At 54.2% G+C, this 57,671-nt stretch carries 46 protein-coding genes (1 of these 46 only partly in view); 35 read left to right on the forward strand and 11 right to left on the reverse strand.

Annotated elements, in window-relative coordinates; translation table 11 throughout:
• Positions 1 to 59 precede the first annotated feature (59 nt).
• From xerD to ung, 8 genes are all read left to right on the forward strand, one after another.
• Positions 60 to 962, forward strand: coding sequence for a site-specific tyrosine recombinase XerD (gene xerD / locus ACTHYN_RS00275; RefSeq protein WP_441810483.1), 903 nt, complete (start codon positions 60 to 62; stop codon positions 960 to 962).
• Between the two features lie 146 nt (positions 963 to 1,108).
• Complete coding sequence (locus ACTHYN_RS00280) at positions 1,109 to 1,840, forward strand: DsbC family protein (protein ID WP_441810484.1); 732 nt, start codon at positions 1,109 to 1,111, stop codon at positions 1,838 to 1,840.
• A 174-nt stretch (positions 1,841 to 2,014) separates the two neighbouring features.
• The gene (locus ACTHYN_RS00285; RefSeq protein WP_441810485.1) at positions 2,015 to 3,316 is read left to right on the forward strand and encodes a homoserine dehydrogenase; all 1,302 of its coding nucleotides are present in this window, start codon (positions 2,015 to 2,017) and stop codon (positions 3,314 to 3,316) included.
• Between the two features lie 26 nt (positions 3,317 to 3,342).
• A complete protein-coding gene (gene thrC / locus ACTHYN_RS00290) occupies positions 3,343 to 4,743 on the forward strand; it encodes a threonine synthase (RefSeq protein ID WP_441810486.1) in 1,401 nt (466 codons plus the stop codon).
• A 6-nt stretch (positions 4,744 to 4,749) separates the two neighbouring features.
• Positions 4,750 to 6,483 (forward strand): single-stranded-DNA-specific exonuclease RecJ, encoded by a 1,734-nt coding sequence (recJ, locus tag ACTHYN_RS00295; RefSeq protein WP_441810487.1) that lies wholly within the window; start codon positions 4,750 to 4,752, stop codon positions 6,481 to 6,483.
• A gap of 152 nt (positions 6,484 to 6,635) precedes the next feature.
• A protein-coding gene (gene prfB / locus ACTHYN_RS00300) for a peptide chain release factor 2 (RefSeq protein ID WP_441810488.1) occupies positions 6,636 to 7,731 on the forward strand; the annotation gives its coding sequence in 2 pieces (ribosomal slippage) (positions 6,636 to 6,707 and positions 6,709 to 7,731; 1,095 coding nt in all).
• A 53-nt stretch (positions 7,732 to 7,784) separates the two neighbouring features.
• Complete coding sequence (gene lysS / locus ACTHYN_RS00305; RefSeq protein ID WP_441810489.1) at positions 7,785 to 9,317, forward strand: lysine--tRNA ligase; 1,533 nt, start codon at positions 7,785 to 7,787, stop codon at positions 9,315 to 9,317.
• Positions 9,318 to 9,319: 2 nt separating this feature from the next.
• Positions 9,320 to 10,045, forward strand: coding sequence for a uracil-DNA glycosylase (gene ung / locus ACTHYN_RS00310; protein ID WP_441810490.1), 726 nt, complete (start codon positions 9,320 to 9,322; stop codon positions 10,043 to 10,045).
• On the opposite strand, the gene ACTHYN_RS00315 is transcribed toward ung, so the two are convergent.
• The 5 genes from ACTHYN_RS00315 to nadB all read right to left on the reverse strand — a co-directional run bounded on the left by ACTHYN_RS00315 (position 10,039) and on the right by nadB (position 14,377).
• Complete coding sequence (locus ACTHYN_RS00315) at positions 10,039 to 10,872, reverse strand: HDOD domain-containing protein (RefSeq protein ID WP_441810491.1); 834 nt, start codon at positions 10,870 to 10,872, stop codon at positions 10,039 to 10,041. The two genes, ung and ACTHYN_RS00315, sit on opposite strands and share 7 nt — an antisense overlap.
• Positions 10,873 to 10,987: 115 nt before the next feature.
• Positions 10,988 to 11,998 (reverse strand): CAF17-like 4Fe-4S cluster assembly/insertion protein YgfZ, encoded by a 1,011-nt coding sequence (gene ygfZ, locus ACTHYN_RS00320; protein ID WP_441810492.1) that lies wholly within the window; start codon positions 11,996 to 11,998, stop codon positions 10,988 to 10,990.
• Positions 11,999 to 12,031: 33 nt separating this feature from the next.
• Complete coding sequence (locus ACTHYN_RS00325) at positions 12,032 to 12,481, reverse strand: hypothetical protein (protein WP_441810493.1); 450 nt, start codon at positions 12,479 to 12,481, stop codon at positions 12,032 to 12,034.
• Positions 12,465 to 12,737 (reverse strand): FAD assembly factor SdhE, encoded by a 273-nt coding sequence (locus ACTHYN_RS00330; protein WP_441810494.1) that lies wholly within the window; start codon positions 12,735 to 12,737, stop codon positions 12,465 to 12,467. Before ACTHYN_RS00330 ends, ACTHYN_RS00325 begins: the two co-directional genes overlap by 17 nt.
• Positions 12,738 to 12,772: 35 nt before the next feature.
• On the reverse strand, positions 12,773 to 14,377 hold the full coding sequence (nadB, locus tag ACTHYN_RS00335; RefSeq protein ID WP_441810495.1) for an L-aspartate oxidase: 1,605 nt from the start codon (positions 14,375 to 14,377) through the stop codon (positions 12,773 to 12,775).
• Between the two features lie 202 nt (positions 14,378 to 14,579).
• On the opposite strand from nadB, the gene rpoE reads away from it, so the two are divergent.
• The 13 genes from rpoE (at position 14,580) to pdxJ (ending at position 27,847) form a co-directional block, all read left to right on the forward strand.
• Entirely contained in the window at positions 14,580 to 15,194 is a 615-nt protein-coding gene (gene rpoE, locus ACTHYN_RS00340) for an RNA polymerase sigma factor RpoE (RefSeq protein ID WP_441810582.1), read from the forward strand.
• Between the two features lie 18 nt (positions 15,195 to 15,212).
• Positions 15,213 to 15,779, forward strand: coding sequence for a sigma-E factor negative regulatory protein (locus tag ACTHYN_RS00345; RefSeq protein ID WP_441810496.1), 567 nt, complete (start codon positions 15,213 to 15,215; stop codon positions 15,777 to 15,779).
• Between the two features lie 21 nt (positions 15,780 to 15,800).
• The gene (locus ACTHYN_RS00350; RefSeq protein WP_441810497.1) at positions 15,801 to 16,829 is read left to right on the forward strand and encodes a MucB/RseB C-terminal domain-containing protein; all 1,029 of its coding nucleotides are present in this window, start codon (positions 15,801 to 15,803) and stop codon (positions 16,827 to 16,829) included.
• The gene (locus tag ACTHYN_RS00355) at positions 16,829 to 17,296 is read left to right on the forward strand and encodes a SoxR reducing system RseC family protein (RefSeq protein ID WP_441810498.1); all 468 of its coding nucleotides are present in this window, start codon (positions 16,829 to 16,831) and stop codon (positions 17,294 to 17,296) included. The genes ACTHYN_RS00350 and ACTHYN_RS00355 overlap by 1 nt, the downstream gene beginning before the upstream one ends.
• A 108-nt stretch (positions 17,297 to 17,404) precedes the next feature.
• A complete protein-coding gene (locus tag ACTHYN_RS00360) occupies positions 17,405 to 18,784 on the forward strand; it encodes a DegQ family serine endoprotease (protein ID WP_441810583.1) in 1,380 nt (459 codons plus the stop codon).
• Positions 18,785 to 18,922: 138 nt separating this feature from the next.
• Positions 18,923 to 21,652 (forward strand): bifunctional diguanylate cyclase/phosphodiesterase, encoded by a 2,730-nt coding sequence (locus ACTHYN_RS00365; protein WP_441810499.1) that lies wholly within the window; start codon positions 18,923 to 18,925, stop codon positions 21,650 to 21,652.
• 99 nt (positions 21,653 to 21,751) lie between these two features.
• Entirely contained in the window at positions 21,752 to 23,554 is a 1,803-nt protein-coding gene (gene lepA / locus ACTHYN_RS00370) for a translation elongation factor 4 (protein WP_441810500.1), read from the forward strand.
• 11 nt (positions 23,555 to 23,565) lie between these two features.
• Positions 23,566 to 24,345, forward strand: coding sequence for a signal peptidase I (lepB, locus tag ACTHYN_RS00375; protein WP_441810501.1), 780 nt, complete (start codon positions 23,566 to 23,568; stop codon positions 24,343 to 24,345).
• A gap of 27 nt (positions 24,346 to 24,372) precedes the next feature.
• Entirely contained in the window at positions 24,373 to 24,762 is a 390-nt protein-coding gene (locus ACTHYN_RS00380; RefSeq protein WP_441810502.1) for a DUF4845 domain-containing protein, read from the forward strand.
• Positions 24,759 to 25,448: a ribonuclease III gene (rnc, locus tag ACTHYN_RS00385; RefSeq protein ID WP_441810503.1), complete on the forward strand. Its 690-nt coding sequence runs from the start codon at positions 24,759 to 24,761 to the stop codon at positions 25,446 to 25,448. Before ACTHYN_RS00380 ends, rnc begins: the two co-directional genes overlap by 4 nt.
• Positions 25,448 to 26,365 carry a GTPase Era gene (era, locus tag ACTHYN_RS00390; protein WP_441810504.1) on the forward strand — a complete coding sequence of 306 codons (918 nt, stop codon included), beginning with the start codon at positions 25,448 to 25,450 and terminating at the stop codon, positions 26,363 to 26,365. Before rnc ends, era begins: the two co-directional genes overlap by 1 nt.
• Before the next feature lie 20 nt (positions 26,366 to 26,385).
• Complete coding sequence (recO, locus tag ACTHYN_RS00395; RefSeq protein ID WP_441810505.1) at positions 26,386 to 27,117, forward strand: DNA repair protein RecO; 732 nt, start codon at positions 26,386 to 26,388, stop codon at positions 27,115 to 27,117.
• Positions 27,107 to 27,847 (forward strand): pyridoxine 5'-phosphate synthase, encoded by a 741-nt coding sequence (pdxJ, locus tag ACTHYN_RS00400; protein ID WP_441810506.1) that lies wholly within the window; start codon positions 27,107 to 27,109, stop codon positions 27,845 to 27,847. Before recO ends, pdxJ begins: the two co-directional genes overlap by 11 nt.
• Before the next feature lie 21 nt (positions 27,848 to 27,868).
• Here pdxJ and ACTHYN_RS00405 read toward each other — a convergent pair whose 3' ends face one another.
• On the reverse strand, positions 27,869 to 30,745 hold the full coding sequence (locus ACTHYN_RS00405) for an ATP-binding protein (protein WP_441810507.1): 2,877 nt from the start codon (positions 30,743 to 30,745) through the stop codon (positions 27,869 to 27,871).
• Positions 30,746 to 30,967: 222 nt separating this feature from the next.
• On the opposite strand from ACTHYN_RS00405, the gene cysM reads away from it, so the two are divergent.
• The 9 genes from cysM to ACTHYN_RS00450 all read left to right on the forward strand — a co-directional run bounded on the left by cysM (position 30,968) and on the right by ACTHYN_RS00450 (position 43,038).
• Complete coding sequence (gene cysM, locus ACTHYN_RS00410) at positions 30,968 to 31,861, forward strand: cysteine synthase CysM (RefSeq protein ID WP_441810508.1); 894 nt, start codon at positions 30,968 to 30,970, stop codon at positions 31,859 to 31,861.
• Positions 31,862 to 31,887: 26 nt separating this feature from the next.
• Positions 31,888 to 33,237, forward strand: a complete 1,350-nt coding sequence (gene rlmD / locus ACTHYN_RS00415; protein WP_441810509.1) for a 23S rRNA (uracil(1939)-C(5))-methyltransferase RlmD — start codon at positions 31,888 to 31,890, stop codon at positions 33,235 to 33,237.
• 55 nt (positions 33,238 to 33,292) lie between these two features.
• Positions 33,293 to 35,533, forward strand: a complete 2,241-nt coding sequence (gene relA / locus ACTHYN_RS00420; RefSeq protein WP_441810510.1) for a GTP diphosphokinase — start codon at positions 33,293 to 33,295, stop codon at positions 35,531 to 35,533.
• Positions 35,530 to 36,378 (forward strand): nucleoside triphosphate pyrophosphohydrolase, encoded by an 849-nt coding sequence (gene mazG / locus ACTHYN_RS00425; RefSeq protein WP_441810511.1) that lies wholly within the window; start codon positions 35,530 to 35,532, stop codon positions 36,376 to 36,378. Before relA ends, mazG begins: the two co-directional genes overlap by 4 nt.
• A gap of 93 nt (positions 36,379 to 36,471) precedes the next feature.
• Positions 36,472 to 39,117, forward strand: a complete 2,646-nt coding sequence (gene ppc / locus ACTHYN_RS00430; protein ID WP_441810512.1) for a phosphoenolpyruvate carboxylase — start codon at positions 36,472 to 36,474, stop codon at positions 39,115 to 39,117.
• A gap of 61 nt (positions 39,118 to 39,178) precedes the next feature.
• Positions 39,179 to 40,552 (forward strand): HDOD domain-containing protein, encoded by a 1,374-nt coding sequence (locus ACTHYN_RS00435; protein ID WP_441810513.1) that lies wholly within the window; start codon positions 39,179 to 39,181, stop codon positions 40,550 to 40,552.
• A 211-nt stretch (positions 40,553 to 40,763) separates the two neighbouring features.
• Positions 40,764 to 41,417 (forward strand): adenylate kinase, encoded by a 654-nt coding sequence (gene adk / locus ACTHYN_RS00440; protein WP_441810514.1) that lies wholly within the window; start codon positions 40,764 to 40,766, stop codon positions 41,415 to 41,417.
• Between the two features lie 33 nt (positions 41,418 to 41,450).
• Complete coding sequence (tsaB, locus tag ACTHYN_RS00445; protein ID WP_441810515.1) at positions 41,451 to 42,149, forward strand: tRNA (adenosine(37)-N6)-threonylcarbamoyltransferase complex dimerization subunit type 1 TsaB; 699 nt, start codon at positions 41,451 to 41,453, stop codon at positions 42,147 to 42,149.
• 49 nt (positions 42,150 to 42,198) lie between these two features.
• A complete protein-coding gene (locus ACTHYN_RS00450) occupies positions 42,199 to 43,038 on the forward strand; it encodes a class I SAM-dependent methyltransferase (protein WP_441810516.1) in 840 nt (279 codons plus the stop codon).
• 37 nt (positions 43,039 to 43,075) lie between these two features.
• On the opposite strand, the gene plsB is transcribed toward ACTHYN_RS00450, so the two are convergent.
• Positions 43,076 to 45,544, reverse strand: coding sequence for a glycerol-3-phosphate 1-O-acyltransferase PlsB (gene plsB / locus ACTHYN_RS00455; RefSeq protein ID WP_441810517.1), 2,469 nt, complete (start codon positions 45,542 to 45,544; stop codon positions 43,076 to 43,078).
• A 139-nt stretch (positions 45,545 to 45,683) separates the two neighbouring features.
• On the opposite strand from plsB, the gene nudC reads away from it, so the two are divergent.
• Both nudC and murI read left to right on the forward strand, forming a co-directional pair.
• Positions 45,684 to 46,511 (forward strand): NAD(+) diphosphatase, encoded by an 828-nt coding sequence (gene nudC, locus ACTHYN_RS00460; protein ID WP_441810518.1) that lies wholly within the window; start codon positions 45,684 to 45,686, stop codon positions 46,509 to 46,511.
• Positions 46,508 to 47,341, forward strand: a complete 834-nt coding sequence (gene murI, locus ACTHYN_RS00465) for a glutamate racemase (protein ID WP_441810519.1) — start codon at positions 46,508 to 46,510, stop codon at positions 47,339 to 47,341. The genes nudC and murI overlap by 4 nt, the downstream gene beginning before the upstream one ends.
• Here the strand turns inward: murI and ACTHYN_RS00470 are convergent.
• The 4 genes from ACTHYN_RS00470 to ACTHYN_RS00485 form a co-directional block, all read right to left on the reverse strand.
• Complete coding sequence (locus tag ACTHYN_RS00470; protein ID WP_441810520.1) at positions 47,336 to 48,343, reverse strand: DUF2156 domain-containing protein; 1,008 nt, start codon at positions 48,341 to 48,343, stop codon at positions 47,336 to 47,338. The two genes, murI and ACTHYN_RS00470, sit on opposite strands and share 6 nt — an antisense overlap.
• A 39-nt stretch (positions 48,344 to 48,382) precedes the next feature.
• On the reverse strand, positions 48,383 to 49,036 hold the full coding sequence (locus tag ACTHYN_RS00475) for a class I SAM-dependent methyltransferase (protein WP_441810521.1): 654 nt from the start codon (positions 49,034 to 49,036) through the stop codon (positions 48,383 to 48,385).
• A gap of 246 nt (positions 49,037 to 49,282) precedes the next feature.
• Positions 49,283 to 51,475, reverse strand: coding sequence for an EAL domain-containing protein (locus ACTHYN_RS00480; protein ID WP_441810522.1), 2,193 nt, complete (start codon positions 51,473 to 51,475; stop codon positions 49,283 to 49,285).
• Positions 51,476 to 51,498: 23 nt separating this feature from the next.
• A complete protein-coding gene (locus ACTHYN_RS00485; protein ID WP_441810523.1) occupies positions 51,499 to 53,481 on the reverse strand; it encodes an HDOD domain-containing protein in 1,983 nt (660 codons plus the stop codon).
• A gap of 202 nt (positions 53,482 to 53,683) precedes the next feature.
• On the opposite strand from ACTHYN_RS00485, the gene ACTHYN_RS00490 reads away from it, so the two are divergent.
• From ACTHYN_RS00490 to acs, 3 genes are all read left to right on the forward strand, one after another.
• Entirely contained in the window at positions 53,684 to 54,991 is a 1,308-nt protein-coding gene (locus ACTHYN_RS00490) for a MinD/ParA family ATP-binding protein (RefSeq protein WP_441810524.1), read from the forward strand.
• Positions 54,992 to 55,101: 110 nt separating this feature from the next.
• Positions 55,102 to 56,640, forward strand: coding sequence for a fatty acyl-CoA reductase (locus tag ACTHYN_RS00495; RefSeq protein WP_441810525.1), 1,539 nt, complete (start codon positions 55,102 to 55,104; stop codon positions 56,638 to 56,640).
• Positions 56,641 to 56,918: 278 nt separating this feature from the next.
• A protein-coding gene (gene acs, locus ACTHYN_RS00500; protein ID WP_441810526.1) for an acetate--CoA ligase crosses the window boundary here: on the forward strand, positions 56,919 to 57,671 show its 5' portion. Its footprint extends 1,197 nt past the window's final position; the window shows 753 of its 1,950 coding nt (coding positions 1-753); the start codon lies at positions 56,919 to 56,921; the stop codon falls past the right edge of the window.

Genomic DNA, 57,671 nt, shown 5'->3' on the forward strand with positions numbered 1-57,671 from the left:
TTTGTCTTTGGCGAGCGAGAATGTAACATTGCAAGTAGAAGCTTTCTGAGGGCAATGGTGTGAGAGCAGAGGATGAGTCTGTGATTGCTCGTTTTGTTGATGCAGTATGGCTTGAAGATGGCCTGAGTGAGCAAACCCGTCAAGCATACCGCAGCGATTTGCAGCGCTTGGCGGAATGGTTGGAAAGTCAGCCCGGGAGGCCGCTAATAGTTGAAACTCGGCGGGCAGATTTGCTTGCCTGGATGGCCAGTGGGCTTGCACAGGGGGTTAAAACCTCGACAGCTGCCCGTCGCCTCTCGGGTATGCGCCGTTTCTTTCGGTATTTGCTTCGGGAGAGGTTGGTTTCTGAAGATCCCACGTTGCGTATAGACAGCCCTAAATTGTCGCGGCGGTTGCCGGATTCCTTAACGGAGGAGGAGGTCGATGCACTTTTGGCTGAGCCGGACCCCGGTTTGCCGATTGAGCAGCGGGATAAAGCCATGCTGGAGATTCTTTACGGTTGTGGCTTGCGGGTATCTGAACTCACTGGCTTGCGGGTTGATCAGGTGAACCTTCGCCAGGGTGTGGTGCGGGTAGCAGGCAAGGGCGATAAAGAGCGTCTGGTTCCCTTGGGTGAAGAGGCAGTAGACCGGTTGCTTGAATACATGAAAGAGGGGCGTTTGGAGTTGCTTAAGGGGCAAGCCTGCGATGCGCTTTTTCCAGGCAGCCGGGCGGTGGCTATGACGCGACAGGCGTTCTGGTACCGCGTTCGTCATTACGCGGCACGCATCGGTATTCGTAAGCATTTGTCTCCTCATACACTGCGGCATGCCTTTGCAACTCATCTGCTTAACCATGGCGCCGACCTGCGAGTCGTTCAGATGCTGTTGGGCCATTCTGACCTTTCCACGACTCAGATCTACACGCATGTGGCGCGTCAACGCCTGCAGTCGTTGCATCAGACTCATCATCCCCGTGGTTGAATCCGGGAATTTTAGGTAAGGTGTTGCTTTGAACTTTTGTGGCGCCCAGGTGTCGCATTGTTTCGGCTGAATGATTCACTTCATGGCTAGTGTGATTAACCCCGCGAGCCCAATAAGTATCTGACTAAAAAGGTATGTTTGCCAGAATGAATGTAAAGCGTTTTTTTATGGTCGCTATGCTGGCCGCCAGCGTTCTGGGCTCGCCCTTCAGTGTAGCGGGAGGCGTTGAAGATAGCATTAGCGAGCGGCTCTCTGATTCTGTGCCTGGGCTGCAGATAACGTCTGTGCGCGAAACTGAAGCCAAGGGACTTTATGAGGTGCGAAGCAGCAACGGGGAAACTGTCTATACCACCTCGGATGGCCAGTATTTGTTAACCGGTGACTTGTTGAAAATCACCAGCAGTGGCATAGCCAACGTGACAGAGAGTGCGAGAGCCGGCGATCGGCGCAGCGCCATGAAGCGCTACGGCAGCAACGACGTTATCAGCTACAAAGCCAGCAACGAGAAAGCGGTTATTAGTGTGTTTACTGATATCGACTGCCCGTACTGCCGCAAACTCCACGATGAGGTGCCGCAGCTTAACGATTACGGTATTACCGTAAATTATTACGCTTATCCGCGCTCTGGACCGGGCACGCCTTCGTTTACAAAGTACGCTTCCGTATGGTGTGCAGAGGATCCGCAGGCCGCGATGGATTCCGCGAAAGCCGGTAAAACAGTTGCGACAACGACCTGCGACGATCCGGTACTGGCGCAGTTTGAGCTGGGCCGTCGGGTAGGCGTTACGGGCACGCCGGCCATTGTGCTCGAAGATGGTAATGTCGTGCGCGGCTACGTTCCAGCCCGGAATCTGGCCGAAGGCCTGGGCTTGCTCTAAAGCGTGGGTAAGGAGAGGGCACCCCTCACTGGTTTGTTCGTGTGACCCGCTTTTGGTTCAGGGCTTATTCAGCAGGCTCTGAACCGGTATACTATGCGGCCTTTCAGTGTCGCAACATCGCAATGCTGCAAAACTACAATTCATCAGCACCCCATCGGGATCAGAGGTGAGAGCTTGAAAGACGTCAGTGTCGGAATCTGCGGACTGGGAACCGTTGGCGGCGGTACATTCAATGTTATGACGCGCAATGCGGCGCTTATTGCGGGCCGTGCAGGTTGTAATATTCGTATTACCCGGGTGGCCAGCCGTCGTAATCGTGATGATATGGATCTTGGAGACGTAACCTTCAGTACCGAGATTTTCGATGTGGTGAATGATCCGGCTGTCGATGTGGTTGTTGAGTTAATCGGCGGTTACGACACCGCGCGGGAGCTTGTGCTGGCCGCTATCAAGAATGGCAAGCACGTAGTGACGGCCAACAAGGCGTTGATTGCCGTTCATGGTAACGAGATTTTTGAAGCGGCTGAAAAGGCCGGGGTTGTGGTTGCCTATGAAGCAGGCGTAGCTGGCGGCATTCCCGTTATGAAGGCCATTCGTGAAGGCATGGCGGCGAATCGCATCGACTGGATTGCCGGTATTATTAACGGTACAGGAAACTACATTCTTACCGAAATGCGTGCAGGCCGTGCCTTTGCTGAAGTACTGAAAGAAGCCCAGGATCTTGGCTATGCAGAGGCCGACCCAACATTTGACGTGGAGGGTGTTGATGCGGCCCATAAACTGACCATCCTGGCTTCCGCCGGTTTTGGTGTTCCCTTGCAGTTTGAAAAAGCGTTCACTGAGGGGATCTCAACGCTTACGCCTTATGACATCGCGCAGGCTGAGTTGCTCGGCTATCGGGTGAAGCACCTTGGTATTGCCCGACGCAGGGATGAAGGTATTGAACTGCGGGTACATCCAACTCTGGTTCCTCGCAGCCACCTGATCGCTCAGGTTGATGGCGTACTTAACGCGGTGCTTATGGAAGGTGACGCGGTAGGTCAAACCATGTATTACGGCCCGGGCGCCGGCGATGAAGCAACGGCATCGGCAGTAATTGCTGATATTGTGGATGTGGCCCGGATTGTGGCAAGTGAAGGCGCACTGCGAGTGCCTTATCTCGGGTTTGCGCCAGAGGCTATGGAAGACCTGGGCGTTCTCTCCATGGAAGAGATTCAGTCTGCGTACTACCTGCGCATCACCGCACTGGATCGCCCGGGCGTGTTGGCAAAGATCGCTTCGATTATAAGTGAGCACGGCATTAACATTGAGTCGATCATGCAGAAGGAGTCCGAGCTGAAGGATGGTCGTATTCCGGTGATCATCCTGACTCACACAGTGCAGGAACGGCAGATCAACCGGGCTATCGAAGAGCTGGAATCCCTTTCGGATATCGATGGCAAGGTTATTCGCATTCGCGCCGAGAATTTTAACTGAGAAAACCACAACCGACAGGTACGCACGTGAGATATATCAGTACTCGGGGACAAGCCCCCGCGCTGGGTTTTGAAGATGTTTTGCTCACAGGGCTGGCCCCTGATGGTGGCCTTTATGTCCCGGAATCGCTTCCGCATTTCAGCTTGGAGCAGATTCGAAGCTGGCGTGGCCTTCCGTACACCGAGCTGGCCCTCAATATCATGTATCCCTTTGTGGAAGAGGCCATTCCCGAGGCTGATTTCCGACAGATGCTGGATGACACCTACAGTGTGTTCGCTCACAAAGCCGTGGCGCCAATGGTGCAGCTTGACACCAATGAATGGGTGATGGAGCTGTTCCGTGGGCCCACTCTGGCGTTCAAGGATTTTGCGCTGCAGTTGTTAGGGCGTTTGTTGGATTATGTGCTTGAAAAGCGCCAGGAGCACGCTGTTATTATGGGTGCCACCTCCGGCGATACGGGGTCTGCCGCTATTGAAGGCTGCCGTCGTTGTGAGCATGTGGATATTTTCATTCTGCATCCCCACGAGCGTGTCTCTGAAGTGCAGCGCCGCCAGATGACCACGGTTAAGGGTGACAATATCCACAACCTGGCGATTCGTGGCAATTTTGATGACTGCCAGCGCATGGTTAAAGAGAGCTTTGGTGACCAGTCCTTTTTGGGTGGAAAAACCAAGCTGGCAGCAGTGAATTCGATCAACTGGGCCCGCATCATGGCTCAGATCGTTTATTACTTTCATGCGTCCCTGGCCCTTGGTGGCCCGGATCGCAGTATGGCCTTTTCTGTGCCCACTGGTAATTTCGGGGATATTTTTGCCGGCTACCTGGCGAAGAAAATGGGCCTGCCAATTTCACAACTGGTTATTGCGACGAATAAAAACGACATTCTTCACCGTTTTATGAGTGGCAACCAATATGAGCAGCACACCCTGGAGCACACGCTCTCACCGAGTATGGATATTATGGTATCCAGTAATTTTGAGCGCTTGTTGTTCGACCTTCATGGCCGTGATGGACTGGCGGTTAAACAGCTGCTGGAAAATGCAGCCAAAGGCCCCGTAAGCATCGCAGATTATCGCTGGAAACAGGCGCGCAAGCTGTTCGACAGTGCCGCGGTTGATGACAAAACCACCTGTGACACCATTCGGGGCGTCTATGAGCAGAACGAATATCTGCTGGACCCGCACACGGCTATCGGCGTGCATGCTGCCCGTGCCTGTCGCCGGGATGACCAGGTGCCGATGATTACTGTTGGAACGGCTCACCCGGCCAAATTCCCGGATGCCATCAGCGAATCCGGGCTGGCAGTAAAGCCAGAGCTTCCGGCTCACATGGCAGGTCTGTTCGAGCGTGAAGAACATTACACCGTGCTTGAAAACGACTGTGCGGGCGTTCAGGCCTTCATCGCAAAGCATTGGAAGAATACCTGACCCGGTATGACACCCAAAAAAATCCTACGCCGCCCCCAACCAGGAAACACTTCGGCCTGGGGGCAAAACCTGCCTCCCTTGCTTCATCGCCTATACGCCGCCCGCGGTGTTACCTCTGATGAACAGCTGAGCTATACCCTGAGACATCTCGCGTCGCCTTTTGAATTGCGCGGTATTGATCGTGCCGTTGAGTTGCTCACAGAAGCTATTGCACAAAATCAGAAGGTGCTTGTGCTCGGGGATTTTGATGCCGATGGAGCCACCAGTACTGCAGTTGCCATGCTCGGGCTTGGCATGCTGGGTTTGCAACGTATCGACTTTCGAGTACCGAGCCGCTTTGCGGATGGCTATGGCCTGACCCCCGGCATCATCGAGCGACTTCAGCATGAAGGGGAGTTGCCGGATCTGTTGGTGACGGTGGATAACGGAATCTCTGCTGTTGGGGGCGTGAAAGCAGCCCGTGATCTGGGCGTTAAGGTTGTGATCACTGACCACCATCTGGCGGGAGAAACGCTGCCAGATGCCGAGGCCATCGTGAACCCTAATCAGCCAGGCTGTGCTTTTCTCAGTAAAAATGCCGCAGGCGTGGGCGTAATGTTCTACGTGCTCACAGCGCTGCGCAAGAAACTCCGGGAGGCAGGTCGGTTACCACGGCCGGAGCCGAACCTGGGCAGCCTGCTGGATTTGGTAGCACTGGGTACCGTGGCCGACGTTGTGCCGCTGGATCACAACAATCGTATTTTCGTTGAGCAGGGTCTGCGCCGCATACGTATGGGCGCGGCACGTCCCGGAATTCTGGCGCTGTTGGAAGTAGCCGGCCGGGAATACACCAATATCAGCTCCACCGACCTTGGTTTCGTGGTTGGCCCAAGGCTTAACGCAGCGGGCAGGCTGGATGATATGAGCGTGGGTATCGCCTGTCTGTTGGCAGATAGCCCGGACGAAGCAAGGCGACTTGCTCGTGAACTGGACACCTTCAACCGCGAACGGCGCACCATTGAAAAAGATATGAAGGCCCAGGCGCAGGACCTGCTCGCGTCCATGTCGCTGGATCTTGAAGGCTTGCCATGGGGCCTGGCCCTGCTCGACCAGGATTGGCACCAGGGCGTTATCGGCATTCTCGCCGCCCGCATTCGCGAACAGACAAACCGGCCTACCATTGCCTTTGCCCCCGATGACAACGGCGTCGACGTAAAAGGCTCCGCCCGCTCTATCCCCGGGCTACATATTCGTGACGTGCTGGCGGTAGTTGATGCACGCCACCCAGGTGTGATGAAAAAATTCGGCGGTCACGCCATGGCTGCGGGCATGTCTCTGGCTCATAGTGATTTTGATACCTTCACTGACGCCTTTGATCGCGCGGTGAGGGATACGTTGACTGCCGCCGATCTTGAAGCTGCGATCACCACCGACGGGCCTTTGAATTCCACCGAATTGTCGCTGGAAACGGCGGCTTTGTTGAAGCGGGCAGGGCCTTGGGGGCAGCATTTTCCTGAGCCTTTGTTTGATGGCGAGTTTCGGGTGGTCAGTCAGCGTATTGTGGGCGAAAATCATTTGAAGCTGGTTTTACAGCCGGTTGATGGCAGCGAAATCATTGACGGCATTGCGTTTAATACTGGGCCAGAGGTTCCGGATTACACGCGCACCGGGGCTCGGGTGGTTTATAAGCCGGATGCCAATACCTTTCGTGGGCGGACGAATTTGCAGCTTTTGGTGGATTATCTGGAGCCGCTTTCTTAGTTGGCCCGTCTGTTGCGGGCGTACTCCCATGGCTGGCCCATGCTGATCAGCGCCTCCACGAAGCCAGAGAGCGACGGCTGATTTGCAGTCAAAAATCCGGTAGAATCCCGCCACAGATTTACTCACCATTTCTCAACGCGAGTAAGGTTTTCATGGAAATTAATCCCATTGTTACGAAGATTAAAGAGCTTCGTGAGCGTACTGAAGCGCTCAGGGGGTACCTTTGACTATGATCAGCGAAGTGAGCGGCTGGTAGAAGTAGAACGCGAAATGGAAATGCCCACCGTGTGGGACGATCCCGAGCGCGCGCAAGCGCTGGGTAAAGAACGCTCCGATCTGGATTTGATAGTAAGCACCATCGACAACCTTACAACTGGCCTGTCTGATGCAGAAGGCCTGTTGGAAATGGCAGTTGAGGAAGACGATCCAGACACAGCCACCGAGATCGAATCGGATCTTGGGGCGCTGGATGCCGAACTTGAGAAGCTTGAGTTTCGCCGTATGTTTTCTGGTGAAATGGATGCGAATAACGCCTACCTGGAAATTCAGGCCGGCTCAGGCGGTACTGAAGCTCAGGATTGGGCGAATATGCTGCTGCGAATGTATCTACGCTGGGCGGAAAACCGTGGTTTTAAAACAGAAATCGTGGAACTGCAAGAAGGTGATGTGGCCGGTGTGAAGAGTGCCACTGTTCATATTCAGGGTGAGTATGCGTTCGGTTGGTCGCGTACAGAAACCGGTGTTCACCGTCTGGTTCGCAAATCGCCTTTTGATTCCGGTAATCGTCGTCACACGTCTTTTTCTTCCGTAGTTGTCACGCCGGAAGTAGACGACAGTTTCGAGATTGACATTAACCCGGCAGATTTGCGCGTAGATGTTTATCGTGCCTCGGGTGCCGGTGGTCAGCACGTTAACCGTACAGAATCTGCGGTGCGTTTGACCCACAATCCAACGGGTATTGTTGTTGCCTGCCAGGCAGGTCGAAGCCAGCACCAAAACAAAGATCAGGCCATGAAGCAGCTTAAGGCCAAGCTGTATGAGCATGAGATGCAGGCGCGCAACGCAGAGAAACAAAAAGCAGAAGACGCTAAATCCGATATCGGGTGGGGTAGCCAGATTCGTTCCTACGTACTGGACGATGGCCGTATCAAGGATTTGCGTACCAAAGTTGAAACCAGCAGCACACAATCGGTGCTGGATGGTGATATCGACAAGTTTATTGAAGCCAGCCTGAAAATGGCGCTGTAAGCCGCGCCATTCCCAAGCCAACCCGGACACCCCGATTTTTCTAGTGAGCCAACATGACTGAATACACCAAGAATGCACCGCCAGAGGACAACAAGCTGATCGCCGAGCGCCGCGCCAAGTTGGCCGAACTGCGTGAGAGCGGCAATCCTTTCCCTAACGACTTCCGTCGCGATGCCACCGCCGCCGAATTGCAGGCTAAATACGGTGACTATAGCAAGGAAGAGCTTGAGTCTATGGACATTAAGGCTGCCGTTGCAGGCCGCATGATGCTAGACCGCAAGGCATTCAAAGTGGTTCAGGACATGACGGGCCGCATTCAGATTTATGCCACCAAAGATGTGCAGAAAGACACCAAACACTGGGATTTGGGAGACATTGTGGGTGTGCGGGGCACCCTGTGCAAGTCCGGCAAAGGCGACCTTTATGTGACTATGGATGAGTATGTACTGCTCACCAAGTCGCTTCGCCCGTTGCCTGAAAAGCATAAAGGCCTGACCGATACTGAAGCCCGTTACCGTCAGCGGTATGTGGATTTGATGGTGAATGAAGACAGCCGGCGCGTGTTCCATGCCCGCTCAAAGATCATTACCACCATGCGCCAGTTCTTTGCAGACCGGGAGTTTATTGAGGTGGAAACCCCGATGCTGCAAGTCATTCCCGGTGGTGCTACTGCCCGGCCATTTATAACCCATCACAACGCACTGGGTATGGATATGTACCTGCGTATTGCGCCGGAGCTTTACCTGAAGCGGTTGGTTGTGGGTGGCTTTGAGCGGGTCTTCGAGATTAACCGTAACTTCCGGAACGAGGGGCTTTCTACCCGCCATAACCCGGAATTTACCATGGTGGAATTCTATCAGGCCTATGCCGATTACAACGACCTGATGGATCTTACCGAGGATATGCTGCGCACTATTGCAGCGAATGTTCTGGGAAGCACCACAGTCGTGAACACACGCACACTGTCTGACGGCACAGAAGAAAGTGTCGAGTACGACTTTGGTAAAGCCTTTGAGCGTCTCACGGTTGTGGAGGCTATTCTGCGCCACGCTCCCGATGTGAAAGCTGAACAGTTAGCCAACGACGCATCGGCACGGCAGGTTGCAAAAGATCTGGGTATTCAGCTGAAAGCCGGCTGGGGACTGGGCAGAGTTCAAATCGAGATTTTTGAGGCGACAGCGGAGCATCGTTTGATGCAGCCAACCTTCATTACCGAGTATCCAAAAGAAGTGTCGCCGCTGGCCCGTTGCAAGGACAGTAATCCATTTGTCACCGAGCGCTTTGAATTCTTTGTGGGTGGCCGTGAGATTGCCAATGGGTTCTCAGAGCTTAACGATGCCGAAGACCAGGCAGAACGGTTCCAGGCGCAGGTAGCCGAGAAAGATGCCGGCGACGATGAAGCCATGTTTTATGATGAAGACTATGTAACAGCGCTGGAGTATGGCTTGCCACCCACGGCAGGCGAGGGCATTGGTATCGATCGCCTGGCCATGCTGCTGACTGATTCGCCATCCATCCGTGACGTCATCCTGTTCCCCGCCATGCGCCCCGAGCACAAGGTTGAGAACGCCGAAGGTAAGGCGTAACCATGACCCCGGCAGAGGTACTGGAAAGTTATCTCGAGCCTGGCCGGGGCTGGAAAGAACATCTCTGTGGCGAATTCCGTCAGCCCTACATGCAGGAGCTGGCGGAATTCCTGGCTGCTGAAGAAAGTGCCGGGAAGATTCTTTTTCCGGCCAGTTCCTGCTGTTTTAATGCCCTCAACAGCACCCCTCTGGATCAGGTGCGAGTTGTGATTCTCGGGCAAGACCCGTACCACGGGCCCAATCAGGCCCACGGCCTGAGCTTTTCAGTGACCCCTGAGGTGCCTACGCCACCGTCGCTCGTTAATATGTATAAGGAAATCCGGAGCGATTTGGGCATTACGCCGCCGGATCATGGTTGTTTACAGCCATGGGCGCAGCAGGGCGTGCTGTTGCTGAACAGCGTGCTTACGGTGGTTCAGGGGCAGGCAGGAGCCCATCAAGGCAAGGGCTGGGAAATGTTTACGGATCGGGTGGTTGAAACCGTGAACCGGGAGCGCAAGGGTGTGGTGTTTCTGCTTTGGGGAAATCACGCCAAAAAGAAAGGGCGTCATATAGACCGCAACCGGCACCTGGTGCTGGAGGGGCCGCACCCGTCACCGCTCAGTGCGTATCGCGGCTTCTTTGGGTGCAGGCACTTCTCTCAGGCCAACGAGTGGCTCCGGGAGCAAGGGCAGCAGCCGGTAAACTGGCAACTACCCTGCAAAGCAGATCTGCAAGCCAGTTACTGAAGCAGCGCCATTGCCGCTTCCATCTGGGCGTTCAGATCTTCCTCCTCGTTCATATTCGCATTCGGATCAATGCCGAGGCGGTCGAACGCTGAAATATCAGACCAGTTCATCTCAGTCCAGCGGTGCTCAGAGCCGGCAACCAGTTGAAGGTGGGCGATCATCACCAGGTCTGCATAATCAGCCCTCGGTACTTCTCTGTGGAAGTTCGCGAATTCCAGTGGAACTGTCTGCAAGTCTTTCGGGAAGTCCCACTTTTTGAGAATGGCGGCGCCAATTCTTGGGTGCAGTTCCTCAATAACGTTATCCAGCATAATGCCGCTGATCTGCACCTCTTCGTCTTCTACGTAGCGAAGGATGGGCAATACGCCGATCAAGTGTACCAGGCCCGCCAATGTGGCCTGATCCGGTTTCAGTTTGGTGTAATGTTGTGCCAATACGTGGCAAATACCAGCCACCTCCGTGCTGGTCTGCCAGGTTTCGCGCAGGCGCTTGTCGATCATGTCTGAGGTTGCCTGAAACATTTGCTGCATGGCCAGGCCCATGGCCAAACTGCTGGTGTAGGCCATGCCGAGCCGGCTTACGGCCATGTTCAGGTTCTCTATCGCGCGGCTCCCCCGAAAAAGCGGGCTGTTGCAAACGCGGATGATGCGCGCAGACAGTGCGGTGTCGTTGCTGATTACCTTAACCAGGTCACCAATGGCGGAGTCTTCTGACTCGGCAATTTCGCGCACCTGAAGCGCTGCTTCAGGCAGTGTAGGGAGCACCAGCTTGTCGTTTTCAATGGCGGCTGTAAGGTCCGCTTTAATGGTTTCAGCGATATTCGACATGATTTGGTAAGGATCCGCTTGTCAGTTCAGGGGCGGTTGCGGTTTAGGGCAGCCCCCTGAAAATCAGAATGATGAACGCTATTTATAACAAATTTTGACCAGCTTGCCTGTCAACTTATGTATCTTCAGGTGCGCTGCTTTCCCGTTCGGGCACGCTGTATGGCAGAGGTTTTAGCTGCAAGGCCACCTCTGGCAGGCCATCCACGCTTAATTCTCCCTCGGCGGCATTATGCCTGATGACTGCCAGCAGTTCGCAGGAGCCGTCGCGGAAGCCGACTGCGTTAACCACGTCTCCTACTGAGCGCTCGCCCGCCATAACGGAGGCTCCGGGTGTGGGCAGAGTGGCAGCTTTAGCTATGTGGAAGCGGAACAGGCTTTTTTTGAGCTGCCCGAGAAAGTGCATCCGTGCGATCACTTCCTGGCCGGTGTAGCAGCCTTTTTTGAAATGCACACCTCCCAGGTGTTGCCAGTTAAGCATTTGCGGCACGTAGGATTCACTAATCGTGGTGTTTAGTGTGGGTACGCCCGCCGCAATTTCCGATGCCTGCCAGTCAGCCAGGGATTTCTCCGGGACATCGTTTGGTTCCAGGTCGCTTGCCCCGGGTTGCCACAACTCAAAGCGCGGCAGCCCTTCGCCGGTATTTTCGGTCCGGATCAGGAATCCTGAACCCAGTGCCAGAGTGTCTCCGGGGGAAGCCAGGCTGCTCAGGTCGTTACCCTCAAGACGAAGCGCAGCTTCATTGCCCAGCAGCCCCGTAATGTGACCCTCGGTTTGCGCCGTCATCGATGTGCCACGAAAGAGCATCATGTATTTGCGTAGATGAGTCATGATCGACTCTGCCATCTCAGACGGCAGATCCATCAGTATGTCGTCGCCATCTCTGACCAGTCGGGTCAAACAGTACGCTCGGCCCTTGGGTGTAGCGCCCGCTGCGCGGGGTGAAGTGCCGGGTTTGACATCGTCAAGATTTTGACTTAACTGGCCCTGAAGAAATTTATCGGTGCCCGGGCCTGAAATTCGAACCAGCACTCGATTGGTTAACAGAATGCGACCCGAAGCCGGTGGTGGATGCTCGGCTGATGCGTAAACAGGCGTGGCTGAAACAGGTGTTTCTGTACCAGTCATGGAAATACTCCGGGCAAAATACTATGCAAATGATTACTGAGCGCGGCCCAGTCGGAACCACATTCTCAGGCGACGAAACGAATCCTCTGATACGTTACCGGTAACCCGCGTGTCAGAGAGTAACACAACCGGGTATGAGGTAAATCTGGAGGCGACTGGTTGCAGTTTCAAGAGTACAAGCTTTGAGCTGAGACGGCTTGAGGCGCTGGCGTTCACCGCCAGGACCTGCCCGTTACCCAAACGTGCGTAAAGGGTGTTCTGGTTCAGCTGCAGGCCCAGAACGGCTGACGGCCCAGACAGTAACCCGTTTAACCGATATTGGAATACAGCGCCTGCTAAGGTAAGTGGCGTTAGCGCATACATCCAGTGTTTGCCAGAGGCGCCGGCAATCAGTAGGAATATACTGGCGATTAGCCAGGGCGCTGCGGCCAGGTAACCCGCCGCAACACAGCGCGATAGCGTTAGTTCAGTCTGGCTGGACACGGGCAAGGATGATGTCGACGATGCGTTGAAGGTCCGTATCGTCTGGGCGGCTGCGCTGCATGAACCACTCGAACATGTCTGTATCTTCGCAGGCCAGGAGTTTTTTGTAGCGAGCCTGATCTTCTGTATCCAGAGCCCGGTAGGCTTCTTCCAGGAAGGGGATCAGTAACACATCCAACTCCAGCATACCCCGGCGGCTATGCCACCAGAGACGGTTGAATTCGGAGTTGTCCGCATGGGCTTTTGGGTCTTGCATAGTGATTCTCTTGGTTGTTCTCTTGGCAGCTGTCTTTATGGAGATGGCGTTCTGTACGTGGTTGGCATTAATAAGGTATCACGGGCCTCGTGCTGTAGTCCCGGGTAATCCAGCGTGTAATGCAAACCACGACTTTCCTTGCGTTGCAGTGCTGAGCAGATAATCAGGTCAGAGACGGTGACCAGGTTTCTCAACTCCAGCAGGTCGTTGGTAACCCGGTAGTTGTTGTAAAATTCGCCGATTTCTCCTGACAGCAGATCTACTCGGTGTTTTGCTCGCTGCAGACGTTTGGTTGTGCGCACAATACCCACGTAATCCCACATAAAATGTCGCAATTCGTCCCAGTTGTGGGAAATTACCACGTCTTCATCGGAATCCCGTACCTGGCTTTCATCCCATGCAGGCGCGTCCGGCGACTGCGGAATGTCAGACTCCCGGCGCGCAATGTCTGCGGCCGCTGCCCGACCGTATACCAGGCATTCAAGTAGCGAGTTGCTAGCCATGCGGTTGGCGCCGTGCAGCCCGGTGAAACCGGCTTCACCTACCACGTAAAGCTGATTGATGTCGGTTCGCGCCCGTTCGTCGCTGACAATGCCGCCACAGGTGTAGTGTGCCGCGGGTACCACGGGAATGGGCTCGCGGGTGATGTCGATGCCAAGCTCGAAACACTTTTCATGGATGGTTGGAAAATGATGCAGGATAAAGTCTGCCGGTTTATGGCTTATGTCCAGCAATAGGTGGTCCGCGCCCAACCGTTTCATCTCATGGTCGATAGCGCGAGCGACGATGTCTCTTGGTGCCAGCTCTCCACGTTTATCGAACCGATCCATGAAGCGCGAGCCGTCGGGCAGTTTGAGCAGGCCGCCTTCACCTCGCACGGCTTCGGTAATCAGGAACGATTTGGCATGAGGGTGATACAGGCAGGTTGGATGGAACTGGTTGAACTCCATATTGGCTACGCGGCAGCCGGCGCGCCATGCCATGGCAATGCCATCTCCGGAGGCACCGTCCGGATTTGTGGTGTAACGATACGCTTTGGAGGCACCACCGGTCGCAATCACGGTGAAGCGCGACCGGAACAATTCCACATGGTTGTCTTCAAGATTCAATATATAGGCGCCAACGCAGCGGTTGCCCGGTAGTGCCAGCTTGCGATGGGTGATTAGATCGACAGCGACACGGCCAGACCTGAGCTCAATGTTAGGCCGTGCCTGAGCCTGGGTAGTTAATGTTGTAGATACCGCGTGCCCTGTGGCGTCGGCGGCGTGAATAATGCGCCGGTGGCTGTGGCCGCCTTCGCGGGTCAGGTGAAGTTGGGCGTCTGTGTCCCGGGTAAAATCAACCCCTGTTTCTATGAGCCATTCAATACTCTTTTTACTGTGCTCTACAGTAAATCGCACGGCATCTTCATGGCACAAGCCTCCGCCGGCAACAAGCGTGTCCTGGACATGGTTTTCGGAGGAATCCTTGTCGTCCAGAACAGCAGCTATGCCGCCTTGAGCCCAAAGCGTGGCACCACTGCTGATGTCGGCTTTGCTCACAACGCATACCTTCAGGTGTGGCGGAAGGTTAAGCGCAACGGTCAGGCCGGCAGCGCCGCTGCCGATAATAAGAACATCGTATTCGTAGGATTGTGGCATTAGGTTGTGGTCGCGGGCCATAATGTAGAGGCGTATTGAACTAAACTTTACGCTTGCTGTCTATTTGGCCTGACGGATGATCAGCCTTTCGGGTTGCGTCGTCCATTCTGTAAACGGGCACCGGATAGAGAGTATGAATCATCAAACACTCGCATTGGCCGGCAAACCGGCCACGAAACCGGAGCGTACCGGCGCAGTGCCCATGGCCCCCAATACTGAAAAAAAGGCTGAGCAGTCAGATCGCCAGACCGATCTTCAACTTGTTCGCAAGGTTCATAACGGCGATCGCGCAGCCTTTGATTTGCTGGTTGTTAAATACCAGTCGAGGGTGGCTTCCATTATTAGCCGGTACGTGTATGACAGCCAGGAGGTCCTGGACCTCGCACAAGAAACGTTCGTTAAAGCCTACCGGGCTATTGATCGTTTCCGTGGGGACAGTGCCTTTTATACATGGCTATACCGCATCGCAGTCAATACCTCTAAAAACTACCTTGAATCCCGGAATCGCAGGCCTCAGGGAAGTGTGGATTCTGCTGAAGCCGAAAATTATGATGACGGCCGGCGCTTGCGCGATATTGCCTCCCCCGAGCGATTGCTTCAGCGCGAGCAGCTGCAAAAGGAGCTGAGCAACGCAATAGCCTCCTTACCGGAAGAGCTGCGGTCTGCATTTTTGTTGCGAGAGTACGATGGGCTTAGTTATGAGGATATTGCAGGCATCCTGGAGTGTCCTATAGGAACTGTGCGATCGCGTATTTTCCGGGCTCGAGATGCTGTTGATAAGCACTTGGGCCCCATGCTAAATCATTCTGTGACGTAATTATTGAGGGTGCATCCTATGGATGATCGTCTCCGAGAAACACTGTCTGCCATGATGGACGATGAAGCCGATGAGCTTTCTGTCCGGCGCCTGCTGTCCCGTGAAGATCAGAGTGACGTGCGGGCGCAGTGGCAGCGATGGCAGGGCATTAACGACCTGATGCACAGAGGCCACTCGCCGGCAGATGGTGTGGATATCAGTGCGGCGGTTCGTGAAAGACTGGAGGGCCGTACGCCGGTGTCAGTACCTGGCGTTACTGTTGCTCGTAAAGCGCCGCAGGGGTGGCGTTGGCCAGCATTGGCAATGATTTCTACGGCCTTATTGGTGGGCTTTGGTGCCGGTGCCGGGTGGGAGTCTGGCGAATCTTCACCCGAGGCCCTTGCGTCAGCACCGTCGACAGACACACCTGCTGCCCGTTCAGCCGAGGCCTCGCCGGTCCAGGAGGTTGCCTTGCAAGGGCTTGATAAAGAACAGTGGGAGTACATGAACCGCTATCTTTTAGAGCATGCCCAACACAATAGTGTGGGTGCCGGTCAGGGCTCGGTGGGTTATGCCCGTCTTGTGAGCGCTGGTGGCGGCCACTGATTGAGAGTCATGAAAGTACCCATGAGCCAAAACCGCGACTTCTGTTTCAGTATGCCGAGCCTGCCGATAACCTGGCTCATTGCGCTCGTGCTGGTTCTGGCTGTGCCCATTGACGGGGTAGCAAAGGAGAAAACGGCCGCATATTGGCTTGAGCGGTTGGGGCCTGCTCTGAATATGACCTCTTATCGTGGCGTGTTTGTATACGCGAGGGGCGCCAGCGTACATTCCATGCAAATAGCCCATCGGTTCCATGACGGTATTGTTGAAGAACGCCTTGTTTTGCAGGATGGCGGCAGCGGTGAGATTGTACGCCGAGGCATGGATGTGGTGTGTGTGTTGCCCGAACAAGGCAAAGTGCAGCTGGGGCATATTATCCCCTCCGGGCCGTTTGCGGAGGCGTTTACCCGACAGCTGATTCCGGTAAGCCGGTGGTACCGTGCCGAACGGCAGGCTGACGACCGTATCGCGGGTTATGATGTGGTAACCGTTGCATTGACTGCAAAAGACCCCTATAGGTACAACCATCGCTTGTGGCTTGAAAAAGCCACGGGCCTGTTGGTAAAAAGTCAGGTTCGGGCTTCGAACGGTGAAGTACTGGAGCATTTCCAGTTCACTAACCTTGAGATTACCAATGATATTCCTGATAACGAGTTCAAAATTCGCTCAGAGGGGCGTGAGGTTTCCCGCTCCCTGGACGATGCCGGTTCCCGGGACGAATTTTCAACCGCTGCGCGAATGCATGGCTGGCATTTAGACTGGCGCCCGGAAGGTTTCGAGCCTGCTGCAGCGCCCAGCTCCCGGAAGGGGCAAGCGGTCGCGTTTTCGGATGGGCTGGCGGCATTTTCGGTGTTTGTCGAGCCCACGGGATCAGTGCGCATGCCCACGGGTGCTTCTCGCATCGGGGCAACCACTATCTATATGCGTCAGTTGCAGCGCGGGGGCAGTGTGTTTCGGGTCACGGTTGTGGGTGAACTGCCACCCATGTCGGCTCGCAAAGTAGCCGAATCCGTACGCATTGACGAAGCCTTTGGGCTGGGCGGAGCTGAGTAATGATTACAGAATCGGGAAAGGTGGTTGCGGTGACGGGTGAGCATGCCTGGGTTCAGACTATACGCGCCAGCGCTTGCCAGAGCTGTTCGGCGCGTAGCGGCTGCGGGCAGAGAGTGCTGGCCTCAGCAACAGGTGGCAGGGCTAATCAGGTTCGTGTGTTGAATTCTGCGAATGCCAGTGTGGGTGAAGAAGTGACCCTTGGCATTGATGAAAGCGCTCTCCTTGGTGCTTCGCTACTGGTATATGCGCTTCCACTGCTGCTCATGGTGGCTGCCAGCATGGTAGGGCATCATCTGTATAGTGGTAATGATTTTGCCGCTATGCTGGGTGCGGTTGCAGGCCTTGCATCGGGGTTTGTGTTAAGCCGACAATTACAGCTCCGGGGTGCTGACAGTTACGAGCCGAGACTGCTCCGGGTAAACCGTATCCCGGTCGGGCCGGTTATTCATTCCGACTCTTTAACATGATACACAGAGGAATCTGACATGCTGAGGACTACAACCGCGGTTAGTCAATTTTTTTTGGTCTCATTTGTACAGAAGACTGTTTTAGGGGCCCTGTTCGCAACTATCCTGATGGCCTGGAGCCAGGCTGGCCTGGCGCAGGAATTACCGGATTTTACCGGGTTGGTTGAGGAAAATGCCGACGCTGTAGTTAACATAAGTACGACGAGCAGCGCACCGGCCGCTGGAAGCAAAAAATTCCACGGCTTGCCTTTCGATGAGCGACAGCTTGAGCAGCTGCCGGAATTCTTTCAGGAGTTCTTTCGCGGGCCTCAGTCACCCTATGGTCGTGGGCCGGGTAAACCCCAGCCACGTCGCTCCATGGGGTCGGGGTTTATTGTGTCAGCTGATGGTTATGTGTTGACCAATAATCATGTGGTTGAAGATGCCGATGAGATTATTGTCAGGCTCAATGATCGCCGTGAACTGCCAGCAACATTGGTCGGTACAGACCCTCGCTCAGACATGGCTGTTTTGAAGATCGAGAACGGGGACGATTTACCTGTTGTGAAAACAGGGCGCTCCAAAAACCTCAAGGTAGGTGAGTGGGTGTTTGCCATAGGTTCACCGTTTGGCTTCGATTACACGGTTACAGCTGGCATTATCAGCGCGCTGGGGCGTTCGCTGCCATCCGAAAACTACGTTCCGTTTATCCAGACCGATGTCGCCATTAACCCGGGCAACTCCGGTGGCCCACTGTTCAATCTTAAGGGTGAAGTGATCGGGATTAACTCGCAGATCTACACCCGTTCTGGTGGTTTCATGGGAGTTTCTTTTGCTATCCCCATTGACGATGCCATGAGCGTGTTTCGTCAGATTCGCGACAAAGGCCTGGTGTCTCGCGGCTGGCTGGGTGTGTTGATCCAGGAGGTGAATCGTGATCTCGCGGAGTCCTTTGGTTTGAAGCGCCCAAGGGGAGCGTTGATTGCAGAAGTGATGGCCGGCTCGCCGGCCCTGAAGGGCGGCTTGCAGTCTGGCGATATAGTGCTTGAATACGATGGCGAAGATGTCGAGCGCTCGTCTGATTTGCCGCCTATGGTGGGGCGCACACCTGTGGGTGAAACCGCGCGCCTTACTGTTCTTCGTGGCGGAAAAGAAGTGACACTGGATGTAAAAATTGGCCAGTTGCCGGACGAAAATGGGGCTCAGAGTGCGGCCCCTGCCGAGGGTGATTCGTCCACCGCGCCTCTGGGGCTTGTGGTAGAGCCATTGCCTGCGGACCTGGCTGATTCTGTTGATGTTTCTGGCGGTGTTGTTGTGACAGCCGTAAACAAAGGGCCGGCCTACGATGCAGGCATTCGGGCCCGGGATATAATCACCGAAATAAACCGGGAACCTGTCTCATCCGTTGATGACTTTCAAAAAGCGATCAAAGCGCTGCCAGAAGGGCGTGCTGTATCTGTTCGTATAGTGCGCCAGGGCAGAGCCATGTACCTGGTATTGAAACCCTGATAGCGTTAGCCTGACTGGTCGTTGTGCTATCGCTGGAAAGCCTCCATGCCTGATGTTACAAGCGACAGGTCTGGAGGCTTTTGCTATAGTGCTCGCCGTCAAAAACAGGTACGGCCACGGAATGGACCAGATTAGCTGATGAATAGAAAAGACCTCCCCCTCCTGCAGCTTTTAAAGCCTCACAATGCCTGGGTCGCCTGGCTGCTTCTGGTCCTGGCAATTGCCATAACCCTTTTATTCTGGCAGTTTTCAATTCTGTTGGTGGAGGACCGCACCGAAGCCAGATTTCGGACGCAGTCGCTGCAATTAAAAACCGCTATTGAAGAGCGTTTGCTCAACTATGAACAAGTGCTTGCAGGCAGTGCTGGCCTTTTTTCAGTCGCGGGTGATGTGTCCCGTGAGCAGTGGAGCGAGTATGTTCACAAGGTTGACATCAATCGTTATTACCCGGGCATTCAGGGCATAGGGTATGTTGAACGCATTGGCGTGCGGGAAATGGCCGACCATATTGCATCGGTGCGCGCAGAGGGTGTTCACAAGTATCTGGTAAAGCCACTGGGAGTGGGACCGTTTTACTACCCAATGGTATATCTGGAGCCCGGAACGGAAAGGAACCGTAAAGCATTAGGCTATGATGCCTTCAGCGACCCGGTCCACCGCAAAGCCATGGAGCGGTCTCGGGATGATGCCATTCCGACGGTAACCGCAAAAGTGGTTCTGGTGCAGGAGGAGCTGGCGGAAGGGCAGGCAAGTTTTCTGATGTATTATCCGGTGTATCAGGGTGGAGAGGTGCCGGATGTGCAAGCTGAGCGTCGCAGGCTGCTGGCAGGTTATGTGTTCAGTGCGTTCCGTATGAATAACCTGCTTGATGGCATCGTGGGGCTGATCTCGCCCTTTCTTGATGTTCGTATCTACGACAACGGAGTGGTTTCTCGCGAAAACCTGATGTATGGCTCAAACCTTGGCTCGTTGGATAACGAGTTCAGTTTTGATATGAGCCAAACCGTAAGCCATGGTGGGCGGGACTGGTTGCTGCAAACCCGCTCGACGCCTGCCTTTGATTATCTCGCCTCAGATCCGCGCCCATCCATTGTGCTTGGCAGCGGTGTGGCGATAAGCCTGCTGCTTTTTATGGTAGCGCTGGTATTGATTCGCTCGCGTCTGCTGGCCCAGATCAGCGAAGGCCGTTACCGCGCTATTACCGAAGGGGCGGCCAACGTAACGCTGGTTATGAATGAAGCGGGTGTGCCGCTCTACTCCAGCCCGTCAAGCTTCGACATTCTCGGGTTTGATCCGGGAGAGGTGCAGGGGCTTGCCCTGGAAAATCTGGTTCACGAAGACGACTGGCCCTTGCTAAGACAAGGTTTTGACGACGCGATTCAGGCCCCGGGCCAGCAGATGCCGGTTATCCGGGCGCGCATTCGCGACGCTGCGGACAACTGGCGTGACATGGAAGGCACCTATACGGACATGTTAACGGTGCCCGGCGTGAACGGGGTAGTGTTAAGCCTGCGCGATTTGACCCAGCTGAAAGCGGCACAGGCCGAGCTGCACCGCTTGGCATTTTATGATCCGCTTACAGGGCTTGCTAACCGCCAGCTGTTTCGTGATCGCCTTAACAATGTAGTGAGTCGGAGTCGCAGAAGCGGAGAGCCTGCCGCCTTGATGTTCCTGGATCTTGATGGCTTCAAGCGCATTAACGACACCCTTGGCCATGATGCTGGCGATGAACTTTTGCGGCAAGTGGCGCAATGGATTGAGGGCTGTGTGCGTGAAGAAGATTCCGTGGCCAGGCTTGGCGGTGATGAGTTTGTGGTTCTGCTGTCGCAAGTGAGTGGCACAGATGCCGCTGCCAAGGTTGCAGAGGCCATTCTGCGCCGGCTGTGTCAGCGGGTTCGGCTGAACGATCATGAAGTGGGCATTACCGTAAGTATTGGTATCACCATGATTCTTCACGATAGTGAGGACCCGGGCGCACTGATGAAATTTGCCGATCTGGCTATGTACCGGGCAAAAGAAATGGGCCGCAACACCTACCAGTTCTTTACGCCAGCCATGAATATCAAAGCGGCACGCCGGCTGCTGCAACAGGAAGAGCTGGCGGCTGCTCTGGATGGTGAGCGTTTTGTTCTTCATTATCAGCCCAAGGTCGATTTGGTCAGTGAGCGGGTGATTGGTGTGGAGGCTTTCCTGCGTTGGCACCACCCGGAAAAGGGTCTGGTCTCGGCGCAGCAGTTTATCGGCCTGGCAGAAGAAACCGGGCTGATTGTGCGTTTGGGTGAAATGGCGCTGCGCCAGGCGTGTATTCAGGTGCAAGCATTGGAGCGCGCTGGATTTGAAGATCTGAAAATGGCCGTTAATCTGTCAGTCAGGCAAGTTACCGATACCCATTTCCTTGATATGATTAGACAGGTGATTACCGAAACGGGTGTTTCCCCTGAGAAGTTGGAACTGGAAATGCCGGTGGAGTTGTTGAATGAAGACGCGCGCATGTTGCGTGAGCTTTTGATATCGCTTAATGATCTTGGGGTTTGTCTGATTCTGGACGATTTTGGCGCTGGTGCCTGCTCTCTAGTGGCGTTGCAGCAGCTCCCTCTGGATGTGATAAAAATTGATCACCGTTTTATACGCGACATTCCGTACAATGTCAGCGCGACCGATGTGGCCTCCGCAGTTATTGCGCTGGCACGGAAATTACACCTTACCGTTGTGGCAGAAGGTGTAGAAACACCACAGCAATTGAGCTTCTTGAAATCCGCCGGGTGTACACAGTGTCAGGGTAATCTGTTTAGTTACCCGCTGGATGAAGATGCGTTGATTGGTTTCCTGGTTCGGCAGTATGAAAGGCCGCTTATTTCCGGATCATAGCAATGGCGGCCGGTAAACGGTAAAATCACGCCGGCCCCGGATCCTGACAGTGATCTCTCCGGGCTCAATCCTTTGTCTTTTTATGAGTATTCATTGTCTGTGACTGAACTGAGCCGAATCCGTAACTTCTCCATCATCGCCCATATTGACCACGGCAAATCTACCATTGCAGACCGTTTTATCCAGGTTTGCGGGGGATTGACTCAGCGGGAAATGGCCGCTCAGGTGCTTGATTCTATGGATTTGGAGCGAGAACGGGGCATAACCATTAAAGCCCAAAGCGTTACGCTGAATTATAAAGCCCGGGATGGTCACGAATATAAGCTTAATTTCATTGATACACCGGGCCACGTGGATTTCTCCTATGAGGTGTCCCGATCCTTGTATGCCTGTGAAGGCGCGCTTTTGGTTGTGGATGCCGGCCAGGGCGTTGAAGCCCAGTCGGTTGCGAACTGCTACACCGCCATTGAACAGGGGCTGGAGGTTGTTCCGGTTCTGAACAAGATGGATCTGCCCCAGGCGGAGCCAGAACGCGTGGCGTCTGAAATAGAAGATATCATCGGCATTGATGCTTCAGACGCAGTGCGATGCTCGGCCAAGAGCGGCATGGGTGTTGAGGATGTTCTGGAAGATCTTATTGCGAAAATTCCAGCGCCCCAGGGGGATCGTGCAGCTCCATTGCAGGCGCTGATAATCGATTCCTGGTTCGATAATTATCTGGGTGTTGTGTCCCTTGTCCGGGTTACCCAGGGCGTTATGAAAAAAGGTGACAAGGTTGTTATAAAATCCACGGGCAAAGCGTGGAACGCGGATAAGGTAGGGATTTTCAACCCGAAACCCCATGACACCAACATATTGGAAGCGGGTGATGTGGGGTTCATTGTGGCCGGCATTAAAGATATTCACGGGGCACCGGTGGGCGACACGATTGTGCACCAGAAATTCGCCGAAGAGACGCCGATGTTGCCGGGGTTCAAGAAAATTCAGCCGCAAGTGTATGCGGGGCTGTTCCCGGTAAGTGCAGACGATTACAACGATTTCCGCGACGCGTTGGAAAAACTTACCCTCAATGACGCCTCCCTGTTTTACGAGCCTGAGAGCTCCGATGCGCTCGGCTTCGGCTTTCGCTGTGGCTTCCTGGGCATGTTGCACATGGAGATTATCCAGGAGCGGCTGGAGCGTGAGTACGATATTGATCTGATTACCACTGCGCCCACGGTTATATATGAAGTGCTGAATCGTCAGGGTGAGACCTTGTCAGTAGACAGCCCCTCAAAGTTGCCGGATATTGGCTCAATCGAGGAAATGCGTGAGCCTATCGTAGAAGCAAACATTCTGGTGCCCCAGGAGCATTTGGGTGGCGTAATCGCCCTGTGCGAAGAGAAGCGCGGTGTTCAGAAGCACATGCACTTTACGACAAACCAGGTGCAGTTAACCTATGAATTGCCCATGGCTGAAGTGGTTCTGGATTTCTTTGATCGAATCAAATCCGCAAGTCGGGGGTTCGCGTCGCTGGATTACCACTTTGTGCGTTTTCAGCCGGCCAACCTTGTGCGCCTGGATGTGCTCATAAACGGCGAGCGAGTTGATGCACTGGCGCTAATCGTTCACAAGGATCAGTCCCACTACAAGGGGCGTCAGCTTATCGAGAAAATGAAAGAGCTGATCCCCAGGCAAATGTTTGATATTGCAATCCAGGCCACCATTGGCAGTCAGGTTGTCTCCCGCGTGACCGTTAAAGCGTTGCGCAAGAACGTGACCGCGAAGTGCTACGGAGGCGATGTCAGCCGGAAGAAAAAGCTGCTTCAGAAGCAGAAGGAAGGCAAAAAACGTATGAAGCAGCTTGGCAATGTTGAAGTGCCTCAGGAAGCGTTCCTTGCCGTATTGAAAGTTGATAATTAAAAGGCACCTTGATGGATATTGATTTTCCACTGGTTTTGGTGGTTTTGACCTTCGCGTCAGGGCTGATCTGGCTGGCAGATATAGTGTTTTTGCGCCCGCGTCGTCTCGCAGCATCTCCGGTGGACGGTGGGGAGGAAAGTGACGAGCCCAAAGAGCCATACCTGGTTGATCTCAGTCGTTCGTTTTTTCCGGTTCTGTTGGTGGTGCTGGTTCTCAGATCGTTTCTTGTGGAGCCGTTCCAGATTCCCTCTGGCTCCATGTTGCCAACGTTAGAAGTCGGTGACTTTATTCTGGTGAACAAGTACGCCTATGGCCTGCGTCTGCCGGTGGTTGGTACCAAGGTGCTTGATGTCGGGGATCCGGAGCGGGGCGATGTTATGGTCTTTCGCTACCCCGAAGATCGCAAGACTAACTACATAAAGCGTGTGATAGGCCTCCCCGGCGATACGGTGCGATACAATGACAAGCAGTTGTTTATTAACGACAAGCTGGTCGAAAGTGAGTTTGTTGTACGCCTGCCGCCGGTGGAGGTGCGCCGGGAGAGCCTGGGTGGGGTTGAGCATGATATTCTCCTCACCATGGGGCGTTCTGGTGCAGCCGGAGAGGGTGAATGGACGCTCCCGGAAGGCGAGTATTTCATGATGGGTGACAACCGTGATAACAGTAACGATAGCCGGTATTGGGGCACGGTTCCGGACGAACTGATCGTGGGTAAAGCCTTTGCAATCTGGATGCACTGGGAATCTTTCACCAGTTTGCCTTCGTTCAAGCGTGTTGGCGGCATTGAGTAATTCTGACTATATTGGGGTTCAGTGGTAATGAAAAAAAATAACCTCTCCACAATGGGGAGTCAGGGTGGTGCGTCTGCGCTTGTTGTCCTGATTATGGTGCTGTTTTTTGGTGGTTTGCTCACCCTGGTGATCAAGGTTGGGCCTGCGTACCTGGATGACCTGACGATTCAGGAGGCCATTGAAAGCCTGGATGGTACGGATGGGTTGTCACAAATGGGGCCGGCCCGGGTTCGCACACTGATCAATAAGCGATTGAGCGTTAATAATGTTCGCGGCTTTAATGCCAAGGATATTTCGGTTGAGAAAGACGGCGATCTTGTGGTGGTCAATGTAGACTACGAAGTTCGTAACAATTTCATGCGCAACCTGGATACCGTGGTTCACTTTCAGCACCGATACGAGATGAAGGGCCAGTGAGTTCGCAACCGGATCTGGATCAATTACAGCGGCGCATTGGGTATCAATTCAAGTCGCCAGAGCGCCTGATGTTGGCGCTTACCCATCGCAGTTATGGTAACCAGAACAATGAGCGCCTGGAGTTTCTGGGTGACTCCATCGTAAACATGGTTATTGGAGAGTATCTGTTCCTGAGTTTTGATAAGGCACGGGAGGGGCATCTGAGCCGCTTGCGAGCGCGAATGGTGAAGGGTGTTACTCTGGCCGAGATTGGTCGGGAGTTCGAGTTGGGAAGCTATATGCGGCTGGGCTCTGGCGAGCTGAAAAGCGGTGGTTTTCGCCGTGAGTCCATTCTTGCCGATGCGGTAGAGTCTGTTATTGGCGCTATTTACCTCGACAGTGATTTTTACACCTGTAGAGAGCAGGTGTTGCGCTGGTTCGAGCACCGGTTAACACAGCTTGATCTTCAGGATACCCAAAAAGACCCGAAAACCCGTTTGCAAGAGTATCTGCAGTCACGGCAGTTTCCATTGCCCAGGTACGATGTTATTTCGGTGGATGGAGAGGCGCATAGCCAAACATTTCATGTGTCCTGTTTACTGTCATCGCTGGATCGCAAAACCAGTGGCGTAGGCAGTAGCCGCCGCGTAGCGGAGCAGGAGGCTGCCCGCAGCGCGCTGAAACAACTCGGCGTGGAGACTCCCTGATGAATGATATTACTCGCCCTGAGAATCCCGACAGCCGTTGCGGCTTTGTCGCGATTGTCGGGCGCCCTAATGTGGGCAAATCGACGCTACTGAACCATATTCTTGGGCAGAAGCTGAGCATTACTTCCCGTAAGCCTCAAACCACACGCCACCAGGTTCTGGGCATCAAAACCATGAATCTGGTGCAGGCAATTTATGTGGATACGCCAGGCATGCATGAGGAAGAGCCCAGGGCTCTGAACCGGTATATGAACAAGGCAGCCACCTCGGCGCTTGTCGATGTGGACGTTGTGGTATTTGTGGTGGATCAGCTTGCCTGGACAACCGCAGATGAGCTGGTTCTGGAAAAGCTGAGCAGTCTCAAGTGCCCGGTCATTCTGGCGGTGAACAAGGTAGACCGGATTGAAAAACGGGAAAAACTGTTGCCGCACCTCGACATGCTTTCCAAAAAGCGGGATTTTGCAGAAATGATCCCCATGTCGGCGCTGAAAGAGAATAACCTGGAGCCACTGGAGGCGGCGGTGGCCCGCTTCCTGCCTGAGAGCATACATTTTTACCCGGACGACCAGATAACTGATCGAAGCGAGCGCTTCATGGCCTCGGAAATCGTTCGCGAGAAGATCACCCGTCAGCTCGGTGATGAGTTGCCATACTCTGTGGCTGTAGAAATTGAAGAGTTTAAACGCGACGGCAAAACACTGCATATATCTGCTTTGGTTCTTGTGGAGCGAGAAGGGCAGAAAAAAATCATAATCGGCGATAAGGGCGAGCGTATGCGGCGCATTGGCCAGGAAGCCCGGATCGATATGGAGCGACTGTTCGATAGCAAAATCATGCTGCGGCTCTGGGTGAAGGTAAAACGTGGCTGGGCAGACAGCGAGCGCGCACTGAAAAGCCTGGGTATGCACGACCGCTGAGGCCTGCCCCCTGAGGCACTATGAGAAAAGGAGCACAGGAGCAAGAGCCTGCCTATGTGATTCACCGTCGGCCTTGGCGGGAGACCAGTCTCCTGGTGGATCTGTTCTCCCTGAATCACGGTCGCATAACCGTGATTGCCCGCGGTGCCAATGCTAGTAAAAGTGCGCTCAAGGCACAGTTGCAGCCCTTTCAGCCGCTGCTGCTGGGTTGGGCAGGGCGTGGCGACCTGAAGACCCTGACTCAGGTAGATGTACGCGACGGCCCCGCGCTGCGCCGCACCGTGTCTCTGTACAGTGGCTTGTATCTGAATGAGCTGGTACAGCGGGTACTACCGCAAGCAGATCCTCATCCCACACTCTTTGCCGCTTATATTGAAACCCTTGGTTTGCTTGCCCAAACGTCGGATGTAGAGCCGGTGCTGCGGAAATTCGAGCAGGCGTTTGCAGCGGCCCTGGGCTACGATTTCGCCTGGGGCCTGGCGATGGATACTGGCGAGACGGTCAGTGCCACCCAGGCTTATTGCTATAATCCGGAACAGGGTATTGTATCTTCGGTTGCTGCCGGGGTGCGATTGCGAAACCTGCCCGGAGACGCTCTGCTGGCCCTCGCCGCTGGCGATTTTGAAAGCGCCGCAAGTCGGCGTGTGGCAAAGCGGGTTATGCGCGTACTCACAGATTTTCTGTTGCAGGGGCGCCCACTAAACAGTCGCAGTCTTTTCACTCACCAAAGGGGAGAACGCCATGAATCCTAGAGTATTGCTCGGCATCAATATTGACCACATTGCCACGCTACGTGAGGCCCGGGGAACGCGCTATCCCGATCCGGTACAGGCGGCTATGGTGGCGGAGGAAGCCGGGGCAGACGGCATTACGGTTCACCCCCGGGAAGACCGGCGTCATATCCAGGATCGTGATGTATTGTTGCTCAAGGATGTGCTGCAAACAAAAATGAATCTGGAGATGGCGGTGACCGACGGCATGTTGAAGTTTGCCGAAAAGGTTCAGCCTGAATGTGTGTGTCTGGTTCCGGAAAAGCGGGAAGAACTAACCACGGAAGGCGGGCTTGATGTTGTAGGCCAGGAGCAGCGTGTGGCGAGAGCCTGTGAGCGTCTTGCCAGATCAGGCGCGGAAGTTTCGCTGTTTATCGATCCGGATCCGGCACAGATTGATGCCGCAGCACGCTGTGGCGCCCCGGTAATTGAGTTGCATACGGGGGAATACGCCGAGGCTGTGGGTGCCGTAGCGGTAGACGCTGCGCTTGGCACGCTGATCGACGCTGTGGCCTACGCCCGTAAAAAAGGGCTGATTGTGAATGCCGGCCATGGCTTGAACTATCACAATACGGAGCGCATTGCGGCAATTTCGGGTATCAATGAGCTCAACATTGGCCACGCTGTGATTGCCAGAGCCGTGTTTTGTGGCTTAAAAGAGGCAGTCCGGGATATGGCTGCTATTCTTGATCGGGCTCGTGGCCGAGCCTGATCCACTCCGGCGAGGGCGTCATCAGTGGGTGTTGGTCTGCTGGTGGTGCTGCCGGAACATCCGCTGCCAATCGGTCTGATCACTCCATATCTGCAGTCTCTCAATGGCCGAGGCCAGCTGTTTTTTTTGTAGCTCTATGTCGGGTTCCGAGCATTTGAGTGCTGTTTCCAGCCGACTGGCAGCAGTTCTCAGTTCCGGAACCCCACAGTAGCGGGTCGCACCATGCAGTTTATGCACGCATTCCAGCAGGCCGTCCAGATCGTTCTCGTTCCATAGTCGCTCAATAGTATTAAAATCTGGCGAGAGCTGCTCCAGCAGCATGCTGAATAATTCTTCTGCTAAATCTGTTTTGCCTGCAGCCAACTGAATGCTCTGCTCTACGCTCACGCAGTCACGCTGCATTTTGCGAGTGGAGGGACGCAGGGCACGCCTGGTATCCCGGATTTCGGGCAAAGGGATTCGGCCAGCCTCGCCGACGCTCTGGCATTGGTAGCCGGTACACTCAAGTATGGTGTTGGCCAGTTGTCCGGCACTGATAGGCTTGGGCAGATAACCATCAAACCCTTGCTGAGCCAGACGATCCTGCTCATCAGCTAAGGCGTGTGCGGTGAGTGCGATGATGGCTGTTCTGTGATTGTTGCCATCCATTTCGCGAAGCCGGATTGTGGTCTCCACCCCGTCCATTCCCGGCATTTGAAGATCCATAAACACCAGGTCAAATGATTTTTGCCGAGCTTTGCTGAGAGCTTCAAAGCCGCTTGAAGCGCCTTCCGCATCTATCTGGTAATCCTGCAGTAGTGTCATGACCAGTTTCAGGTTGGCCTCGTTGTCGTCCACGGCCAGCACTCGCGGCGCATTGACAGATGAGGGCAGGTGCGCGTTATGGTTCTGGCGCTGAATACCTTGTCCAGCGGTGTGAATGCCGTGCACTAATAGCAGCAGTTCGTCATAAAGGGCCTGGCGGCATACCGGTTTGGTCAGGTGGCCACTGGCCAGGCCTGATAGTGGCGTGTCTTGAATTTCCAGAGTGGGCGTAAGCAGCAGTGTGCGGCAATCACGCTCAATTTCCAGAGTTCGCACCAGCTCGCAGTATTGGCTTGAATTAAGGAGATGGCGGGTAATTCCGATAATGGCTGCGGCATAGCCTGACTGGCTCTTTTGTGCTTCCTCAATGAGTTCTTGCATGGCGCCAGGTGAGGCAGCGCGGTCTACTGTCATGCCCCAGTCACGCAGGAGATGCTCCACGGCAAGGCCGCAGGTTTTCTGGTGTTCTAAATAAATGACTCGCTCGCCCCGCAGTGCGTCTCTGGGTGCGACTGCCTCTCCGCTGGAGGACAGTTCCGGTGTTAGGGTAAACCAGAATGTAGAGCCTTTGCCCAGTTCGCTTTGCAAACCAATTTTGCCCCCCATTTCTTCTACCAGGCGCTTGGATATAGCCAGGCCGAGGCCCGTGCCACCATACTGTCGCGCCGTTGAGGCATCTGCCTGGCTGAAGGCATTAAACAGAGACTGCTGTTGTGCCCGGGAGAGCCCTACGCCGGAATCGGTAATGCTCAGGCGCAGGGTGGCCTTGTTGTTCTCTGAGTCTTCGTCTTCAAGACCTACACGCAGTACTACCTCGCCGGTTTGGGTAAACTTGATGGCATTGTTAACCAGGTTGGTAATGACCTGTTTGACCCGCAGGGGGTCGCCCATGATGCTATCCGGGGCATCGTTGTACACCAGTGGCACAAGGTCGAGGTTTTTGCTGTGCGCAGCCGGGGCCAGCATGACCATCACTTCTTCCACGATATCCCTGAGCTGGAAGGGCACCCGGTCCAGGATGAGCTTGCCGGCTTCGATCTTCGAGAAGTCCAGAATATCGTTAATGATGGTGAGCAGAATTTCTGAAGACTTGCGAATGGTGCTCAGGTGGTCTCTCTGTTGACGAGGCAAAGGGCTTTTTAACAGCAACTCGGTAAACCCGATAATCCCGTTGAGGGGCGTTCGTATCTCGTGGGACATGTTAGCCAGAAATTCAGATTTGATGCGGCTGGCCTCTAGCGCCTCCTTGCGTGCAAAATCCAGCTCTATGTTCTGGATTTCGATGGTCTCTAAAGTCTCTCGCAAGTCTTCCGTTGCCTGATCAATATTTTGCTGCATTTCTGCCTGGGCTTTGCTCAATTCTTCAGCCATGGCGTTGAGGCCGGATTCAAGCTGTTCGAACTCCGGGCCGGCACCTGTGTGAATACGCGTATCAAGCTTGCCTTCCTTGAGCTTTGCCACAGCCTCGTTCAACTCAAACACCGGCCCGGTGAAGGCTCGGCTTAACCGGAGTGCAACCAGAAGGCTGAACATAACCCCGCCAATGACCAACAACAAAGAGATCAGCAGTGCCTTGTATGTTTCTTTCTCAGTGCGAGTATGGGACATCTCAATGGCTACCCAGCCTAAAGGCTGACGTTGCTGCAAGGCAGACTGCCGGGTGTCCGGGTCCGTCATGGACTGGATCATCAGATCCTGAAGGAAAACCGGTGTTACAAAACGGGTGCTGGTTGTTTTGGAAATGCGGCTGGCTTGCTCGTTAGCCAGATTTTTGCTGTCAAAACTATCGGAACTGCCTGGACCAGTGTGCAGTAAACGCTCTCGATTGCTATCGAAGAAAGTAATCGAACGCACATCCTGCTCTTCAAGCAGGGCGTTGGAGAGGCTGCTTAACAGGCTGCGATTTGCAGTAAATAAACCGTACTCTGAGCCAGCAGAAAGCTGACGGGAAAGTGATTCGCCGCGATCCTTCAGCAGGCTTTCAATATTGTTAACCCAGCTGTAGGTGAAGAATAGCCCCAGCATCAGGGTGGTGAGAAGGGTGGGAATCAGAGTTACCACCAGCACTTTTTTCCGAATGCCCCAACGTCGCATACGAGATTCCTGAAAATAACTTAACGCCGCCTTTTAATGCGGGCTACGTCCTTGTGATTTTAAGTGGCCAGGACACGGTTGGTTTGAGTATCCGTGACGGCCAAATCGATAAGCACACTATTCATATAGCCGTCAGTCATGGTTTTAGCGAGAAGCTGTATTGGGCGACCGGGGCCATAAGGCGTATCATGCCAACCCAAAAGTGTACCACAGGGTTCTCATATGCATTTTCCCACGATTGAAGATTATGTCGGGCATACGCCTCTGGTTCGATTGCAGCGCCTGCCGGGCGATACCAGCAATATCATTCTGGCCAAGCTTGAAGGCAATAACCCCGCCGGCTCAGTAAAGGATCGGCCCGCCATGGGAATGATCCAGGAAGCCGAGCAGCGCGGTGAAATAAAACCGGGCGATACGCTGATTGAGGCCACCAGCGGCAATACCGGTATTGCGCTGGCTATGGCTGCGGCTATTAAGGGGTACCGTATGGTGCTCATTATGCCGGCTAACATGAGTGAAGAGCGTCGGGCATCCATGAAGGCCTATGGTGCAGAGATTATTACGGTCAGTAGCGAGGAGGGCATGGAAGTCGCCCGGGATATGGCGCTGCAGATGGATGCCGAAGGCAAGGGCAAGGTGCTTGATCAGTTCAGCAATCAAGACAACCCACTATCGCACTACCGTACCACAGGCCCGGAAATCTGGGAGCAGACAGCAGGGCGGGTCACCCATTTTGTCAGCTCTATGGGCACAACCGGGACCATAATGGGCGTTTCCCGGTACCTGAAAGAGCGTAACCCTGATATCAGCATTATCGGCCTTCAACCTCAAGAGGGCGCCTCTATTCCTGGTATTCGTCGCTGGCCTGACGCCTACCTTCCCAGTATATACGATGCAGCCCGTGTGGATGAGGTGATCGATATCGGCCAGCAAGAAGCAGAGGACACGATGCGAGCTCTGGCAGAACAGGAAGGATTATTCTGTGGCGTATCGTCTGGCGGCTCTATTGCTGCCGCGCTTCGGTTATCAGAACATGTTGAAAACGCCATTATTGTGGCGATTATTTGTGATCGCGGCGACCGCTATTTATCGACCGGTGTATTCTCCGGCGCCTAAACCTGACGACAGCAAGAGAACAGACTATGAGCAGACGACGCAGGAAGTCACTTCCTACGGAACCCGTGCGCTGTGATGTGGAAGCCCTGAGCCATGATGGCCGTGGCATAGCTCGTCAGGACGGCAAAGTCCGGTTCGTGGATGGCGCCTTGCCGGGTGAACAGGTTATGGCCAAAGTGGTGTCCAGCCGAAGCAAGTTTGACGAATTGCGAACGCTTGAGGTGCTGGAGCCGGCACCTGACCGGCAAACGCCTCCCTGTGAGTTTGCCGACCTGTGCGGAGGCTGCAGCCTTCAGCATATGAGCAGCGATGCGCAGATTCGCTTCAAGGAAAATACCCTGCGTGAACAGTTTGCGCATTTCGGCGGCATAGAACCGGAAGAGTGGATTGCTCCTTTGCGCCCACAAAGCACGCTGGGGTACCGTCGCAAGGCACGCATGGGAGTGCGCTATGTCAGAGCACGAGAATCGGTGCTGGTAGGGTTTCGGGAGAAACGCAACAGTTTTCTTACAGATATAGATCGTTGCGTTGTGCTGGATCCGCGTATTGGTGAGCGCATTGTTCCGCTGCGGGAACTGTTGCACAGCATGGATGCCTACACTCGCATTCCGCAAGTGGAAGTGGCCTGTGGCGACGACGCAGCCGCGATGGTTTTTCGCAATATGGATGATCTGAGCAGTGGCGACAGGGAAAAGTTGGTTGGCTTTGGCCAGGCTCACGATTTGCACATTTATCTGCAGCCCAAAGGGCCGAACACAGTTCATCGTATCTGGCCGGAATCTGCGGGTCGGGATGATGAGCGCCTGAGCTATCGGCTGAATGCGTTCGATTTAACCATGAAGTTTCATCCCATGGATTTTACCCAGGTCAATGCAGACATTAACAAGACTATGGTAAATAGAGCTGTGGAGTGGCTGGATGTGCAGCCAGGCGAACGAGTTCTGGATCTGTTCTGCGGCTTAGGTAATTTTACTCTGCCGCTGGCGCGCAAGGGCGGCCAGGTCGTTGGCGTGGAGGGCGACGATGCCATGGTGGTTCGAGGTCGTGAAAATGCGGAACTGAACGGGCTCGAAAATGTGGCATTTCACGGCGCCGATTTGCACGGCGATTTCACCAGCCAGAGCTGGGCGCAAGAAGGCTTCGATAAAATTCTTATCGATCCACCACGCTCGGGTGCCGAAGATATTTGTAAATACCTGACCGCGTTTGGTGCCCGGCGTATTGTGTATGTCTCCTGCAACCCGGCCACTCTTGCCCGGGATGCAGGTGTAATGGCCCGCAATGGATACCGCCTGGTACGTGCAGGTGTGATGGATATGTTCCCTCATACCACGCATGTGGAGTCTATCGCGCTGTTTGAGCGGAGCTCACACTGACTGCTGTGCGTAGCAAAGGATCGCTGCGGGAAACCTGAGGAATACCAAGGTAGATATGGTAAAAGTTCGCGAAAATTACGCAATGACTGGCGATGGCCAGGTCGATATCGAAGGCTGGGTGCAGCATATTGCCTCGCAGACTTGTCTGGAGGATGTGGAGCAGTTTCGCAGGGCCTGTGAAACTGCCGCCGAAATTGACCTGCAGGCATTTCGGGAAGATCGAATGTGGGTGCCGGGCTCCAGCAGCTTCCGAACCGGCCTTGAAATGGCTCAGGTGCTTGCCGAGTTGCGCCTGGACCAGGTTAGCCTGGTTGCCGCGATCCTCTACCGCGCGGTGCGTGAGGAGCGGGTCGGCCTTGAGGTTATTCGCAAGGAGTTTGGTGACGAGATAGCAGGGTTGATAAATGGCGTTCAGCAGATGGCGGCCATTTCCTCTATCCATCACCCCCTCAAAGGCAATGTGCTTGGGCAAAGCGAAGGCCAGCTGGACAATGTCCGTAAAATGCTGGTTACGATGGTTGATGACGTTCGGGTTGCTCTGATAAAGCTTGCCGAACGTACCTGTGCCATCCGGGGTGTTAAAAATGCGCCGGAAGAAAAGCGCATGCGAGTTGCCCGCGAAGTATTCGATATTTACGCGCCGCTGGCTCATCGCCTGGGTATCGGGCATATCAAGTGGGAACTGGAAGACCTCTCGTTCCGTTACCTGCATGAAACCGCATATAAAAAGATTGCCAAGCTCCTGGACGAAAAACGCCTTGACCGGGAGGGCTATATCCGTCGTGTGATAGAGACCCTGCAAGGGGAATTGAAAGCGTCCGGAATAGAGGCTGAGTTGGCTGGGCGGGCCAAGCATATCTACAGCATCTGGCGGAAGATGCGCTTGAAAGGCATAGATTTTTCCCAGGTATACGATATACGGGCTGTGCGGGTGCTGGTACCGGAAGTACGGGATTGCTATGCCGCACTTGGCATCGTGCATACGCACTGGCGGCATATTCCAAACGAGTTCGACGATTACATTGCCAACCCCAAAGAAAACGGCTACCAGTCTCTGCATACGGCGGTGATAGGGCCGGACGGCAAGGTAATGGAAGTGCAGATTCGCACCCATGCCATGCACGAGGATGCAGAGTTGGGTGTGTGTGCTCACTGGCTTTACAAAGGCACAGACAAAAGCAACAAATCGGCTGGCTATGACGCCAAAATCAACTGGTTACGGCAGGTGCTGGAATGGCAGGAGGAGCTGGGTGACCTCTCCGGGCTGACGGACCATCTTAAATCCGATATTGTTTCGGACCGGGTCTACGTTTTTACCCCCGAAGGGCATGTTGTCGATTTGGCCCAAGGTGCTACACCCATTGATTTCGCTTATCGGGTTCATACCGAGGTCGGCCATGCCTGTCGTGGTGCGCGGGTAGACAGTCGAATTGTGCCTCTGACATACCCGTTGAAGACCGGTGAGCAGGTGTTCATTCTTACCTCAAAAAACAACCCCGGGCCCAGCAGGGATTGGTTGAACCCCAGCCTTGGCTATCTTCGCACAACCCGGGCGCGGGCCAAGGTGACCCACTGGTTTAAACAGCAGAATCGCGAGCGCAACATATCAGATGGTCGCGCCATTATTGATGACGAATTCCGGCGCCTGTCTTTGCACGATGTCGGCCTGGGTGAGTTGGCGGCAAAAGTGAACTATCACAGCGCTGATGATATGTTTGCCGCCATTGGTGCGGGTGACCTTCGTCCTGCGCACGTTGCCAATACAGCTCAGCAAATGCTGGAGCCAAAAACCGGGCAGCTTGATCTGAAGCTTGCGGCCCAGCGGCGCAAGCCTTACGACACGGAATCGGATATTCAGATCGTGGGCGTGGGCAAGCTGAAGACACAAGTGGCCAAGTGCTGTAAGCCACTACCTGGTGATCCTGTTGGCGGGTATATAACAATCGGGCGGGGTGTAACCGTTCACCGCCAGGACTGCCTTACGTTTCTCAATCTGCAGGAAGTTGAACCCAACCGGATTATTGAAGTGAGTTGGGGGAGCGAACAGATTTCTGTTTATCCGGTGGATATAGAAATTGAGGCTTATGACAGATCCGGTCTGCTGCGGGATATAACCCAGGTACTTTCGTTGTCCAAGAGCGATGTTCTATCCCTTAATACGCTAACGAACCGTGATGACAATATAGCCACCATGATCGTCACGGTGGAGATATCCAGCCTGGAACAGTTAGCACGGTTACTGGCACAGCTCCGTAACCTGCCGAATGTTATTGACGTCAGGCGCAAGCGCTCATGAGTTATTCTATTGACGATTTGAAAGTTCTGATGGCCAGGCTGCGAGATCCGCAAACCGGTTGTCCCTGGGACACCAGGCAAACGTACCGAAGCATTGTTCCCCATACCCTGGAAGAAGCTCACGAAGTGGCAGATGCCATCGAGCGGGAAGACTACAGCAACCTGAAAGACGAACTGGGAGACTTGCTGTTTCAAGTTATTTTCTACGCCCAGATAGGGGCCGAGGAGGGTCGTTTCAGTTTTGATGCTGTGGTCGACAACCTCGTACGCAAACTTGTGCGTCGGCACCCTCATGTGTTTCCCGAGGGTACGCTGGAAAGCCGCATAGACCCGGACAACCGGCCAAGTGAGGCCTGGATCCGGGAGAGTTGGGAGCGAATCAAAGCCGAAGAGCGGGCCCGGAAAAACGCGGAAGGCAGCGTAGCCTTGCCTGGCCGGCTTGACGATATCGCACGGGCTCTGCCTGGCATGGTGCGGGCGGAAAAGCTACAGAAGCGAGCCTCAAGATACGGGTTTGACTGGCCCAACGTAGACCCGGTATTCGACAAACTTCACGAAGAAATCGACGAATTAAAGGAAGCCTGGCAAGCCGCGGAATCCGGACAGGGTGATCACGACGCCGTTGAAGACGAGTTGGGTGACCTCTTGTTCGTGTGCGTTAATCTGGCGCGCTTTATGAAAGTGAACCCGGAGCAAGCAATTGGGCGCACCAATCATAAGTTCGAGGCGCGGTTCAGGGCTATCGAGCAGGTATTGCAACGGCAAGGTCGCTCGTTTGAAGATGAGTCCCTTGAGACCCTTGATGAGATATGGCAATCCGTCAAAGGCGTGGAAAAGAAACGTTAGTGGTTCTGTCTCTCCCAAACGCCAATAGACTTTCCCTGTAAATTCTTAGTATCGTGAGTTTACCTTGTCTCCGTCAATTATAAGGGCGCCAATGTGACCGAGCTACACCCTGATCTCCGTGAAAATGTCCGTATGCTGGGCGAACTGCTGGGCCAGAGTATCCAGCGCCACCCTGGCCAGGGCTGCTTTGAGCTTATTGAGGAAATCCGGGCTGCTGCAAAATCCGACCGCCAGCAGGAGAGCGGCTCAGGCCAGCGCCTGGTTAACCTTCTTGGCAAGCTGCGCGATGATGAACTGTTGCCTGTTACCCGAGCCTTTAACCAGTTTCTTAACCTTGCGAATCTGGCTGAGCAGTATCACGGCATACGTCGCAGACGCGACCATCACTCTGATCTTATGGTTGAGCCGTTAGCTGATGTATTCGAACGTCTGAAGCGTAGCGGTGTCAATTCAGACGACTTGCACCAATGCGTAGCCGACATGCGCGTGGAGTTTGTGCTGACAGCTCATCCTACGGAAGTAGCGCGTCGCACGTTGATTATGAAGTACGATGAAATGTCGGAGTGTCTGGCCAGCCTGGATCACGATGACCTGTTACCCGATGAAAAAGACGCGATTACAGGGCGTTTGTCGCGATTGGTGGAAGAAGCCTGGCATACGGATGAAATCCGCCATGAGAGGCCCACAGCGGTTGATGAGGCCAAGTGGGGATTTGCGGTTATTGAAAACAGCCTTTGGCAAGCGTTGCCCGGGTTTCTTGGCGATCTGGATACTGCGCTTCAGGACGCAACCGGGAAGGGGCTGCCGTTACAGGCGTCGCCTGTACGCATTGCCTCCTGGATGGGCGGCGATCGTGACGGCAACCCGAATGTTACCCATCAGGTAACCCGCAAGGTGTTCCTGCTGGGGCGCTGGATGGCCGCCGATCTTTTTCTCCGTGACATCCAGTCGCTCAGGGCAGAGCTTTCCATGTGGCAGGCCAGCGACGAACTGCGCAACCTTGCCGGTGAATCCCGGGAACCATACCGGCATGTACTCGCCGAGCTACGGGACCGGTTGATCAAAACCCGCGACTGGGCCGAGTCCCGGGTGAACGGCGAGCCTGCGGATACCAGCGGTATTCTCTTCGAGAACGACGATCTGACGACTCCGCTGGAGCTTTGCTATCGCTCACTCGTTGAATGCGGGCTTGAGCACATTGCCAGCGGCGCGTTGCTGGATACGATTCGCCGCGCACATACCTTTGGTTTGCCGTTGATTCGTCTCGACATCCGCCAGGAAGCAACCCGCCATGCGGAAGCAGTTGCCGAAATCGTAGGCGATCTTGGCCTGGGCGATTACCTGTCCTGGTCTGAAAAAGAACGCCAGGCATTCTTGGTGCAGGAACTTCAAGGGCGCCGCCCGTTGGTTCCCCGAAACTGGGAGCCTTCCGCCCAGGTGCGCGAGGTGCTGGACACCTGTGAGGTGGTGGCGAAGCAAACGCCGGAAGCGCTGGGCTCTTATGTCATCTCAATGGCCAGTCAACCCTCTGATGTGCTAAGTGTTATTTTGCTGTTGCGCGAATCAGGCATGAAGTTTCCCATGCGGGTGGTTCCGTTGTTTGAAACTCTGGATGACCTGCGCGGTGCCCCCGAGAGTATGGCAGCCTTGTACGAGGTAGATTGGTACCGGGATTACTGCCAGGGGCGGCAAGAGGTTATGATTGGCTACTCGGATTCGTCCAAGGATGCCGGCCAGCTTATGGCAGCCTGGGCTCAGTATCAGGCCCAGGAACAGCTCACTCAGGTGGCGAGCCAGTACGGTGTGCATCTGACCCTGTTTCATGGCAGGGGCGGCACCGTTGGTCGCGGCGGTGGCCCGGCGAACCGTGCGATTTTGTCTCAGCCCCCCGGTTCGGTGAACGGCAGTTTCCGCATCACCGAACAGGGTGAGATGATCCGGTTCAAGTTTGGCTTGCCCAGGCTGGCGGTGCAAAGCTTAACGCTATACACCTCGGCGGTGATTGAAGCGACATTGGCACCGCCACCCGAACCCGAAGATAGCTGGCGTGAAACCATGGACTGGCTAACCGAACGTTCTCTTGAAGCCTACCGTGAAGTGGTTCGAGAGAATGCTGATTTTGTGCCTTATTTTCGCCAGGTCACGCCAGAACAGGCTCTGGGAAAGCTGGCACTGGGCAGTCGGCCGGCGCGTCGAAAAGCCACTGGTGGTGTAGAAACCCTGCGTGCCATTCCCTGGATTTTTGCCTGGACTCAAATGCGGCTCATGTTACCCAGTTGGTTAGGTAGTGATGTAGCGTTGGAAGAGGCAGCCAAAGAGGGACAGCTGCCGGTGCTGCGTGAAATGATGCAGGGTTGGCCATTTTTTCGCACCTACGTAGACATGCTGGAAATGGTGTTGGCCAAAGCGGATTTGCGCATCGCCAGTTATTACGAAAAGACCCTGCTGGATGATGATAAACTGAAAGCTCTCGGGGCAAGCCTGGGTGATCGTTTAGAGGGCTGCGTTCAGCGCCTCCTGGAGCTCAAGGAGCAAGCTGAGTTGCTGGAAGATGAGCCTGTGTTTGCCCACTCCATGCATGTGCGTAACCCTTACACAGACCCGCTGCACTACCTTCAGGCGGAGCTGCTAAGGCGCGACCGTGAAAGTGAAGGCAAAGGCGAAGTGCCGGAACTGGTCGAGCGGGCGCTTAAGGTTACAATGGCGGGGATTTCTGCCGGTATGCGTAACACCGGTTAAAGCAGTCAATAACAGAACAGAGGGCGCAGGCCGCCCTGTCATTGATAACAGGAGTATTGGTTTGGCTCTCGCAGCGCGACTGGAGCGGTTTTTAAATCAACAGGGCATCGCATACCGGGAGCGGGCAATCGCACGGGTATCCAGCCTGGACGCGGCTGTATCTGCTTTAGGGCAGGAACGGGAAGATGTCATCAAGGCAACCTTGTTGATTGATATCAGTGGTATTGTGATGGTGGTTCACCGGTACGATAGCACCCTCGACTCAGAGGCCCTCAGTCAAATGACGGGCCGCCACCTGCAACCGCTCACCGGCCGGCAGGCCATGCGTTTGTTTAGCGACTGCGATCCTGGCTTTACGCCGCCAATTGGCAACGCCTATGACCTGTCGGTATTGCTTGATGAGGGTATCACTCAGGCTGAGAGGTTTTTGCTGTCCAGTGGCACAGATCATTCGTTTGTAGAAATGGATGGGCGCTCTTTGCGTTTGGCCATGGCGGGCTCCCGGGAAGGGCGCCTGGCAATTAGCGGCTACGGTTGCGATGTGGCGCGCGACGCTCTGACACTGGCAGAAGTCGCCAGCAAATTGAAAAAACTGTACCGGCTACCCCCAATGCCAGCGTTGGCATTGCGTATCCTGAAACTGACCTCCAATACCGAGGCCTCAGCCCGTGAACTGGGCGAGCTTATAGAGTTTGACCCCAGCCTCACTGCACAGGTGATGCGTTACGCGCGATCGGCCCTCTTTAATTACCCTGGCCAGATCAATTCTGTTCAAGAGGCTGTCACTCGCGTGCTGGGTTTTGATCGCGTGGCTCACATTGCGCTGGGTATCGCCTCGGTTAGAGCATTCGATGTGCCGAGGGCGGGTATATTGGGCATGGACAACTTCTGGCGCCATTCCCTGTATTGCGCTTACCTGTGCCAGCGGCTTGCGCCCCGTTGCGGGGTCGATAAAGGCTTGGCCTATCTGTGCGGTCTGCTACACAACTTTGGCCTGTTGCTGGTAGGGCATTTGTTCCCGACTGAATTCAAAGAGCTAAACCGGTTGCGAGAGGCCAACCCGGAAACCAGTATGCAATCCCTTGAGCAGCAGGTGTTTGGTCAAAGGGGCGAGCAGGACATTCTGGCCGTTGGGCACGGAGCCATTGGTGGAATTCTGCACCGGCTATGGGAGCTGCCCGGCCCTGTTATTAAAGCAGCGGGCGTACACCAACAGCCGGATTATCAGGGTGAGCATGAAAACTACGTGATGATGGTTCAGTTGGCCAATGCATTACTGAAGGAGCGGGGCATTGGTGATGAGTTTAACCCTGATGATGTCCCGGCTTTGCTGCACGGATTAGAGTTAGAGCCTTTTATCGTCGATGAGTTGATCTCCGGGATTGAACAGGTTGCGCCGGAACTGGATGCTCTGGCATCGTCACTGGTCACCTGATCTCGCGTCCCTGACTTTGAGTGTGGAACGGTTTTGGGAAGATGATACAGAGGTCGACTTTCTCTGAAGTGCGTGACTTCGTATAATGCGCCGTCGGCGAATACAGCTGCCCGGTATGTGTACGGAAGAGTGTGAGGAAGAGGTTGTCGCAAAGGCTCAGGTTTTTGCCGCAACTTTTTAAACTATAATGAGAAAATGGGAGCAAAGCGTTATGCGAATCATCATGTTAGGCGCACCAGGCGCGGGGAAGGGCACTCAAGCCCAGTTCATTACTGAACGCTTCAATATCCCCCAGATTTCTACTGGTGACATGCTTAGAGCAGCGGTAAAGGCCGAGTCTGAGTTAGGCAAACAGGTTAAAGAAGTGATGGCAACGGGCGGTCTGGTGTCTGACGATATCATTATTGCGCTTATTGAGGAGCGGATTCAGCAGCCAGATTGCAAAAACGGTTTCCTGCTAGACGGTTTTCCCCGCACTATTCCCCAGGCTGAAGCCCTGAAGAATCAAGGGATTGTCATTGATTATGTGGTTGAAATTGCAGTGGATGATGAAGAAATCGTTAGCCGCTTGTCCGGCCGTCGTGTACATGAAGGCAGTGGCCGCATTTATCATGTCAAGTATGATCCGCCCAACGTCGAGGGCAAGGACAATGAAACCGGTGAGCCGTTAAAACAGCGGGAAGACGACAAAGAAGAAACTGTTCGTAAGCGCTTGCAAATTTATCACGATCAGACGGCGCCTTTGGTCGGCTACTATCAGAACCTGGCCAAGACACAGCCAGACGCAGCCCCTGAGTATGTGAGCGTAGAAGGTGTTGGCAGCCTCGATAGTATTCGTGAACAGATTCGCGCCAGTTTAAAATAACCCACCTACGTTCCGCCGAGGCCACTTACGCCCGTGAAACTTTTGGCACTGGACACCTCCTCAGAGGGCTGCTCTGCGGCCCTTTTTGTTGATGGTATTGTTATCGAGACGTTTGAGATTGCGCCAAGGGGGCATACTCAATTACTCATGCCGATGGTGCGGAGGTTGCTGGCGGAACAAGAACTGAAGCCTTCAGACCTCGACGCACTGGCGTTTGCCCGTGGTCCCGGATCATTCACTGGCGTTCGCATTGCAACGGGCGTGGTTCAGGGGTTGGCGTGGGGGCTTGGTATCCCGGTGGTACCGGTTTCTTCCCTTGAAACGGTTGCCCTGGGAGCTTTTGAGGCCCTGGAGGTAGGTGAGGGCGAGGGTGTTGCTGTCGCCTTTGATGCCCGTATGAGCGAACTCTATTGGGCCTGTTTTTGCAACCACTCCGGGTTCCCTGAGCTGCTAGGCGAGGAGCGGGTTTGTTCCCCTTCCAGCGTTTATCTGCAACCGGGCATTGCACGCTGGAGTGGTGCAGGGCAGGGGTGGAGCTTCCGCACCGAAATGCCTGCTGACGTATCGGGCCAGGTTCATTCTGTGGATGAAGCTCTCATTCCCCGGGCCGGATGGGTTGCACGCCTGGCTGTCGTAAAGTTCAGCAATGGGGTGGCCGTGTCCGCAGAACAGGCACAACCGGTATACATCCGGGACGAAGTTACCTGGAAAAAGCTGCCAGGGCGCAGCTAGTCTATTCGGTTCACTTTTTTATAAGCCCAGTGGTTGATGAGCTGATCTGATGGCGCGCATTAAAGCTTCAAGCATTCCCGCTGAAAACGGCATTATTCCGCTGGCCGTTGCCAGAAGCCCGCTTGGTGATGAGCACCAGGCCCAGACACTTGGCTCAGATCTTTCCCTGCCTTATGTTGGCACTGTGCGCCCAAAAGACGTGCGCGGCGCCAGCACTTTGCTGTTTCTGGACGACCGTGGCCTGTGCCTTCAGGTTGCAGGGAAGAACGCTCCCGGCCCGGTCAGGGCTGAGTTTGTGAGCGGTAAAATGGGGTACCGTCGCGAGCATGGCGGTGGTTCAGGTCAGCTAGTAGCGCGGGCTGTCGGTTTACCCAAAACAAAAGCCGGTTTGCACGTTGTGGATGCCACGGCGGGGCTGGGGCAGGATGCTTTCGTGCTTGCCAGTCTCGGTTGTCGGGTAAGCCTTTTTGAACGTAACCCTGTGATTCATGCATTGCTGGCGGACGGATTGGCCAGGGCTGCGCTGAATATGGATTGTGCTCCCATTGTTGCGCGCATGACGCTGCAGGCTGGCAGCAGCCTTGATTGGCTGGCCGAGGCGGGGAAGGCGGGTGAAACGGCGGATGTGATTTACCTGGACCCGATGTTTCCCCATAGAGAAAAATCTGCGCTGGTAAAGAAAGAGATGCAGGTTTTCAGAACCATAGTGGGCGATGACGACGACTCTGAAGCACTGCTTATGGCTGCATTGGCAGTAGCCAAATACCGGGTTGCGGTAAAACGGCCCCGTAAAGCACCAGCCATTGCTGGGCCGGAGCCGGGTACGCGGATAGAAGGCAAAAGCAGCCGCTACGATATCTACCCGATCCGTGCTCTGCCACCTCGCTAACTGCTATTCCAAACATTTTGCAGGTGTTTTGCTTGCTTCAAGCGCCGAGCATGGTTACCTGCTGGATAGCCTGACGCTTCTCTACGCTGAGTACCAATCGTGCATCGTCGGCTACCTCATCCAGGCCTTCACCATAGCAAAGCAACCCGTCATCATCGGTAATGATGACTCGGTTTTTCTGCATATTGGCAATGAAGTTCCGGAACAGTGTTTTGTCGAAAAACTCGGGTGCGTTCAGCCCGAACAATATAGACATGCGCTCAGCAAGTAGCGTGCTCTGCTCTTCCAGTTCTGCTGCGGTAATCTTACCCGAGCCATACTTGCGGAGTATACCGAGTGCAATGTGATAACGCTCGACGGTCTGGATGATAAACCGCGACAGTACCCGCAGGCGCAGCATGGCTTCTGTGCCTGCTTCCGGGCGTGCTATGCGTTCGTTACCCTGGGCTAACAACAGGCCCTGGTCGACCAGAACATCAATCCACTGGTTGATCACTGCCTTGGCTTCGTCGGGCTGGTATTTCAGAAACAATTCCGATTGCAGGTAAGGGTAGGCCACACTGGCGAGGTCAACGATTCTGTTTCTGGCGAGGGAGCTTTTGTTCTCGAACAGGCTGGCGACCAATGCCGGCAATGCGAAAAGATGTTGAATATTATTCCGATAATAGGTCATCAACGTGGCATTGCTGCCTTCGAGCCCAATAATATCCCCCAGTTTTTGGGGCTGGCGCGAGATCAGGCCCATAGACTCGCAGTAAGCGACCCAATCTTTGCCCTTGCCTTCGGGCAGGGTAACGGTTTCTGCATAAGGGAAAGCTTTCAGGAGATCTGAGTATTGATCCGCAAGGCGGGTTAGCTGACCCTCATCCATCGCCAGTCTATCTGCGCCAAGCAGCACCGTTGCGATCATACCTATGGGGTTAACGGCAACAGACGCATTAATATTCGAGGCAACTCGCAGTGACAACTCTGAAACAGCTTCGTTCAGCCAGGCCGGGCGGTACTCGGAATTGTAGGCCTCATCGCGCCAGCTACTGTGTACCTCATCCAGCACCTCAGACAAGTGTATGGCTTCGCCAAAGTTAAGGGCCACCCGGCCAAAGGAGCTCCCAAGCTTGCGGGCAGTTTTGGCGAGACCGAATACGCTTTCCTTCTGTTTTTTCTTGCCTCTGAGCTCCCCCAGGTAAGAGCGCCCTTCCATAACCTTTTCATAGCCGATATATACCGGAATAAAGACAATGGGTTTGCGACTGTCACGCAGGAAACTGCGCACTGTCATAGAAAGCATACCAGGGCGGGGTTGCAGCATTCGGCCGGTGCGGCTACGCCCGCCTTCCACAAAATACTCTACGGAGTAGCCCCGGGAAAACATCACGTGCATGTATTCATTAAAAACCGTTGCGTACAACGGGTTGTCCCGGAAACTGCGGCGCATAAAGAAAGCCCCGCCCCGACGCAGAATTGGCCCTAAAACCGGCATGTTAAGGTTAATGCCAGCAGCTATGTGCGGCGGCATCAGGCCATTTTTGTAAAGTACGTAGGACAACAGAAGATAGTCGACATGGGAGCGGTGACAGGGCACATAAACCACCGCGTTGTTTTGCGCCGTCTCTTTTACTACCTTGATGTTGTTAACCGCGATACCTTTGTAAATGCGGTTCCACAGCCAGGCCAGGGCGACTTCAAAAATACGGATGGTGACGATAGACATGTTGGCGGCAATTTCGTCAGCGTGTTTATAGGCTCGTGCGCGCACTTTGTCCGGCGCGATACCTTCTTTGGCTGCGGTTTCCCGGATCGCTTCTTTTACCGCCGGGGTTCTTACCAGGCCGCCAACGAGCGTTCTGCGATGAGACAGATCCGGGCCTACAACAGCCCGTCGCACCTGGCGGAAATGCGTGCGCAAAATGCGTGCAAGTTTGCGATTGGCGCGCTCTTCGTTGTAGCGATACTCGTCGATCACATACTTAAGAGAAAGCGGCTTGTTGAACTGTACGTATGTATTTCGGCCGTGCACTAAAATAATCAGGAGCTTTTGTAGCCGGCCTGCCACTGCCCAGGTATCTGACAACAATAGTTTCACCAGAGATTTTTCTTTATCGGGGGACCGACCCCAGAACAGGGAAACCGGAATAATCTGTACATCCTGTTCCGGGTTCTCAAGGCCATAATGCACCAGCGCCTGAAATTCAGAGGTGGGAACCGGTGTCTGGCGCTTGCGAAATAGCCCGCCAATACGGCGATACAAAAAAAAGAACGAGTGTGCGGGGCCATTTTTAACGGGAAGCGACGTAGTAGCGCCAGGCAACTGCGCTCGTATTACTTCCTGCTCAAGAACCAGGCGGCTAGACAGCGAGCTATACTGCAGCACATAACAAACCGGTTTGTCGGGCGACAATCCCAGTGCTTCAGCGCTGTTTCCGCTAACATCTGTCCGTACCCACAAAAACAGAATTTTCCGGAAAAAGGCCAGAATCAGGCTGCGAACCCCCTGGTAAAGACGCATAAAATGTCGCTCCGATGAAAAACAGGCGCCAAGTTTACTTGGTTGGACCGGGGGCGGGAAGCCACGAGAGCGTTCTTGATGGCTATCGCTCTATGTTACATTCCTGCTTTGAGCTTTTATCATTAAGGTACGGTAGCACATGGCGAACTCAGCGATTCAATGGAACCCCGGCTGGACCACCAGGGCGCCTGAACGGGGCGATCTTGTGCTGGCGTTGTCTGGTTCCGGAATAATCAAGCCGGGGACTGACTGGCTTCAGCCGCTGGAAAATATCCCCGGTAACAGTGAGTGTCCCGGTTTTGTATCCCTGGGGAGTGCCAATGGCCGCCAGGTTTTCGTAACACAAGTGCCGGAGGCCCTGGTTACAAACCAGAGTATCGTGCCCTTGCGGGATGCGCTGATGATGATGAGCGATGTGCCGGCCGCCATGCTCAGCACCGGGTTTCAGGTGTGGCAGTGGTTTCAGGACCATAAATATTGCGGCCGTTGCGGTGGCGGAACCGACTTTCACCCCCGTGACCGGGCAAAATGGTGCAGCCACTGCCATATTCCGTGGTACCCACGATTAGCTCCCTGTGTGATTGTGGTTATCCGCAAAGATGGCCGCTATCTACTGGCGAAATCATCCCACGCCAAACGCCATTTCTATAGCCTGATCGCAGGCTTTGTTGAACCTGGCGAGAGCCTGGAATCAGCGGTTGCCCGGGAGGTAAAAGAGGAAACCGGTCTGGATGTGGATAATATCCGTTACCGGGCCTCCCAGCCCTGGCCCTTTCCACACCAGTTAATGGCTGGCTTTTTTGCAGACTATGTTGGCGGAGAGCTGGTTCTGCAGGAAGATGAGTTGGCAGATGCTGGCTGGTATCTGCCTGGCAGTAGACCGCCGATACCACCAGACACAACCATTTCCGGGCGCTTGATACGCGATATGGAGAAAATGATCGCTGATGGGGAGGCGGGGGTTTGAATCAACCCGCGGTTCCCCGCATTCTGGTTTTTGATTCTGGTGTGGGTGGCCTGAGCGTCACTGCACGAGTGCATGAAGCCATGCCGTATGCCTCGATTGTATACCTGGCCGATAATGCGGCCTTTCCCTACGGTGATCAGCCAGACGCTGTGGTGATTGAGCGCTGTTGTACTCTGATTGCCGGTGCGCTTGAACAATACCCCTGTGATGCCGTGGTCATTGCCTGTAACACCGCCAGCACCATCGCTTTGCCACATCTGCGGAGGGTAATGGATGTGCCGGTGGTGGGGGTCGTGCCGGCATTAAAGCCTGCGGCAGCCAAAACCCGAAACCACCGAATAGGCCTGCTAGCCACTCCGGCAACCGTGCGTCGTACCTATATAGACCAATTGATAGAAGAGTTTGCGGTGGGTTGCCAGGTTGAGCGAGTGGGGCACCCGGGGTTAGTGCAGTGGGCAGAGGGTTTGGTTCGAGGCGTGGCGGTACCGCAGGCAGAACTCGATCAAGCCGTTGAGGGCTTGCGTGGTGCTGCAGTTGATACTGTGGTTCTTGGGTGCACTCATTACCCGCTTTTGCTGGACAGCCTCAAACGGAGCTTGCCGGGCGTCAGGTTTTGGGTGGATTCCGGAGAAGCTATTGCCCGCCGTGTCGAGTGGCTTTTGGCGCAGGCAGGCAAATCTGCGAGCCCAGATGAGCAAGGTGGCGAACCTCGTGTGCCAGTGGTTGACGCTTTGTTTTCTGGCCCAGCCCCGAAGGGGGTTACAGGCTTTATGGCAGCCCAGGGCTTGCAGCCGCGAGTGGTTACAGAGAACTGGCCCGGAACTTCATAGTATCCGGGTCAATTTGAACATGACGAGAAACTCCCAGGCCGGAAGTCCCCGCTTGTGGCAGCAGTAGGTTTTGAAGTTGTCGCCCCGGAACCGTGATTTCGTGAACTCCAGCCCCTTAAAATTATAGAGGGCGTTCCCTCTATTATAGAGACCGTGCAGAATCCGCTTCAGAATCGGGCTTTCCTGGTGTTCTGTTGTGGCGTCGAGAGACAGTGGGATAAGGCCCAGATCCAGGTAGGGAACGCCCTCAGCTTTGAAGGCCTCCATGGCATGCGCCATCAATGTGTAAAAAACGCCCTGCCGAAAATCTGCGTTGGCGCGAGAAATGTTGGGCACATAGCTGATAATTTCGTTATTGCGGTAAACCGGATCAAAGTAAATGAATCCCACTGCCTTACCATCCTGGTAAGCATAGAAACGGCGTTCGTTCTCGCGATATTCCATCTCCATAGGGCGGATCAGGAACCGGATCTCGTTGCTTTTGCATTTTCGGGTGCGAATCCAGGCTTCTGATATTTCTCGGGTGTGGTCGTCACTGAACCGCTCCTGCACCGTTATGCCGCATTTTTCAGCCTGATTCAACGCTGTGCGCAGAATCTGTTTTTTCTTCCCGCTGAGAGACCACTTACCCAGATCGATGCGAGATTCGCTTCCCCATTGTGTGCCATAAAAGCCAAAGCGAAGATGCATGAAGTCGACCACGGTCCTGGATACCTGAATATAGGACGCACTGGGATAGCGCTTATGGAAAAGCTCAAGAATTTCGCCGACGTTTTCCGGGGCGCACACGGGGTCAGATAAAACAAAAATACAGCCCCACTTTCGCATGTAGGCCACGTAACCCAGGCCGGGTACATCGAAATATTCCATGCCTTCTTGCAACGTTGAGAAGGATTGGGAATGGGCTCCAAACTGCTTCAGGTAACTTACCCTCTCGGTAAAGGTAAATGCGGCGCTCTCAAGCTCTTTGGTTTGGCCAAGTGCAAGAATGTGTTCCGACATGGTGATTCACCCTGATTATTTTTGTTTGGCAGGCGGGCGTTACGCCTGCTTGCGGCCGAGAATTGACCAGTAACAGTCCATATTCAGCAGTTTGAAGTGCTTTTTCTGTGTTACTTCAAGCCCCAGGCGCTGCATATGCTCCGGATAGTTGTAGATTTTGTGGAAGGCATTGTTGGCAAATAGCCAGAATGTGAATACAGCCATGTACCAGTACATTTTTTTGAACATACGCGAGAGCAGGTTGCCGGTTGGGTAGCAGAAGTCGCCCACAACAATGTTGGCATCGGCCTTGCCGAGCTGAATCAGGTGCTTGAGAACCTTCACCATCATGGTTTCATCGAAGACATTGAGAAAAAAGTTGGCGACAACCATATCGTACTGGCCGAATGCTTCTACTTTCATAATGTCGCTATGAATGCGGTGAATAGTCAGGTGGGGGGCTTCGCTTTCCTGAGCCTCTGCAAATTTCCGCAACATGGTTTCGGAGAGATCGACCACGGTTACATCGGCGCCGAGTTCCGCGGCGCGTATAGCGTCACGACCATGGCCAACGCCGGCAAAAAGGATACGGTCTCCGGAGTTGATTGTTTCCACATCCAGCATGGCGGTTTTGCAATGATGAATGTTTTTTCCGCTATAGAGGTTGCTGAGGTAATCGTATACGGGGCCGATGTAACGGTACTTGTCGCGCATGATGACTGCTGCCTGTTCTTGTTTGTCTGGGGGCTGGCCACCGTTATTGTGATGTTGCCGTGACGACATGTGTCCGGCGTTTCGGTAGCTAATGCCTTATATGACTGAGCTTAGTGAACGGGGCAGGGAAATTATGTGCAGCAATGCGCATTTCCGGATACAAAAATTAACGCAGTGCAATACTTTGCAAACAGGATCAAGGTTTTCAATCAGAATGTAGGACAGTTTTATGGGCACGGTGGATAACTAACCGGATAAGGCCGCGGTCCGAACCTTTGTTTGTGTCAACAGCTTGCTTATCTCTGCTGCGGGCTGTGCCGGCCCATAAAAAAAGCCTTGTACCTGCTGACACCCAAGCGTTCGCAGATATTGAAGCTGGCCTTCTGTTTCTACGCCCTCGGCGACGATTTCCAGCTTCAGGCCGTGAGCCATAGCCACAATGGCATTAACTATACAGGCATCATCTACACCATCCTGAATGGCTTTCACAAAAGACTGGTCTACCTTCAGGGTATGAATGGGCAGTCGGTGCAAGTAGTTGAGGGATGAATACCCGGTACCAAAGTCATCAATGGCAATACGAACATCCATATCTGCCAGTTCGCGAAGCTTTTGGCTGGTTTTTTCCAGGTCATTCATGATCACATTTTCGGTGATTTCGATTTCCAGATTGCCGGCCGGGAAACGGTTGGCGTTAATGCATTCCATCAACGTCTCTACAAACCGGGGGTGCTCCACTTCAATAGGGGAAAAGTTGACGGCCAGGCGAATATCTTTGTGGCCTGACTGAATCCAGCGGCCAACATCCTTGCAGGCTTGATTCAAGACCTGTTCGCTAAGCTGGCCAATCAGCTTGGTTTCCTCCGCCAGGCCAAGAAAATCCCGTGGATAAAGTAAGCCACGTTCAGGATGTTGCCAGCGCACTAAAGCTTCCAACCCGACAATACGGTTTGTTTTGGCGCAAACCTGGGGTTGATAAAACACTCGCAACTCACCCCTTTTAAGCGCCAGGCGCAGGTCTCTTTCAAGATGCAGGCGCTGGGTGCTGTCTGTGCTCATGCTTTCTGAGAAAAAGCGGTAACTGTCTTTACCCCGGGCCTTCACATGGTACATGGCGATATCGGCGTTCTGGATAAGTTGGTCCATCCTCTTGCCCGCCTCAGGATAGATTGCGATACCAATGCTGACGCCTACGAACACTTCATGCTTACCCAAATGAAAAGGTGCTTTGAGTGCTTTGATGAGCTTTTTGGCAATGTGGCTGGCGTCCTCCCGGCCATGAATGGAAGGCAGTAGGAGCGTGAACTCATCACCACCAAAACGAGACAACGTATCGCCCTTGCGCAGGCAGCTTTCGAGGCGTGTGGTTACGGCCTGGAGTAACCGGTCACCCATGACGTGACCAAGGGTGTCGTTAATAATTTTGAAGCGGTCGAGGTCCAGAAACATAACCGCCAGATTTTGCTTTCCCCGGCTTGCATGGGTAATGGCCAGTTCCAGGCGGTCCATGAATAAGGCCCGGTTTGGGAGCCGCGTGAGTAGATCGTGATAAGCCTGGAAACTGATAAACGCTTCCGCTTCTTTGCGTTCGGTCACGTCCCGGGCTGTTCCGTAGTAGCTGGCATTCTGGCCACTGCCACTGCCACTGCCACCGCCCTGGACATCACTGCTGTGTGTCCAGGTTTGGGGGGCGATAGGGAAGGCGGTAATCTCAAAATATCGAGTGGCTCTCCGGCTGCCGCGGGTTTTCAGTCGGATTTCCAGGGTGCGGGGGTTGTCAGCGTTTATATCCGGTGCATTGAGTGCGTAGATACCTTTGGCAACATCGCGGTCGTCCAGAAGGTTTCGGAAATGCTGCCCACAGAGTTCAGACGGGTGGTAGCCCAACAAGCTTTCAATCTTGTTGTTAATAAAGCAGAAGCGCCCGTCGTCGCGAAGCATGAAAACAATGTCTGGCGAGCTGTTTACAATGTACCGGTGAAGGGCCTCGGATTTTTCAAGGCGCCCTTGTATCTCCCGGTGGGATTTGACCAGCGATTGCTTGCCAATCACGTTTTTTACGGTGGCGATTAATTCTTCCGGATCGAAAGGTTTGCGGATGTAGTCCAGAGCCCCGCTGCGAAGCGCCCGGCTGACCGTTGTAAACGAGTTTTCACCACTGATTACAATGGTTCCACACTCTGGCTGACGGGTTCCAAGGTGGGCCATCACGGCAAAGCCGTCGATTTCTGGCATGCATAAATCCAGCAGGACCAGGTCGAAGTGCTGGTTGTCTATCAGCTCACAGGCATGATTTCCGCCATAGGCCTCGGTGACGTGGTAATCATAGTTGCGCAGCAGAGCCGCCAGTGCACCCGCCAAACGAGGCTCATCGTCAACGACCAGAATATGCGCGGCCATTTGCTGGGAAAAGTGCCTGGTAATCAGTTCAGAAGCCATTGGTTTGCGTTCGCTCTACTTTGTTAGTGGCAGTTGGGTTGGTCTGGTTTAGCTGCCGGTATCAAAACCCGGAAAGTGGTGCCGTTTTTCCCTGTATGGCAAGCAATAGTGCCCTCCATGTCGTCCACAAGTTGCTTCACAATGCTCAGGCCCAGCCCGCTGTGGCCCTCTTTTTTTGTTGTTTTTCCCGAGATGAACAGGTTTTGTCGAATCGTTTCCGGTATGCCTGTGCCTGTGTCGGCCACTTCTATCTCTACCCAGTTCCGGCCTCCTTGCCACACGGGAGCTGATGTTTTTATCGTAACGCTGCCGCCTGTATTCGGCAGGCTTTCAGCTGCGTTTCGGGCCAGGTTGATCACAACCTGGCGTATAGCGGACGATCCGGCCAGAATAAACGTTGGAGCGCTGCACGTTAGCATTTTGAAGTGCAGCTTGCTGTCACTGAAAAGACTGTCTTCAAAAAGTCGGGTCAGGCTTTGTAGTTCTGTATTGAGATCACAGCTGTCTTCGCTTGTATTGTCAGTGGTATTTTGGCTCATTTGCAGCAGCAGATTGCTCGCGCGATCCAATTCTTCACGAACAATGTCTAACTCTTCCCGCGCACGCCGGTCATCGAGCCGGTTTCTTAACTGGTGAATGTATTGCCGTATTATGGTTAGTGGGTTGCTGATTTCATGTACTTGTCTGCGCAGTGTTTCGGTGGCAGCCGCATGATCCATCCGGGCATGCTCTGTTTCGCGCTCGGGATCCGGTTTTTTCTCCTGAAGAACCCTGGACAGTTGCTGGATAAACAGATTCAGTAGGTGCGTGGTTGTATCAGGTGTGCGGCCGTCGGTACCCAGTACAAAAACGCCGGAGCAAACGTTATCGATGATAACTGGCGTGGCGCTCAGCGAGGGGGTTCGCAGCAGAGATAAGAGTTGGCGGTCGAGTACAGTTGGCGAGCGCTCGCCAAGTGTGCGGAATGTTTGGCAGGTGAGCGCCTCGGTAAGCACACTGCTGCCAGCTTGCGCGGTTACCGCCAAGTGTGGATGTTGTCCGGTGGTACTGGAGAGTAAAACGAGATTGCCTTCACTATACCCAAACCACAAAGCGGGCAGGCCGGTGATCAATGTCAGGCTGCCCACCGTTTCGGCAAGAATGGCGCTGCGTTTGCCGGCAGGGTCAGCAAAACCAACGGCTTGCTGGGCGATGGCTTGTCGTAATACAGCTTGGCGTAGATGCTGTGTTGCCGGCTCAGCGTTGTAGCTGTTAACGAGTGGTATGCCCAAGGATTCAGCCACTGTGGCGATGTCATGGCTGATTCGCCGGTTAATCTCACGGGTAAGCTCTTCACTGAGCCCGAACATTGTGCCCGCGGCGGCAATGCCCGCCGTATCGGATAAAGCCAGGCGAGTGGCAAGACTGATAACCTTAACCAGATGCCCAGCGTCTTGTAACTCTGAGGGCAGTGCCTGCTGATAACGCATGGCATCGGCTGCCAGTGGGCCCAGCCCCCATGACGTAACCAGTTCTGCAGCGATGTCTGACTGCTGGTCCATATACGTTTGCCTGGTTTTGGCATCCGGCGTGCTAATGGCGATTAGCTCGCCAGTGTTATGGACCATACCAAGCATAAAGGCTTCGTCTGGCTCCGGATAGCGAGTCAGGATTGCCAGTGCCCGTGCCGTCATGGCGGTAGTGAGGGCGTGCCTCCAGAAATCCCGTAGTTGCTGCCAGGCACCGCCGCCCAGGTCAAAAAGAGCCTGGCGTAGCGCAGCCGTAAGTATCAGGGTTTTGAAGCGCCGGGTGCCAAGGCGGAGTAGGGCCTGGTCTATTGACCGAACCTCTGAAACCGGGCCATAAAGGGCAGAGTTGGCCAGAGCCAGGATTCGGGCAACCAAAGCTGTGTCTGAGGCGACTATTTCGCTGATTGATCGATAATGGTCATCCTGCTGGCAAGCTTCAAGCGCTCGCAGGGTGACTTCCGGAAGACTCGGGAGCTCAAGCTCCGATACCGTATTCATAGGCTATCTACTGCGCCATGAGTTTTAATTTATGAAATTCTGTTCATTTTTGATCCCAGGGTGAGCTTAGACAAAAAGTTGCAAACATTAAATAGCAATTGATCTTTTTTTGAGCAGTGTGTTCATGGGAGCGTGATGTGTGTACAATTTCTACAGTTTATAGCGGCTTCGTCGCTGTCACAAGGATGTAATATTTCTCGCCATGGGTGCTCAAACGTCTAGCAAACATAGTGTGCATTTGCCCAGAACCATCGCTGTAACCGGCGGTAAGGGCGGTGTGGGTAAAACGTCTATAGCGCTTAACCTTGCTCTTACTCTGGTTCGCCAACAAAAGCGAGTGCTATTGCTGGACGCTGATACAGATCTTGCCAACGTCAGCATCATGCTGGGGCAGTACCCGGAGCGCACGCTGGGCAATGTCATTGCGGGCGAGTGTGGTCTTGATGACGTTTTGCTGGAGGCGGATTACGGCCTACACATAATACCCGGAGCCTCCGGGGTCCAGGAATGCATGGATATGCACCCTGAAGAGAGCTTTCGTGTTTTGCGGGCCCTTTCGATACTGGAAAGGCGTTACGACTACGTTATAACAGACACCGCTGCGGGGCTTCAGTCTGCAGGCATGCACATGATTGCGGCAGCCGAACTGGCCTGCATTGTAGTAACCCCGGACCCGGCTTCACTGACAGACGCGTTTTCCCTGATCAAGGTTCTCAGGCGTCGTGGCTACCGGAGAACCCCCAGCGTGCTGATCAATATGGCACAGGGTGCTAGCCAGGCCCGTTCTGTTTTTCAGCGCCTGGATGCCGCTGCCCGGCGCCATCTGCAGTGCTCTCTTCACTATATGGGAGGAATTTGGCGAGACGAAACCATACGCCAGTCGGTGTTGACCCAAAACCCGGTTGCGTTATTGCCGTTGGCTGATCCCTCTTGTCGCCAGTTCAATACGTTAGCGGATATGCTCAATGTGCGCCTGTCGCGACTGCCCGCGCGCAAAGCTGGCATAGCAGCTTATTGGCACTCGGTTTCGAAGCGGCAGCACGAGCGCGCACCAGGCATACCTGCTGCGCCGCCGGAAGCGAACCCCCGAGACCGCTGCCTTGAGGCTGTTGGTGTGCTGGACACTGTGCTTGCGCAAACACCGGATAGCTCAAGGCTGCGATATGATGTGTTTACCCGCTTGTTCGCACTTTTGGGTCGCATGCCAGGCAACGATGCCATTGAGGTTATCCAGACAGGGCTGGATGCTATCGGCTGGGAAAGCTTGAACTCTGAGCAGCGAGAGCGCGTGGCTGCTCACTTGAGGCACCTGGCTGACGAAATCTCGCCTGTAAACTCCCGTGAAAATACGCACAGCTTGCCTCAGACTATGCTCCCGGAACCTTCTTACGACCGAGACCGGTTTGGTGATCAGGGCAAACTGGCTGAGGCGTTGAAAGACCAGCCTTCTGATGTTTCACTGAGTCAATTGCTCCGGTCTTTGGCAGACAAAGAAAATAACGATAACTGAGTGAGCATTGTCTGGTAAGTTTTAGTGATAACCTTGCAGTTTGTCACCGCACGGTCATACGGATTGTGCAAGGGTCGGGTACTGTTCAGTATCAAAAAGGAGTTTTCCCAATGGCAACGCAAAAAGAGGTGGCAGGAGTGTCTTCGTCAAAGGTACTTGAGCAATTGCGCGGCAAGCATGTTTTGGTAACGGGCACCACGGGGTTTCTTGGTAAAGTCGTTCTGGAAAAGTTGATGCGTGCAGTGCCGGATATTGGCGGCATACATCTGCTGATACGAGGGAACAAGCGTCATCCTGACGCCCGCAGTCGTTTTCTTGATGAAATTGCCACCTCTTCTGTATTCGATCGTTTGCGCCAGGAAAGCACAGTGGCGCTTGAGACTTTCCTGGAGGAGCGGTTGCATTGCGTCACCGGGGAAGTTACACAGCCTGGTTTTGGTTTATCGCCTGAGACATTCCGGGCGCTGGCGGGCAGTGTTGATGCGGTTATTAATTCCGCTGCCAGCGTTAACTTTCGGGAAGAGCTGGATAAAGCGCTTTCGATCAACACTTTATGTCTGGAAAATATTGCTGAACTGGCTCGCCAGAACCCATCCCTTGCCGTTGTTCAGGTTTCAACCTGTTACGTAAACGGGGTGAATTCTGGCCAGATTACCGAGTCAGTGGTCAAGCCCGCCGGCGAAGACATTCCTCGCAATCCGGCCGGCTATTACGAGATTGAAGAACTGATCCGGCTCCTGAACGATAGTATTGCCGACGTGCGCTCGCGGTATGCCGGCAAGGAGTTGGAGAAAAAGCTTGTGGGTTTGGGTATCCGCGAGGCCAATCGTTATGGTTGGAGCGATACCTATACGTTTACTAAATGGCTGGGCGAGCAACTGCTGCTCAAGACCCTGAAGGGGCGCGCCCTCACCATTGTGCGCCCATCCATTATTGAAAGTGCCCTGGAAGAGCCGGCACCGGGTTGGATTGAAGGCGTAAAAGTCGCCGACGCCATTATTCTTGCCTACGCCAGAGAAAAAGTAACCGTATTCCCCGGTAAGCGCTCTGGCACTATTGATGTTATCCCCGTCGATCTGGTGGCTAATGGCATTATTATCGCAACGGCCGAGGCGGTGACGGACTCTCCACAGGCTCGTGTTTATCAATGTTGCAGTGGCAGCTCCAATCCCGTGTCGTTGGGGGAGTTTATCGACCACTTGATGGCAGAGGCCAAAACCAACCATGCAGCTTATAAGCAGCTTTTTTACCGTCAGCCCGTGAAGCCTTTTATCGCAGTAAACCGGGCCTTGTTTGATGCGTTGGTGGGTGGAGCGCGTATCCCGCTTAACCTGGCTCATCGCACACTGCGTATGCTGGGCAAGGATCGGGATTTTAAAATACTGCGCAATCTGGATACCACTCGCTCGCTGGCAACCATTTTTGGTTTCTACACCGCGCCGGATTACATTTTTCGCAATGACGACTTGCTAGCCCTGTCATCACGCATGGGGCCTGTGGATGAGGCTCTGTTCCCGGTAGATGCACGCCAGATTGACTGGGCGGTGTATCTGCGCAAGATTCATTTAGCGGGCCTTAATCGCTATGCGCTGAAGGCGAAGAAAGCGAGTCGCAGGGGATCGTCCCGGGTTCGTAAGCAAGCGGCATGATTACACCGGGCCCCGCTCGGCGGGGCTGGTTTACCTTCCGGGTAAACGCTACTACTCTTTGTAGTTGAAGCCCATGCTCTCTGCCAGTGACTGTTGACTTTAGTCAGATTATTGAACATTTAAGCAAAAAGTTCAGGTGTGTTAGGACGTTAGTCTAATTCATTGTGCGGTGGTACACATGTTGAACTACAGCTATGTGTCCACAGGGCATGGAGGCCCTATTGCTCTGATTTAATAAACTCGACAATGACAACAATCTCTGATCAAGGGGGAACACTATGACAGATAAACACCTTTATCCGGTAAGCCCGAATGTGGCCAAACGGGCCCTGTTAAACCGGGAACAGTATGACGAGATGTACCGTCAGTCGATTGAAGACCCTAACGCATTTTGGGGTGAGCACGGCAAGCGCCTTGAATGGATCAAGCCTTACTCCAAAGTTAAGAACACCTCCTTCGATCACGATAATGTTTCCATTAAATGGTTTGAAGATGGCCAGTTGAATGCGTCTGCCAATTGTCTTGATCGACACCTGGAGACCCGCGGTGATCGCACGGCCCTTATATTTGAAGGTGACGACCCCTCCGAATCCCGCCACGTGTCCTATCGCGAACTGCACGAACAGACCAGCAAGTTTGCCAACGTATTGAAAGAGCTGGGTGTCAAGAAGGGTGATGTGGTTACCATCTACATGCCCATGATTGTTGAAACTGCCGTAGCCATGCTGGCCTGCGCGCGCATTGGCGCGATCCATTCCGTTGTCTTCGGCGGTTTTTCTCCCGAAGCTTTGGGGGCCCGGGTTGTGAATGGCAAGTCCCGCTTTGTGGTCACCGCTGATGAGGGCCTGCGCGGCGGCCGGAAGATTCCCCTGAAGAAGAACGTGGATGCGGCCCTCAAAGACAGGGAGGGCGTGCTTGTTGAAAAGGTAGTGGTTGTCAGCCGCACCGGAAACAAGGACGTGCCCTGGGTTGATGGTCGCGATGAGTGCTACGAAGATTTGATGGCGACCGCTTCGGCAGACTGCCCGCCA

Source organism: Marinobacter sp., assembly GCF_052091845.1.
Taxonomy (GTDB): Bacteria; Pseudomonadota; Gammaproteobacteria; order Pseudomonadales; family Oleiphilaceae; genus Marinobacter.

Bases quoted from the DNA above. Each gene is read 5' to 3' on its own strand.
- ACTHYN_RS00280 (WP_441810484.1), top strand. From the start codon at position 1,109: ATGAATGTAAAGCGTTTTTTTATGGTCGCTATGCTGGCCGCCAGCGTT.
- recJ (WP_441810487.1), top strand. From the start codon at position 4,750: ATGACACCCAAAAAAATCCTACGCCGCCCCCAACCAGGAAACACTTCG.
- lysS (WP_441810489.1), top strand. From the start codon at position 7,785: ATGACTGAATACACCAAGAATGCACCGCCAGAGGACAACAAGCTGATC.
- ung (WP_441810490.1), top strand. From the start codon at position 9,320: ATGACCCCGGCAGAGGTACTGGAAAGTTATCTCGAGCCTGGCCGGGGC.
- ACTHYN_RS00315 (WP_441810491.1), bottom strand. From the start codon at position 10,872: ATGTCGAATATCGCTGAAACCATTAAAGCGGACCTTACAGCCGCCATT.
- ygfZ (WP_441810492.1), bottom strand. From the start codon at position 11,998: ATGACTGGTACAGAAACACCTGTTTCAGCCACGCCTGTTTACGCATCA.
- ACTHYN_RS00330 (WP_441810494.1), bottom strand. From the start codon at position 12,737: ATGCAAGACCCAAAAGCCCATGCGGACAACTCCGAATTCAACCGTCTC.
- nadB (WP_441810495.1), bottom strand. From the start codon at position 14,377: ATGCCACAATCCTACGAATACGATGTTCTTATTATCGGCAGCGGCGCT.
- rpoE (WP_441810582.1), top strand. From the start codon at position 14,580: ATGGCCCCCAATACTGAAAAAAAGGCTGAGCAGTCAGATCGCCAGACC.
- ACTHYN_RS00345 (WP_441810496.1), top strand. From the start codon at position 15,213: ATGGATGATCGTCTCCGAGAAACACTGTCTGCCATGATGGACGATGAA.
- ACTHYN_RS00350 (WP_441810497.1), top strand. From the start codon at position 15,801: ATGAGCCAAAACCGCGACTTCTGTTTCAGTATGCCGAGCCTGCCGATA.
- ACTHYN_RS00355 (WP_441810498.1), top strand. From the start codon at position 16,829: ATGATTACAGAATCGGGAAAGGTGGTTGCGGTGACGGGTGAGCATGCC.
- ACTHYN_RS00360 (WP_441810583.1), top strand. From the start codon at position 17,405: ATGGCCTGGAGCCAGGCTGGCCTGGCGCAGGAATTACCGGATTTTACC.
- ACTHYN_RS00365 (WP_441810499.1), top strand. From the start codon at position 18,923: ATGAATAGAAAAGACCTCCCCCTCCTGCAGCTTTTAAAGCCTCACAAT.
- lepB (WP_441810501.1), top strand. From the start codon at position 23,566: ATGGATATTGATTTTCCACTGGTTTTGGTGGTTTTGACCTTCGCGTCA.
- ACTHYN_RS00380 (WP_441810502.1), top strand. From the start codon at position 24,373: ATGAAAAAAAATAACCTCTCCACAATGGGGAGTCAGGGTGGTGCGTCT.
- era (WP_441810504.1), top strand. From the start codon at position 25,448: ATGAATGATATTACTCGCCCTGAGAATCCCGACAGCCGTTGCGGCTTT.
- recO (WP_441810505.1), top strand. From the start codon at position 26,386: ATGAGAAAAGGAGCACAGGAGCAAGAGCCTGCCTATGTGATTCACCGT.
- pdxJ (WP_441810506.1), top strand. From the start codon at position 27,107: ATGAATCCTAGAGTATTGCTCGGCATCAATATTGACCACATTGCCACG.
- ACTHYN_RS00405 (WP_441810507.1), bottom strand. From the start codon at position 30,745: ATGCGACGTTGGGGCATTCGGAAAAAAGTGCTGGTGGTAACTCTGATT.
- cysM (WP_441810508.1), top strand. From the start codon at position 30,968: ATGCATTTTCCCACGATTGAAGATTATGTCGGGCATACGCCTCTGGTT.
- rlmD (WP_441810509.1), top strand. From the start codon at position 31,888: ATGAGCAGACGACGCAGGAAGTCACTTCCTACGGAACCCGTGCGCTGT.
- relA (WP_441810510.1), top strand. From the start codon at position 33,293: ATGGTAAAAGTTCGCGAAAATTACGCAATGACTGGCGATGGCCAGGTC.
- mazG (WP_441810511.1), top strand. From the start codon at position 35,530: ATGAGTTATTCTATTGACGATTTGAAAGTTCTGATGGCCAGGCTGCGA.
- adk (WP_441810514.1), top strand. From the start codon at position 40,764: ATGCGAATCATCATGTTAGGCGCACCAGGCGCGGGGAAGGGCACTCAA.
- ACTHYN_RS00450 (WP_441810516.1), top strand. From the start codon at position 42,199: ATGGCGCGCATTAAAGCTTCAAGCATTCCCGCTGAAAACGGCATTATT.
- plsB (WP_441810517.1), bottom strand. From the start codon at position 45,544: ATGCGTCTTTACCAGGGGGTTCGCAGCCTGATTCTGGCCTTTTTCCGG.
- nudC (WP_441810518.1), top strand. From the start codon at position 45,684: ATGGCGAACTCAGCGATTCAATGGAACCCCGGCTGGACCACCAGGGCG.
- ACTHYN_RS00470 (WP_441810520.1), bottom strand. From the start codon at position 48,343: ATGTCGGAACACATTCTTGCACTTGGCCAAACCAAAGAGCTTGAGAGC.
- ACTHYN_RS00475 (WP_441810521.1), bottom strand. From the start codon at position 49,036: ATGCGCGACAAGTACCGTTACATCGGCCCCGTATACGATTACCTCAGC.
- ACTHYN_RS00480 (WP_441810522.1), bottom strand. From the start codon at position 51,475: ATGGCTTCTGAACTGATTACCAGGCACTTTTCCCAGCAAATGGCCGCG.
- ACTHYN_RS00485 (WP_441810523.1), bottom strand. From the start codon at position 53,481: ATGAATACGGTATCGGAGCTTGAGCTCCCGAGTCTTCCGGAAGTCACC.
- ACTHYN_RS00490 (WP_441810524.1), top strand. From the start codon at position 53,684: ATGGGTGCTCAAACGTCTAGCAAACATAGTGTGCATTTGCCCAGAACC.
- ACTHYN_RS00495 (WP_441810525.1), top strand. From the start codon at position 55,102: ATGGCAACGCAAAAAGAGGTGGCAGGAGTGTCTTCGTCAAAGGTACTT.